The 57,671-nt window shown below is 40.1% G+C and carries 52 protein-coding genes, 1 other RNA gene and 2 pseudogenes (1 of these 55 running past the window's edge); 31 read left to right on the top strand and 24 right to left on the bottom strand.

Annotation, left to right across the window (positions count from 1 at the left end; genetic code table 11):
• Positions 1-307 precede the first annotated feature (307 nt).
• The 8 genes from purD to FTV38_RS04945 form a co-directional block, all read right to left on the bottom strand.
• Entirely contained in the window at positions 308-1,591 is a 1,284-nt protein-coding gene (purD, locus tag FTV38_RS04910; RefSeq protein WP_180021687.1) for a phosphoribosylamine--glycine ligase, read from the bottom strand.
• A 132-nt stretch (positions 1,592-1,723) separates the two neighbouring features.
• Positions 1,724-3,298: a bifunctional phosphoribosylaminoimidazolecarboxamide formyltransferase/IMP cyclohydrolase gene (gene purH / locus FTV38_RS04915; protein ID WP_180021690.1), complete on the bottom strand. Its 1,575-nt coding sequence runs from the start codon at positions 3,296-3,298 to the stop codon at positions 1,724-1,726.
• Positions 3,299-3,393: 95 nt separating this feature from the next.
• Positions 3,394-3,663, bottom strand: a complete 270-nt coding sequence (gene fis / locus FTV38_RS04920; protein ID WP_001086304.1) for a DNA-binding transcriptional regulator Fis — start codon at positions 3,661-3,663, stop codon at positions 3,394-3,396.
• Positions 3,664-4,055: 392 nt separating this feature from the next.
• The gene (locus FTV38_RS04925) at positions 4,056-4,940 is read right to left on the bottom strand and encodes a DUF3426 domain-containing protein (protein WP_180021692.1); all 885 of its coding nucleotides are present in this window, start codon (positions 4,938-4,940) and stop codon (positions 4,056-4,058) included.
• Between the two features lie 18 nt (positions 4,941-4,958).
• Entirely contained in the window at positions 4,959-5,861 is a 903-nt protein-coding gene (gene prmA / locus FTV38_RS04930; RefSeq protein WP_180021694.1) for a 50S ribosomal protein L11 methyltransferase, read from the bottom strand.
• A 126-nt stretch (positions 5,862-5,987) separates the two neighbouring features.
• On the bottom strand, positions 5,988-6,875 hold the full coding sequence (locus FTV38_RS04935) for a bile acid:sodium symporter family protein (RefSeq protein WP_180003877.1): 888 nt from the start codon (positions 6,873-6,875) through the stop codon (positions 5,988-5,990).
• 75 nt (positions 6,876-6,950) lie between these two features.
• Positions 6,951-7,829, bottom strand: a complete 879-nt coding sequence (locus FTV38_RS04940) for a bile acid:sodium symporter family protein (protein WP_180021696.1) — start codon at positions 7,827-7,829, stop codon at positions 6,951-6,953.
• A 148-nt stretch (positions 7,830-7,977) separates the two neighbouring features.
• Positions 7,978-8,328, bottom strand: a complete 351-nt coding sequence (locus FTV38_RS04945; RefSeq protein ID WP_180021698.1) for a hypothetical protein — start codon at positions 8,326-8,328, stop codon at positions 7,978-7,980.
• Positions 8,329-8,580: 252 nt separating this feature from the next.
• Between FTV38_RS04945 and mnmG the strand changes: the two genes are divergently transcribed.
• From mnmG to FTV38_RS04960, 3 genes are all read left to right on the top strand, one after another.
• A complete protein-coding gene (gene mnmG, locus FTV38_RS04950; RefSeq protein ID WP_180021700.1) occupies positions 8,581-10,461 on the top strand; it encodes a tRNA uridine-5-carboxymethylaminomethyl(34) synthesis enzyme MnmG in 1,881 nt (626 codons plus the stop codon).
• Positions 10,462-10,805: 344 nt separating this feature from the next.
• The gene (mhpT, locus tag FTV38_RS04955; protein WP_180021702.1) at positions 10,806-12,011 is read left to right on the top strand and encodes a 3-(3-hydroxy-phenyl)propionate transporter MhpT; all 1,206 of its coding nucleotides are present in this window, start codon (positions 10,806-10,808) and stop codon (positions 12,009-12,011) included.
• A 114-nt stretch (positions 12,012-12,125) separates the two neighbouring features.
• Complete coding sequence (locus FTV38_RS04960) at positions 12,126-12,452, top strand: hypothetical protein (protein ID WP_078193710.1); 327 nt, start codon at positions 12,126-12,128, stop codon at positions 12,450-12,452.
• Positions 12,453-12,525: 73 nt separating this feature from the next.
• On the opposite strand, the gene glnG is transcribed toward FTV38_RS04960, so the two are convergent.
• Entirely contained in the window at positions 12,526-14,001 is a 1,476-nt protein-coding gene (glnG, locus tag FTV38_RS04965; protein ID WP_180021704.1) for a nitrogen regulation protein NR(I), read from the bottom strand.
• Positions 13,991-15,097 (bottom strand): nitrogen regulation protein NR(II), encoded by a 1,107-nt coding sequence (gene glnL / locus FTV38_RS04970; protein WP_078188727.1) that lies wholly within the window; start codon positions 15,095-15,097, stop codon positions 13,991-13,993. The genes glnG and glnL overlap by 11 nt, the downstream gene beginning before the upstream one ends.
• A 352-nt stretch (positions 15,098-15,449) precedes the next feature.
• On the opposite strand from glnL, the gene rimO reads away from it, so the two are divergent.
• The 12 genes from rimO to lpxA all read left to right on the top strand — a co-directional run bounded on the left by rimO (position 15,450) and on the right by lpxA (position 27,784).
• Entirely contained in the window at positions 15,450-16,793 is a 1,344-nt protein-coding gene (gene rimO, locus FTV38_RS04975) for a 30S ribosomal protein S12 methylthiotransferase RimO (protein WP_180021706.1), read from the top strand.
• A 45-nt stretch (positions 16,794-16,838) separates the two neighbouring features.
• Positions 16,839-17,567, top strand: a complete 729-nt coding sequence (pyrH, locus tag FTV38_RS04980) for a UMP kinase (protein ID WP_078193535.1) — start codon at positions 16,839-16,841, stop codon at positions 17,565-17,567.
• A 79-nt stretch (positions 17,568-17,646) separates the two neighbouring features.
• Entirely contained in the window at positions 17,647-18,201 is a 555-nt protein-coding gene (gene frr / locus FTV38_RS04985; protein ID WP_078188724.1) for a ribosome recycling factor, read from the top strand.
• A 6-nt stretch (positions 18,202-18,207) separates the two neighbouring features.
• A complete protein-coding gene (uppS, locus tag FTV38_RS04990) occupies positions 18,208-18,963 on the top strand; it encodes a polyprenyl diphosphate synthase (RefSeq protein WP_078188723.1) in 756 nt (251 codons plus the stop codon).
• Positions 18,964-19,788, top strand: a complete 825-nt coding sequence (locus FTV38_RS04995; RefSeq protein WP_078193533.1) for a CDP-archaeol synthase — start codon at positions 18,964-18,966, stop codon at positions 19,786-19,788. It abuts the gene before it with no gap.
• Positions 19,789-20,985, top strand: coding sequence for a 1-deoxy-D-xylulose-5-phosphate reductoisomerase (gene ispC, locus FTV38_RS05000; protein WP_168377611.1), 1,197 nt, complete (start codon positions 19,789-19,791; stop codon positions 20,983-20,985). It begins immediately after the preceding gene.
• A 3-nt stretch (positions 20,986-20,988) separates the two neighbouring features.
• Complete coding sequence (rseP, locus tag FTV38_RS05005; protein WP_180021708.1) at positions 20,989-22,344, top strand: RIP metalloprotease RseP; 1,356 nt, start codon at positions 20,989-20,991, stop codon at positions 22,342-22,344.
• Between the two features lie 85 nt (positions 22,345-22,429).
• On the top strand, positions 22,430-24,892 hold the full coding sequence (bamA, locus tag FTV38_RS05010; protein WP_373887005.1) for an outer membrane protein assembly factor BamA: 2,463 nt from the start codon (positions 22,430-22,432) through the stop codon (positions 24,890-24,892).
• A 41-nt stretch (positions 24,893-24,933) separates the two neighbouring features.
• Entirely contained in the window at positions 24,934-25,434 is a 501-nt protein-coding gene (locus FTV38_RS05015) for an OmpH family outer membrane protein (RefSeq protein WP_180021712.1), read from the top strand.
• Positions 25,435-25,437: 3 nt separating this feature from the next.
• On the top strand, positions 25,438-26,508 hold the full coding sequence (gene lpxD, locus FTV38_RS05020) for a UDP-3-O-(3-hydroxymyristoyl)glucosamine N-acyltransferase (protein ID WP_180021714.1): 1,071 nt from the start codon (positions 25,438-25,440) through the stop codon (positions 26,506-26,508).
• Between the two features lie 5 nt (positions 26,509-26,513).
• A complete protein-coding gene (gene fabZ, locus FTV38_RS05025; RefSeq protein WP_171263789.1) occupies positions 26,514-26,999 on the top strand; it encodes a 3-hydroxyacyl-ACP dehydratase FabZ in 486 nt (161 codons plus the stop codon).
• Positions 26,996-27,784, top strand: coding sequence for an acyl-ACP--UDP-N-acetylglucosamine O-acyltransferase (lpxA, locus tag FTV38_RS05030; RefSeq protein ID WP_168377606.1), 789 nt, complete (start codon positions 26,996-26,998; stop codon positions 27,782-27,784). The genes fabZ and lpxA overlap by 4 nt, the downstream gene beginning before the upstream one ends.
• A gap of 59 nt (positions 27,785-27,843) precedes the next feature.
• Here the strand turns inward: lpxA and FTV38_RS05035 are convergent.
• A pseudogene (locus tag FTV38_RS05035) lies at positions 27,844-28,705 on the bottom strand (YbgF trimerization domain-containing protein).
• Between the two features lie 291 nt (positions 28,706-28,996).
• On the opposite strand from FTV38_RS05035, the gene ffs reads away from it, so the two are divergent.
• Positions 28,997-29,093: signal recognition particle sRNA small type (gene ffs, locus FTV38_RS05040), an RNA gene on the top strand.
• 108 nt (positions 29,094-29,201) lie between these two features.
• Here the strand turns inward: ffs and FTV38_RS05045 are convergent.
• The 4 genes from FTV38_RS05045 to FTV38_RS05060 all read right to left on the bottom strand — a co-directional run bounded on the left by FTV38_RS05045 (position 29,202) and on the right by FTV38_RS05060 (position 32,251).
• Positions 29,202-29,846: a regulatory protein RecX gene (locus tag FTV38_RS05045; RefSeq protein ID WP_180021716.1), complete on the bottom strand. Its 645-nt coding sequence runs from the start codon at positions 29,844-29,846 to the stop codon at positions 29,202-29,204.
• 81 nt (positions 29,847-29,927) lie between these two features.
• Positions 29,928-30,971: a recombinase RecA gene (gene recA / locus FTV38_RS05050; protein WP_078188713.1), complete on the bottom strand. Its 1,044-nt coding sequence runs from the start codon at positions 30,969-30,971 to the stop codon at positions 29,928-29,930.
• A 145-nt stretch (positions 30,972-31,116) separates the two neighbouring features.
• The gene (locus FTV38_RS05055) at positions 31,117-31,557 is read right to left on the bottom strand and encodes an RNA-binding S4 domain-containing protein (protein ID WP_168377604.1); all 441 of its coding nucleotides are present in this window, start codon (positions 31,555-31,557) and stop codon (positions 31,117-31,119) included.
• A complete protein-coding gene (locus tag FTV38_RS05060; protein ID WP_180021718.1) occupies positions 31,550-32,251 on the bottom strand; it encodes an HAD-IA family hydrolase in 702 nt (233 codons plus the stop codon). Before FTV38_RS05060 ends, FTV38_RS05055 begins: the two co-directional genes overlap by 8 nt.
• A gap of 13 nt (positions 32,252-32,264) precedes the next feature.
• Here FTV38_RS05060 and FTV38_RS05065 point away from each other — a divergent pair, with 13 nt between their 5' ends.
• On the top strand, positions 32,265-33,116 hold the full coding sequence (locus FTV38_RS05065) for a 3'(2'),5'-bisphosphate nucleotidase CysQ (RefSeq protein ID WP_180021720.1): 852 nt from the start codon (positions 32,265-32,267) through the stop codon (positions 33,114-33,116).
• 69 nt (positions 33,117-33,185) lie between these two features.
• Positions 33,186-33,929: a histidine phosphatase family protein gene (locus tag FTV38_RS05070; protein WP_078188709.1), complete on the top strand. Its 744-nt coding sequence runs from the start codon at positions 33,186-33,188 to the stop codon at positions 33,927-33,929.
• 88 nt (positions 33,930-34,017) lie between these two features.
• Here the strand turns inward: FTV38_RS05070 and FTV38_RS05075 are convergent, their stop codons facing one another.
• Entirely contained in the window at positions 34,018-34,461 is a 444-nt protein-coding gene (locus FTV38_RS05075) for a hypothetical protein (protein ID WP_180007777.1), read from the bottom strand.
• Between the two features lie 444 nt (positions 34,462-34,905).
• Between FTV38_RS05075 and FTV38_RS05080 the strand changes: the two genes are divergently transcribed.
• Positions 34,906-37,500: a M66 family metalloprotease gene (locus tag FTV38_RS05080; RefSeq protein WP_180021722.1), complete on the top strand. Its 2,595-nt coding sequence runs from the start codon at positions 34,906-34,908 to the stop codon at positions 37,498-37,500.
• Between the two features lie 105 nt (positions 37,501-37,605).
• On the opposite strand, the gene rpsT is transcribed toward FTV38_RS05080, so the two are convergent.
• Positions 37,606-37,872, bottom strand: a complete 267-nt coding sequence (rpsT, locus tag FTV38_RS05085) for a 30S ribosomal protein S20 (protein WP_078188707.1) — start codon at positions 37,870-37,872, stop codon at positions 37,606-37,608.
• 215 nt (positions 37,873-38,087) lie between these two features.
• Here rpsT and FTV38_RS05090 point away from each other — a divergent pair, with 215 nt between their 5' ends.
• From FTV38_RS05090 to FTV38_RS05115, 6 genes and pseudogenes are all read left to right on the top strand, one after another.
• Entirely contained in the window at positions 38,088-38,753 is a 666-nt protein-coding gene (locus FTV38_RS05090) for an NAD(P)H-binding protein (protein WP_180021724.1), read from the top strand.
• A gap of 10 nt (positions 38,754-38,763) precedes the next feature.
• Entirely contained in the window at positions 38,764-39,276 is a 513-nt protein-coding gene (gene rraA, locus FTV38_RS05095; protein WP_168377554.1) for a ribonuclease E activity regulator RraA, read from the top strand.
• 143 nt (positions 39,277-39,419) lie between these two features.
• Positions 39,420-40,199: a glutathione S-transferase N-terminal domain-containing protein gene (locus FTV38_RS05100; protein WP_180021726.1), complete on the top strand. Its 780-nt coding sequence runs from the start codon at positions 39,420-39,422 to the stop codon at positions 40,197-40,199.
• Positions 40,200-40,425: 226 nt separating this feature from the next.
• A complete protein-coding gene (locus FTV38_RS05105) occupies positions 40,426-41,109 on the top strand; it encodes a response regulator transcription factor (RefSeq protein WP_180021728.1) in 684 nt (227 codons plus the stop codon).
• A 53-nt stretch (positions 41,110-41,162) separates the two neighbouring features.
• Complete coding sequence (locus FTV38_RS05110) at positions 41,163-43,001, top strand: ATP-binding protein (protein WP_257228651.1); 1,839 nt, start codon at positions 41,163-41,165, stop codon at positions 42,999-43,001.
• A gap of 42 nt (positions 43,002-43,043) precedes the next feature.
• Positions 43,044-43,418, top strand: a pseudogene (locus tag FTV38_RS05115) (nitroreductase family protein); the annotation flags it as partial.
• A gap of 215 nt (positions 43,419-43,633) precedes the next feature.
• Here FTV38_RS05115 and FTV38_RS05120 read toward each other — a convergent pair.
• Complete coding sequence (locus FTV38_RS05120; protein ID WP_180021731.1) at positions 43,634-45,421, bottom strand: acyl-CoA dehydrogenase; 1,788 nt, start codon at positions 45,419-45,421, stop codon at positions 43,634-43,636.
• A 122-nt stretch (positions 45,422-45,543) separates the two neighbouring features.
• Here FTV38_RS05120 and FTV38_RS05125 point away from each other — a divergent pair, with 122 nt between their 5' ends.
• A complete protein-coding gene (locus FTV38_RS05125) occupies positions 45,544-46,530 on the top strand; it encodes a GlxA family transcriptional regulator (RefSeq protein WP_180021733.1) in 987 nt (328 codons plus the stop codon).
• 7 nt (positions 46,531-46,537) lie between these two features.
• Here the strand turns inward: FTV38_RS05125 and FTV38_RS05130 are convergent, their stop codons facing one another.
• From FTV38_RS05130 to FTV38_RS05150, 5 genes are all read right to left on the bottom strand, one after another.
• Positions 46,538-47,737 (bottom strand): MFS transporter, encoded by a 1,200-nt coding sequence (locus FTV38_RS05130; protein WP_373887004.1) that lies wholly within the window; start codon positions 47,735-47,737, stop codon positions 46,538-46,540.
• Entirely contained in the window at positions 47,721-48,167 is a 447-nt protein-coding gene (locus FTV38_RS05135) for a MarR family winged helix-turn-helix transcriptional regulator (RefSeq protein ID WP_180021737.1), read from the bottom strand. The genes FTV38_RS05130 and FTV38_RS05135 overlap by 17 nt, the downstream gene beginning before the upstream one ends.
• Positions 48,168-48,354: 187 nt before the next feature.
• Complete coding sequence (locus tag FTV38_RS05140) at positions 48,355-49,128, bottom strand: DUF805 domain-containing protein (protein WP_180021740.1); 774 nt, start codon at positions 49,126-49,128, stop codon at positions 48,355-48,357.
• Positions 49,129-49,267: 139 nt separating this feature from the next.
• Positions 49,268-49,822, bottom strand: coding sequence for a thermonuclease family protein (locus tag FTV38_RS05145; protein ID WP_180021742.1), 555 nt, complete (start codon positions 49,820-49,822; stop codon positions 49,268-49,270).
• A gap of 217 nt (positions 49,823-50,039) precedes the next feature.
• Entirely contained in the window at positions 50,040-50,957 is a 918-nt protein-coding gene (locus FTV38_RS05150) for a LysR family transcriptional regulator (RefSeq protein WP_180021744.1), read from the bottom strand.
• Between the two features lie 93 nt (positions 50,958-51,050).
• Here FTV38_RS05150 and FTV38_RS05155 point away from each other — a divergent pair, with 93 nt between their 5' ends.
• From FTV38_RS05155 to FTV38_RS05175, 5 genes are all read left to right on the top strand, one after another.
• Positions 51,051-52,292 (top strand): acyl-CoA dehydrogenase family protein, encoded by a 1,242-nt coding sequence (locus FTV38_RS05155; protein WP_180021746.1) that lies wholly within the window; start codon positions 51,051-51,053, stop codon positions 52,290-52,292.
• 110 nt (positions 52,293-52,402) lie between these two features.
• Positions 52,403-53,524 carry a phosphotransferase family protein gene (locus tag FTV38_RS05160; RefSeq protein WP_078193821.1) on the top strand — a complete coding sequence of 374 codons (1,122 nt, stop codon included), beginning with the start codon at positions 52,403-52,405 and terminating at the stop codon, positions 53,522-53,524.
• Positions 53,521-54,219, top strand: a complete 699-nt coding sequence (locus tag FTV38_RS05165; protein WP_111884351.1) for a histidine phosphatase family protein — start codon at positions 53,521-53,523, stop codon at positions 54,217-54,219. Before FTV38_RS05160 ends, FTV38_RS05165 begins: the two co-directional genes overlap by 4 nt.
• A gap of 19 nt (positions 54,220-54,238) precedes the next feature.
• Positions 54,239-54,982 (top strand): SDR family oxidoreductase, encoded by a 744-nt coding sequence (locus FTV38_RS05170; protein WP_078193819.1) that lies wholly within the window; start codon positions 54,239-54,241, stop codon positions 54,980-54,982.
• A gap of 294 nt (positions 54,983-55,276) precedes the next feature.
• Complete coding sequence (locus tag FTV38_RS05175) at positions 55,277-56,323, top strand: fatty acid desaturase (protein ID WP_180021748.1); 1,047 nt, start codon at positions 55,277-55,279, stop codon at positions 56,321-56,323.
• A 64-nt stretch (positions 56,324-56,387) separates the two neighbouring features.
• Here the strand turns inward: FTV38_RS05175 and FTV38_RS05180 are convergent, their stop codons facing one another.
• A protein-coding gene (locus tag FTV38_RS05180; protein ID WP_180021750.1) for an alpha/beta fold hydrolase crosses the window boundary here: on the bottom strand, positions 56,388-57,671 show its 3' portion. The gene runs 81 nt beyond the window's last position; only the last 1,284 of its 1,365 coding nucleotides appear in the window; the start codon falls outside the window, past its right edge; its stop codon occupies positions 56,388-56,390.

Below are 57,671 nucleotides of genomic sequence, written 5' to 3' on the forward strand. Positions count from 1 at the left end.
CGCGACTCATGAGTGCTCGGTTATATGCGGGCCAATTGGTTGTGCGATAGATTTTGTGTGTAGGCTTCTTCATTTGAAAATTATATCGCTGAAAAAGCCTTTACAGATAGGTTTGTGCAACAAAGCCGAACTAAGGCAATTGCTTCAATGCAATCTTGAGTATAAGGTGTCCCTAAATATTGTATTTCTTCAGATGGTTGATTAAATAAATTAAAGCGCATTTTTAAAAAGTATTTGTTTGATATTTAATTGAATATATCAAAAAAAACCCGCACTCGGCGGGTTGTTTATTAAATTTAAATTAAGATTAAGCATTTTCACGCGCAATCGCACGGTAACCAATATCTTTACGGTATTGAACGCCGTTAAAGGTTACTTTTTGGCAAAGTTCTAAAGCTTTCGCTTGAGCTTCACCAATCGTATTACCAAGCGCAGTCACACAAAGAACACGACCACCAGCAGTCACAATATCACCATTTTCAAGTGCTTTAGTACCAGCATGGAACACCTTCGCATCTGCCATTTCAGTGTCTAAACCTGAAATTACATCACCATTGCTAGACGTTTCAGGGTAGCCCTTAGATGCAAGTACGATACCTACAGTCTTGCGCTCATCCCATTCAGCTTCCGCAGGTAAGTTACCTGCAATGCCAGCTTCAACCAAATCAACTAAAGATGATTTTAAACGCATCATAATGGGTTGAGTTTCAGGGTCGCCAAAACGACAGTTGAACTCGATCACTTTAGGCTGACCTTGTTCATCAATCATTAAACCTGCGTATAAGAAACCTGTATAAACATGACCGTCTTTTTTCATACCTTCAACGGTAGGACGCATCACTTCATTCATGGTTTTTTCAAATACGTCAGCAGTCACAACAGGAGCAGGAGAGTAAGCACCCATACCGCCAGTGTTTGGGCCTTGGTCGCCTTCAAAGATACGCTTGTGATCTTGAGACGTTGCCATTGGCAAAATGTTGTCGCCATCAATCATACAAATGAAAGAAGCTTCTTCACCTGCAAGAAATTCTTCGATTACTACACGTGAGCCAGCATCGCCAAATTTGTTGCCTGCAAGCATGTCATCAATCGCATCAAATGCTTCTTGATTGGTCATGGCAACAATTACGCCTTTACCCGCAGCAAGACCATCTGCCTTGATAACGATTGGTGCACCATTTTTTTCAACAAATGCTTTTGCTGCATCTACTTCTGTAAATACATCATAGAAAGCAGTTGGGATGTTATGGCGTTTTAAGAAGTGCTTCGCAAATGCTTTAGAGCCTTCAAGCTGTGCAGCAAATTGAGTTGGGCCCCAAATTTTTACACCCGCTTCACGGCAAGCATCCACCACACCATTGACTAGTGGTGCTTCGGGGCCAACCACGATCAAATCAACTGCATTATTTTTTGCAAAGTCGATAATCGCAGCATTGTCTAAAATATTTAGTGCAACATTTTCGCATTTATTTTCAGTTGCAGAACCCGCATTACCCGGTGCTACAAATACTTTTGCGACTTTGTCATCTTGTGCGATTTTCCATGCCAATGCATGTTCACGACCGCCATTACCCAAAACTAAAATATTCATCGGTTCATACTCCATGAATCGAAAATGACATAAAGTCCTCAACCTGAAAGCAGGAGAGGACTTTATGCAAGATTATAAATCTAGTGTATTAAGCAAAAAAATGTGCTTAATTGTCATGATCACGTTGCCAACTTAGTGACGGAAATGACGCATGCCAGTGAAGACCATTGCAATACCAGCTTCATCAGCTGCAGCAATTGTTTCTTCATCACGCATAGAACCACCCGGTTGGATAATGCATTTGATGCCCGCTTTTGCAGCGTTATCAATGCCATCACGGAATGGGAAGAATGCGTCAGATGCCATTACCGCACCTTCAACCACTAAACCAGCATGTTCAGCTTTAATTGCAGCAATACGAGCAGAGTTAACGCGGCTCATTTGACCTGCGCCAACACCAATCGTTTGACGGCCTTTCGCATAAACAATCGCGTTAGATTTAACGTATTTCGCAACTTTCCAAGCAAAGATCAAGTCATCAATTTCTGCTTCAGTTGGTGCACGTTTAGTCACAACTTTAAGGTCATCTTTCGTGATCATGCCTAAGTCTTGGTCTTGAACCAACAAACCGCCATTCACACGTTTGTAATCTAACTGAGCTTTACGTTCAGTAATTGCAGGAAGCTCGCCGCATACGAGTACACGTACGTTTTTCTTCGCGCCAGTAACTTCAAGCACGCCTTCAGCAACGCTTGGAGCAATGATCACTTCAACAAATTGACGGTCAACAATGGCTTGCGCAGTTGCAACATCTAATTCGCGGTTAAATGCAATGATGCCGCCGAATGCAGATTCAGGGTCAGTTGCATAAGCAAGGTCATAAGCCGCTTGGATGCCGTCTAAAGATACTGCTACGCCACATGGGTTTGCGTGTTTAACGATTACACAAGCAGGTTTAGCGAATGATTTAACACATTCAAGTGCTGCGTCAGTGTCTGTGATGTTGTTATAAGATAGTTCTTTACCTTGAAGCTGTTTCGCAGTTGAAACTGAAGCTTCAGTCGCTGTGTCTTCTACATAGAAAGCAGCAGATTGATGCGGGTTTTCACCGTAACGTAAGTCTTGAACTTTGTTCAATTGAGTATTGAAAGTACGCGCAAATTTATCTGCTTGACCTTCTTCCTTACCTACGCGAGCGCCTAAGTAAGAAGCGATCATACCGTCGTATTGAGCAGTATGTTCAAATGCTTTAACCGCAAGGTCAAAACGAGTTGCATGTGAAAGTGAACCTTCAGCTTTAAGCTCAGCAACGACAGTTGCATAGTCAGCAGCATTTACCACGATACCAACAGAAGCATGGTTTTTCGCAGCAGCACGAACCATAGTCGGACCACCGATATCGATGTTTTCAATCGCATCAGCAAGTGAACAGTTTGGTTTTGCAACAGTTGCAGCAAACGGATAAAGGTTAACAACTACAAGATCGATTGCATCGATGTTGTGTTCAGCCATCACAGCTTCGTCTAGACCGCGACGAGCTAAGATACCACCATGAATTTTCGGATGTAGCGTTTTTACACGGCCGTCCATCATCTCTGGGAAACCTGTGTGCTCTGAAACTTCAACTACGGCAACATTATTGTCTTTCAACAATTTGTATGTTCCGCCAGTAGATAAAATTTCTACCCCTAGAGCAGCAAGTTCTTGTGCAAATTCAACAATTCCAGTCTTGTCAGACACAGAGATTAAAGCGCGTTTAATAGTCATGATCTTCGTCACAGTTTTCAAGGAACAGATTAAAACAAAATTAGCAAAATGCAGGTTAAAAAAAATGCCTGCGGAAGCCGCAAGCATTTTATCATTTATTCACTCATTAAACCGTGAGCTTTCAACTTTTTACGTAAAGTACCACGGTTTAAGCCGAGAATCTCAGCAGCACGGGTTTGATTACCACGTGTATATTCAAGAACTACAGATAGAAGAGGCTTCTCCATTTCCGCCAGCACCATATCGTATACCTGAGATGGTTGCTCGCCTTGCAATTGTGCAAAGTAATGGCGAACTGCGCGATCTACGTGAATACGAAGAGCGACATCAGATTGTGCAGTAAAAATAGGAGATTTGCTATTCATGCGAATTAATCCGAAAAATCAAATATCACTTGGGTAAAGTGATTTGTTAAAAGTGGTCTATAAACTTGAATGAACTCCGTTTTAGTTCCTAATGCGGAGTTCTAAAACTTGTACATTACTTGTAGCTTGACACAACTCGCAAAATTGTTCGAAAAATAAGCGTAACAATAGATTAATAATTGTTACAGCCTAAAAAACAAACAAAAAATCTACTCAATACGCAATAAATATTAAAGCGCACGGTTGGGATTGTATTTGTTGTGAAAAATTAGCGAGGAGTTTGCAGCACAAAGCTTTCGTGGCGCGTATCATACCATTGTCTAGGAAAAAGTGAGCAAGAAAACTGCATTTTTTTTATGTTTTTTTTACTTTTTTAATAGTTTTTTTCAATATTAGGGGCGAATCAACTCAATTGAATAATTATCGAAGCTTTTGCGTGCAATTGGTAGGCTAAATTGGAATTTAAAAGGACTACTTTTTGGGATCCGTTGGATGCCATGCAGACTTTCGTCCAAATACTCTTCAGGTAAAAGCGTATAGTTTGCTATTTCAGCACCATTTTCTTTTAGTGAAATTTTCATATTGGGTAAGGCAAGGCTACGGTCATGAAAATTGATCATTTCACCAGTAAAACGTGTTTCATTATTGCCAATGCTACGAATTTTAACTTTTTTGGTGCTAATTAAACTGTAGTGCTCCTCAAGACGTGAACAATTGAATACATCACACACGGCTGTGAATGCTGCACCCATTACTGGGCTGTTTTTTAAATATTGTGGATTGAACCAGAAAAACTGGAATATAAGTGCACCAAATAAGAAGGCATTAATACAGAACCACATAAAATAGTTCAGTGGTGTACGTTTTTTATCTTTTTCAGCCTGTTCTGCCCAATTTACAGCAGGAAGGTTGCCGATCGGCTCGGTACTGAAATAATTTAAGTTATTTAAATAGGTTTTTAGATCGATATTAGAGTTTTCGACTTTTTGATCAAATAGTTTTAATAAATGGTGGCTTGGTGTTACTTCAACAGTCACTGGCGTAAGCGTATTATTAAATTCGCTGACATTAATAATAGTATTGGTATTTTTTTGCGGCGCATTTTCTGGCTCAGGGGTAGAAAAAGACAACGCTTTATCTACCACCAAATGAGACAGTGCATTAAAAGATGTAGAGCACTTTGGGCAACAAACCATGCCCTGAGCGACAGTAAGCTGCGGAACAGTTACTTTATATGTTGTAAAACAAGTTGGGCAGTTAGTTAATTTGTCGCTCATAAGTACACATTTTAAATTTTAATACTGTTGGCGTTTACCCGAAATTCGGCACCATGTTTCGTCACGTTTTTCTACGTCTAATATATCAAAAAATTCAGAATAAACACTAGAAACATCAGAAACTTGCTCTTCAATTACACCTGCAAGTGCGAACTCGCCCTCAGATTTAATTAAAGTTGAGAATTCTGCAGCCAAGGCCATTAGAGGGCCTGCAAGAATATTAGCAACAAACACATCGGCTTTTTGTCCAGCGAGCTCTTGGTTGAACTCTTCAGGTAGGCCTACATACAAATTTTCGAGCACACCATTCAATTCGGCATTTTGTTGTGTTGCTAAAACCGCTTGTGGGTCAATATCAGTGGCATAAACTTTTTTTGCACCCAAAAGTAAAGCGGCAACACCTAAAATACCAGAACCACAACCGTAGTCGATTACGATTTTATCCTTTAGATCAACTTTACCTAACCATTGTAGGCATAAGAATGTTGATGCATGGTTGCCAGTACCAAATGCCAGACCTGGGTCTAGTTTGATGTTTACGGCGTCTGCTTCTGGCGCTTCCATCCATTCTGGTACGATCCAGTATTTTTCACCAATTTGGATAGGCTCGTAAGCATCCATCCATGTGCGTTCCCATTCTTGGTCTTCAATGAATTCGCTACGCATTGGCGCATCAGGAAGTTGAGCTTTAATAAATGTTTCTAATGCTGCAACATCAATTTCTTCATCATCTTCTTGTGCATATATACCAGTTACGATCACTTTATTCCAAAGTGGTGTTTCACCTGGAAGTGGTTCAAGTAAATCCTGATTTTCTGCATCATCTAGCGTGACACTGACTGCACCTAAAGAACTGAGCAGCGTTTCAGTGTAATCAACTTGAGCTTTTTCAACAGTAATATGAATTTGTAACCACTTCACGGACATAACCTAAATGAGTTTTATAAAAAGCTATTGTAACGGAACTCGGCAACTTGCAGCTAGCGATTATCAAAATTGACAAAAAATAAAAGGATGCACGTGGCATCCTTTTAACTTTTCAGTGCCTTAACTTTTAATTGTTTCGGTTGTCGTTGTCGAGATCGGTGCAAAGCGTGTAATTAGGAAGCCAAATACAGCAGCAAAGATATACATAAAGATTGAATACACTGCCGCAGGCATTGCAACTGCAGAGCTGGCCATCACTGTTAAGGCGATGGTCATGGCCAATGTGCTGTTATGAATCCCGATTTCAAATGCACATGCACGTGCCTGAGCACTATTGATGCCGAAAAGTCGCGGAACAAAATAACCGATACATAAGCTGAAGATGCAGAATAGAACCGTTGCTAAGCCAACTTGAGTTAGATAAGCCGCAATATTATGTCGCTCAGAGTAAATAGCACCGATAATAATTAAGATGAGAAAGACCACAGCAAAGATGCGGAGTGGTTTATGCAGTTTCTCAGTCAGTTTAGGTGCATAGTGACGGAGCAGCATGCCTATACAGACAGGGATGATAATAATGCCGAAAACTTGGAGGATTTTTCCAAATTGTAGGCTGATTTGTTGACCTTCTTGCATAAAGTGCATGATCGAAAAATTCACGATCAATGGAAGGGTTAATGCTGCAATGACAGAGTTGATGGCGGTCAGGGTAATATTTAAAGCCAAGTCACCTTTAAATAGATAACTAAATAAGTTCGCTGTACTACCACCGGGTGAGGCTGCGAGTAGCATCAAGCCGACTGCAAGCAGTGGTGGCAATGCCAGCAGTTTACATAATAAAAAGGCAATGCCGACAAGCAACACGAGTTGGCAAAATAAAGCAATCAACACGGCTTTAGGATGTTTGGTGACACGTGCGAAATCTTTGGGGGTAAGTTCTAGCCCAAGCCCGATCATAATAAAGGCCAGTGCTAATGGCAAAAGAACCGTAATAATTCCAGAATCCATCGTATTTATTCTCCTTGAGCATATTTAATGGTTTTTCACCAAAGTCCTTATGGTGATTGCGTTAGAAAAAATAGTTTATGTTTTCACTTGTTGAATCAGGTGGCTGCCACGGCGCGTCAAAATAAAACCAAATAAGGTCGCCAATAAATACATAAAAATAGAATAAACACCGGCAGGTATCGCCACTGTGGTGTTTTCAAGCACACTCAGTGCGATAGTTAACGCGATACTGGTGTTATGAATGCCAATCTCAAAGGTACACGCACGTGCCTGCTTTTCCGGGACACCCGCGAGGAATGGAATTAAGTAGCCCAAAAATAATCCACTGAAACAGAGCAAACAGGTTGCAATGCCGACGCTGGCAAAATACGTAATAATGTTGGATTGTTCACGCAAAACTGCGAGTGTAAAGATGAGAATTAATAAGAAAATAGATAACATTCTCATCGGCTTGTTGATGTGATATGCGATAGTCGGTAAGGAGTTGCGAATAAACATACCGAAACAAACTGGTATTAGGATAATCAGAAATACATGGGTGATCTTATCTATAGGCATACCAATGCTGGTACTTTCACCAACAAAATGCAAAATGGATAGGTTGACAATAAAAGGCAGCGTAAAGCACGATACAACTGAGTTAATGGCCGTTAAGCTAATGTTTAATGCAACATCACCTTTATATAGGTAGCTAAAAAGGTTTGCGGTGGGGCCGCCGGGTGAAGCCGCAAGCAACATGAGCCCGACCGAGAGCAAAGGGGGTAACTCCAGTAATTTACACAGGAAAAACGCAATACTGGTCAGTAGAATAAGTTGAGTAAATAAAGCGATGAAAATAACTTTTGGATAGCGTCCAACGCGTAAAAAGTCTTTGGCAGAAAGTTCGAGCCCCAAACCCATCATCATAATAGCTAAAGCAATGGGTAGAAAAAATGCAAATAATCCCGAATCCATGGAATTTCCTGATATTTTTATCCTTATAGTATTTTTTGAGTTTATCTCAGTTTAATAAATAAGCAATAAATAAAAGCGAGTAAAAACTGATGTTTTACCCGCTTTATTTTTGATCTGTTAATTGGTCGATATTTTCATCGATAACTGTTTATTTAGGACGAGGAGGAGTGAACCCTAAAGCACATTTTCCTTTGATTTCTTGTCCATTGATCGTTGCTGTAGTGGCTTTGGCATCTGCGCTACATGTGCTTAATAATTCGGCTTCTTCGCCATGAATATTTACATTTTTGGAAGAGCTAAAAAATTGTGGTTCGCAGATACCATTCCAGATAATACCGCGATAGGCAAATGAAACTTGAGCGCCTTGGCTTTTACCTTTACAGACTTGTTGATATCGCTGTGCATCATACACTTTCTCAACTTTATCATTGGCTGAGGCAGCAAGTGGTGATAAACATAAACCGCATAAAACCGTGGATAGCAAAATATTCTTATTCATGCTTATAGTCCTTATGATTCTCATGGGATCTATAACAGAATAAAAAATCATCAGAATAAAACAACTATCTTCGAGTAACATTTGCTTGAGAAATGTATATTTTTATGTGGAATTTGCAAAGTATGTATGTTCATAAAGAAATATATAGGCATAAAACGGTAGTCAATAACAATAAAATCGAGTTAATCAGTCAACTTATCGGTGAAGTTTTGCTATAATCTTCCGTCATTCTTTTTTAATCTCCTTACCACTATGCATTATCCTAAAGTTTACGATGTCATTGTTATCGGCGGCGGTCACGCGGGTACTGAGGCAGCTCTTGCTGCGGCACGTATGGGTCGACAGACTTTACTCTTAACTCATAATATTGAGACTTTAGGGCAGATGAGCTGTAACCCAGCCATTGGTGGTATTGGTAAATCACATTTAGTCCGTGAAATTGATGCGCTTGGCGGTGCAATGGCATTGGCTGCCGACAAAGGTGGTATTCAATTCCGTATTTTAAACTCACGTAAAGGTGCAGCAGTACGAGCGACTCGTGCCCAAGCTGACCGTGTACGTTTTAAAGCTGCGATTCGTCATACTTTAGAAAACCAGGCGAATTTGGATATTTTCCAACAAGCCGCTGATGACCTTATTGTTGAAGGCGATACCGTTAAAGGTGTAGTCACCCAAATGGGTATTCGCTTTGATGCGAAAACTGTTGTATTAACTACAGGGACATTCTTGGGTGGTGTGATCCACGTAGGTCTAAATAATGCTTCAGGCGGTCGTGCGGGCGATCCTCCTTCAATTTCATTGGCTGCGCGCCTTCGTGAATTGAACTTACCTGTAGGTCGTTTAAAAACTGGTACACCACCACGTATCGATGCACGATCAGTTGATTTCTCTGTGATGACGCCACAGCCAGGTGATTTCCCATCTCCAACTATGTCGTTCATGGGTGATGCGTCGATGCATCCTGAGCAAATCAATTGCTATATCACACATACCAATGAAAAAACTCACGATATTATCCGTGGCGGTTTAGACCGTTCACCGATGTATACCGGTAAAATTGAAGGTGTCGGTCCGCGTTACTGCCCATCAATTGAAGATAAAATTCATAAATTTGCCGATAAAGATTCGCATCAAGTGTTCTTGGAACCTGAAGGTCTGGACACACATGAGCTTTATCCAAACGGTATTTCGACTTCTTTACCATTCGACGTTCAGTTTGAATTGGTTCGTTCGATTCGTGGTATGGAAAATGCGCACATATTGCGTCCGGGTTATGCAATTGAGTACGATTATTTCAACCCACAATCATTGAAATTCTCTTTAGAAACCAAATCGATTAATAACTTGTATTTTGCAGGTCAAATTAACGGTACAACGGGTTATGAAGAAGCGGGTGCGCAAGGTTTGCTTGCAGGCTTAAACGCAGCACGTCGTGCATGGGATCAAGAGCAATGGACACCAAAACGTGATGAAGCGTACATGGGTGTATTGGTTGATGACTTGATTACTTTGGGTACTAAAGAACCGTACCGTATGTTCACTTCGCGTGCGGAATACCGTTTGATGTTGCGTGAAGACAATGCTGATCAACGTTTAACTGCAATTGGCCGTGAAATGGGTCTTGTGGATGATGCGCGTTGGGATTCGTTCTGCCAAAAAATGGAAGCAGTTGAAACTGAAAAAGGACGTTTACAACACCTTTGGGCAGCGCCAAACAATCCACTAGGCAAAAAATTCGTTGAAATGACGGGTGATGACCTGTCTAAGGAAACCAATGCGATCGATTTGCTCAAACGTCCAAATATCAACTTCTCACAAATTGCTGAATTGACAGGTTCAGAAGTTTCAGCATTTGTGGGTGAGCAAATTGAAATTGCAGTGAAATATGCGGGTTATATTAACCGTCAGCAAGAAGACGTTGCGCAAATGAAGCGTTTGGAAGATACACGTATTCCAGCTGATTTTGATTACGATGTCGTTTCTGGTCTTTCACGTGAAATTACCATGAAGCTGAAGAATGTATTGCCTGAAACATTGGCACAAGCAAGTCGTATTCCAGGTGTAACACCTGCAGCTGTTCAATTGGTGATGATTACGATTCGTAAGAATAACCAAGCGAAAAAATCTGCATAAGATTTTGAGTTAAATAAAAAACCCGCTCAGTTGCGGGTTTTTTTATTGCCAATAAATTATTGGCTGTAGGTATTTGATCGGATTAAATGAATATTTTGATCATCATTAGTTTTAGCTATGGTTTGATTATTAAAATCTTTCATAAACTTAAGTGATTGATAATGAATTATAAATACAAAAAATAAGATCTAAAAACTATTGATATACAAAGTTTTAGGTCTTAATGGTGGGCTTTTGGTCGTGTGAATTCCGACCTTTGTAGTGGTATTTATTCTACCCAATAAAGCCGAAACTTCAGGGCATGGCGTACAAGTGGGTTTACGCTACATGAATGGAGTTCGATTATGGCAAATCAACAATCGGGAAAAATGCAAAAATTTCTAACGGTATTTTTGTGTTTCTGGGTAGCATTTTTTGAAGGTTTTGACCTGCAAGCGCCCGGTATCGCAGCAAAAGGAATCGCAGCGACATTTTCCTTAGATCAAGTGCAAATGGGCTATGTATTTAGCTTAGGTGTGTTTGGTATGTTATTTGGCGCGTTCTTTGGGGGGCGTGTCGCTGACTATTTGGGACAGAAGAAAGTCCTGATGCTGTCGATTTTTATCTTCGGTGTATTTATGTCTATCACGGCAGTTGCACCAAGCATTGAAATTTTATATATCGCACGATTCTTTACAGGTTTAGGTTTGGGCGCTGCGATGCCAACGATGATCTCGGTGGTGGGTGATGAAGCGACGGATGCTAACCGTGGGCGCTTAAATAGTTTGATGTACTGCGGCTTACCTGTAGGTGCAATCTTTGTTGCTGGCTTGGGTATTATTTTTAAAGATATCTCTTGGCATACATTGTTTTTAATTGGTGGTTTAACGCCTTTAATCCTGATTCCATTCATGGCGCTTATCTTAAAAGATAAGCGTACTGAAAAAGTTCAGGCAGAAAGCAAAGAAGCGGTTCCAGCGATGGGGCAAATCCTTTTTGCTGAACAGCGTTATAAATATACATTGCCGCTATGGTTAAGCTTCTTCTTTACCTTAATGGTGAACTATATTCTGATCAGTTGGTTGCCTAACTTGCTTATGGAACAAGGGTTGGAAAAGCAACAAGCTTTCATGATCATGTTGATGTTCCAAGTGGGCGCAGTGATTGGTACGCTGGGTTTAGGCTACTTACTTGATCGCCTAAAATTATGGCAAATGGCAGTGATTATCTATTCAGGTTTGTTTGTAGCATTGTTTGTACTGTTCACAACAAATTCAATTCCTGTACTTATCGCAGCAGGCATCATGGGCGGGATTTTCTCTACAGGTGGTCAATCGATTTTGTATGGGATCTCTCCAATTTTCTATACACCAGCTGGGAAAGTAACAGGTGTGGGGAGTGCGATTTCATGGGGTCGTTTGGGTGCAATGACGGGTCCATTACTCACAGGTAAGATTTTGGCACTAGGACTAGGAGCGACAGGTATTTTAATTGCAAGTGCGCCGGGTATTGCTTTGTCAGCTATCGCAGTGGCTGCATTATCTGCCTATAAGTCATCCCTTAAGAAATAATCGAAATCAGTCATATTTAAAGGAGCTACGGCTCCTTTTTTATTGAATAAATATCTTTAGCTGAAACTAAGTTTTGTTAGAATAAATCTAATATTTATGAATAAATTTACTTCTATGTCTTATCAATTGATCGAACTTGATATTTCTCCTTCAGATAACATTCAGTGTCCACATTGCCAGCAGCAAGTGATTGATTGGTCAGAAGAGCAGTATGTGCAGCCATGTGAGCATGTGCTGTTTATTGCAATGGATATTGGTTTTGAGTTTATTACAGATGAATTTGAGCAAACCATGCAGCATACAGTCGATGACTTGCATGCCAATGATGATCAGTATCATATGTTTACTGAAATTACCGCCTCAAGTTTCCCTGAGTTTCTGATTTATAAGTCTGATTTAGGTGTGGAAGGTTATTCACGCTATGTCGGCTTTACGGCATAAAACATTGCTAAAAAATCTTAAAATAAAAAAAAGCCAGTCAAGTGGCTGGCTTTTTTTAATGTAAACCAGAAAATTAACTTTCTAATTCTTCTTCGACATCATCTTCGGCACTGTCCATACCGAGTTCTTTAAGTTTACGGGTTAAGGTATTACGACCCCAACCTAAAAGTTCTGCTGCATGGCGCTTACGCCCACGTGTTTGCTGTAGTGCTGCATTGATGAGGGTGCGTTCAAACATTGGTGTGGCAATGTCGAGAATTTTCATCTCACCATTTTTAAGTTTTTGCACAGCCCATTGACCAAGTAATTCATCCCAATGATGCACCCCGATACGATCAATCCCTTGAGTAGCAGGATTGCCATCTGTGCCTTGAATTGGAATCTGTTTTAATTCAGAAGGTAAATCTTCTGGATAAACTTCACGGCCTGTGATCATGACTGTTAGCCAGCGACAGGTATTTTCGAGCTGACGCACATTACCTTGCCACGGCAGTTTTTGCATGTATTCTTGCGTTTCAGGACGCAGAATTTTCGGGCTTACCCCAAGTTCTTTGCCTGCACTTGCTAGGAAGTGCTGTGCAAGCATCGGAATATCTTCACTACGATGTGCAAGTTTTGGAATATGAATACGAATCACGTTTAGACGGTGGTACAAGTCTTCACGGAAGCGACCTTCATGTACTAACTTTTCTAAGTCTTGGTGTGTTGCCGCAACGATACGGACATCCACCTTGACTGGGATGTGACCACCAACGCGGTAGAATTCGCCATCCGCTAAAACACGCAGTAAACGTGTTTGAGTTTCAAATGGCATGTCGCCAATTTCATCAAGGAAAAGAGTCCCGCCATTAGCTTGTTCGAAACGACCTTGGCGCTGTGTGTTGGCACCTGTGAACGCGCCTTTTTCATGGCCAAATAATTCAGTTTCGATCAAATCTTTTGGAATTGCTGCCATATTGAGCGCAATAAAAGGTTTGTTGCCACGTGGTGAGTGTTTGTGCAACGCATGCGCAACCAATTCTTTACCCGTGCCTGATTCACCATTAATTAATACAGTAATGTGTGATTGAGAAAGACGACCAATGGCACGGAAGACTTCCTGCATAGCAGGTGATTCACCAATAATCTCTGTAGATTGAATCGGTTGAGCGGTTTTAGCAGATTCTTGTTGTTGCAATTTGGTAATATGCAAAATTGCACGGTTTACAAGTGCTAAGGCTTCATCAATATCAAAAGGTTTTGGTAGATATTCAAAAGCACCCGTTTGATAGCTCGACACAGCAGATTCTAAATCTGAATGTGCAGTCATAATGATCACAGGTAAGTCAGGGTAGTTGCCTTTGACTTTACCTAAAAAGGTCAGTCCATCAATACCCGGCATACGGATGTCTGTCAAAATAACATCTGGCGCATCGACACTTAACTGATCTAAAGCGGATTGTGCTTCTTCAAAACTGGTAACATCAAAACCTTCTTCTTTGAATGTTTTTTCCAGCACCCAACGCATGGCGCGATCATCATCGATGACCCAAATCTTATTACGCGACATGATCTGACTCCCAAGGTAAATATAGGCTAAATACTGTTTTTCCAGGAACTGATTGGCATTCAATCATTCCGTTATGTTGATGCATAATATTTTGTGCAATGCTTAGGCCGAGGCCTGTACCTTTCGCTCGTCCTGTCACTAATGGGTAAAATACGGATTCTAATATTTCTTGTGGGACACCCGGTCCATTGTCCTCGATGTCAATGCGTACCGCAGAACGTTTTAATACACCGTTGATGGTGACTAGCCGTTGAATACGTGTGCGCAAGGTGAGTTCTGGTTGATGCTCAACAAAGAACTCTTTATTTTCAGTCATCGCCTGAACGGCATTGACGCTGATATTCAGCATGACCTGAATCAATTGATCACGATCTGCCAGAACATCCGGTAAAGAAAGGTCGTAATCACGGGTGATTTTAATTTTCTTTTTGGTTTGGTTGACGATCAGTGAACGAACACGTTCAAGGGGTTCATGGACATTGACTGGTTCGTAACTTGGTAATTGTCTTGAACCAAGCATAGTGTCAGCAAGATTACGTAATCGGTCTACTTCACTAATAATAATGTCGGTGAATTCGCTGTACTTCGGATCATTTAAGCTACGCGCTAAAAGTTGTGTCGCCCCACGGATACCACCGAGTGGATTTTTAATTTCATGGGCAACACCACGAATCAGTTGTCGTGCGACTTGATGCTGTTGAATCAGGTTTTCTTCTTTAGAGATTTTTAACATCCGGTCGATTTGATTGAGCTCAATCAATAGCAAAGGGTGGTAGGGTTTACCTGAGTTGAGCTGTGACACGGTGTAATCGACATGAATGTCTTTAAAGTTGACATTAATCGTTGCTTCTCGGCGCGTATAGTGTTGACCAGAAGTTAATGTATTCATTAATGCATCATGCGTATTGAATTCATCATCGGGCATATGAAGTAAATTTAATACAGGCTGACCTGATGCACGAAGTAAGCTGATGTCAAAAAGCGCTTCACAAGATGAATTTAAATAAAAAATATTTAGGTTGCTATCGACCAATAAAATGGCAGTGGTTAAATTATCCACTAAAAGCCGGTAATCAATCGTCATAGTCTGATCCATTAGCGAGAGGTTCCTGTCTTAAAATGGCGCAATGGCATCTTCATAAAGCAAATCGTTCAATCTAATAAGGTTCGAATTGATGCAAGTTATGCAAGATATAAGCCAACTATTTGAGAAATACGCTAAGTTTTGATGCTTATTTGAATAAATGCGCTTATTTAAGACTTTAAATAAAGTGTATAGCCGATTAAAAACAGGCTGTAAATCAAAAATGCATTAAAATGGTGCAAATGAAATTATATGGATGAATTTATAGCATTATTTTGGTGCGTAATATAAAGAGTGGCCTTTTCACCTGTTTTTATGTTTTGAAAAGACATACAATACGCGGATTATAGTGGAGCGCAGATTCATGAAATCCCCCAAAGTCGGTTTTGTTTCTTTAGGTTGTCCTAAGGCATTGGTAGATTCCGAACGAATTTTAACTCAGTTAAAGACTGAAGGTTATGATGTAGCATCAGATTATGATGGTGCCGATTTAGTAGTTGTAAATACCTGTGGTTTTATTGAATCTGCAGTACAAGAGTCGCTAGATGCCATTGGCGAAGCGATGAGTTCAAACGGTCGCGTAATTGTGACTGGTTGTTTAGGTAAAGACGAAGACAAAATTCGCCAAATGCACCCAAATGTCTTAAAAGTGACAGGTGCTGCGGCATATCAAGAAGTGATGGAAGCTGTGCACGAATACGTGCCTGAGCCACCGAAACACAATCCGTTTATTGATCTAGTACCGGAACAAGGTATTCGATTAACACCAAAACATTATGCTTATTTGAAGATTTCAGAAGGTTGTAACCATCGTTGCACATTCTGTATCATCCCAAGCATGCGTGGTGATTTGGTTTCTCGTCCAGTAGGTTCAGTATTGACTGAAGCTCAAGCGCTGAAAAAAGCAGGCGTAAAAGAAGTCCTTGTGATTTCTCAAGATACATCGGCTTATGGCGTAGACACCAAATACAAATTGGACTTCTGGAACGGTCAGCCCGTTAAAACCAAATTCTATGACATGTGTGAAGCATTGGGTCAATTGGGTATCTGGGTGCGTCTGCACTATGTATATCCATATCCACATGTAGATGCTGTGATTGACTTAATGGCACAAGGCAAAATTTTGCCGTATTTGGATATTCCATTCCAACATGCAAGTCCTAAGATTCTAAAACTCATGAAACGTCCTGCGCACAGTGAAAATACACTGGAGCGTTTAAAAGTTTGGCGTGAGAAATGCCCTGATCTTGTGATTCGTTCTACATTTGTTGTGGGCTTCCCGGGTGAAACTGAAAAAGACTTCCAAATGTTGCTTGATTGGTTAAAAGAAGCGCAGCTTGATCGTGTGGGTTGTTTTACTTACTCACCAGTTGAAGGCGCGACTGCAAATGATTTGCCAGATCATGTGCCTGAAGAAATCAAACAAGAGCGTTATGAACGTTTCATGCAAGTTCAGCAAGAAATCTCTGCTGCGAAATTGCAAAGTCGTATCGGTCAGAAAATGACAGTACTTGTGGATGATCTTGAAGAAGAGTTCCCTGTTGCTGTTGCGCGTTCTTATGCAGATGCACCTGAAATTGACGGTAATGTTTTTGTGGAAGATATCGATAAGTCAGTGATTAAAGCAGGTGATTTACTTGAAGTGGAAATCACAGATGCAGATGAATATGACTTATTTGCAAAACTGATCTCGGTTAAGTCTGTTTAAACGATTCATTAAAAGTAATTGAAATTAAATAATTCGGAGTTGATGATGCTTGATTCTAAAAAACCACGTTTTGGTCGCATCCTGCTTAAGCTTTCAGGTGAAGCTTTAGCGGGCAATAAAGAGATGGGTATCGATGCACAAGTGCTCGATCAAATGTCACTCGCAATTGCGCACCTTGTTGGTTTGGGTGTTCAAGTGGGTATCGTTGTCGGCGGTGGTAACCTTTACCGTGGCAGCCAATTACAAAAAGATGGTTTGGTTGGCCGTGTAACAGGTGACCAAATGGGTATGTTGGCCACTGTGATGAACGGTTTGGCACTGCGTGATGCTTTGGTACGTCGTAATATCAAAACTCGTCTAATGTCAGCTTTACCCATTGGTGCTGTAGTTGAATCATATTCTAGCCGTGATGCAATTCGTCATTTAACACGTGGCGAAGTTTGTGTATTTGTCGCAGGTACAGGTAACCCATTCTTTACGACAGATACAGCAGCATGCTTACGCGGTATCGAGATTGAAGCCAATCTTATTCTTAAAGCGACGAAGGTTGATGGCGTATACAACAAAGATCCAAGTAAATATGAAGATGCAGTGAAATACGATGCATTAACATTTGACCAAGTTTTAGATGAAAAACTGGGTGTGATGGATTTAACTGCGATCTGCTTATGCCGTGACCACAACGTTCCACTTCAAGTATTTGATATGAACAAATCAGGTTCATTACTTTCAGTGGTAATGGGTGAAAAAGAGGGTACTCACGTTACTAACTAATGTACGTGGGCCTTAAAGCTCTTTATACTACAAGCTATTTTAGAATTTACATCTTTTCGAATTAAGTAAGGAAGATCACATGATTAACGATCTTAAAAAAGACGCAGAAGACCGTATGAACAAATCTCTAGATTCTCTAGAGCATGGTTTTGCCAAAGTTCGTACAGGCCGCGCGCACCCATCAATTTTAAACGGTGTTATGGTTCCTTACTATGGCTCTGATGTGCCATTAAACCAAGTAGCGAACGTGGGTGTAGAAGACTCTCGTACTCTACTTGTTCAGCCTTTTGAACGTTCAATGGTTGCTGCAATTGATAAAGCAATTCGTGAATCTGACTTGGGCTTAAACCCGATTACTGCTGATGCCATCCGTGTTCCTATGGCTGCATTAACAGAAGAAACACGTAAAGACATGCAGAAAGTTGCACGTAACGAAGCTGAAAATGCAAAAGTTGCGATCCGTAACATCCGTCGTGATGTTTTGGGTGATATCAAAGCATTGTTAAAAGAAAAAGAAATTTCTGAAGATGATGAGCGTCGCGCGGGTGATGACATTCAAAAAATCACAGACAAATTCGTTGCTGAAGTTGAAAAACGTCTGGCTGCAAAAGAAGCTGAATTGATGAAGGTCTAAGTTTTAATGACCTCATCTGAAGAAACTTCCCGTCTTCCAAAACATGTTGCCATCATTATGGATGGCAACAATCGTTTTGCAAAAAAGAATCAAATGCAAAAAGGTGAAGGGCATCGTTCTGGAAAGGACATCCTAGATCCCATCGTTGAACATTGTCGTAAAAGAAATATCCAAGCACTGACCGTTTTTGCTTTTTCGAGTGAAAATTGGAATCGTCCTCAGTTTGAGGTTGATTTGTTAATGGCTCTTCTCGAAGAAACCATTCATGAGCAGTTGCCACGCATGGAAAAATTTAACATTTCCCTACGTTTTATTGGTGATCGTTCTCGTTTATCTCCTAACTTACGTGACTTAATGTTGCAAGCCGAACAAAGGACTGCTAATTTCGACAGCATGACTTTAACTATTGCAATTAGTTACGGTGGTATGTGGGATATGGCACAGGCTGCAAAACAAATCGCAGCAGATGTTTTAACTAACAAAATAGATCTTGAAGCAGTGGATGCTGAAGTCTTTGGTCAATATGTCAGTTTAAGTGATCTACCTCCGGTAGATTTGTTAATTCGTACAGGTGGTGATTTCCGTCTCTCGAACTTCTTGCTTTGGCAAGCTGCGTATGCAGAACTTTATTTTACCCAGACATTATGGCCTGAATTTACCATTGAAGAATTTGACGACGCACTAGCAGTATTTGGTGGTCGTGAACGTCGTTTTGGTAAGACCTCAGAGCAGATTCAACAAGAGCAGTTTGAGAATAAATAAATGTTAGAGCGGATAATAACCGCATTGGTACTGGTTTCAGTTGTACTGAGTTGCATGTTTGCAACCGAGTCTAAATACCCAATGCTTGTGCTGATGATTATTGCATCAGCTGTCGCGGGTTATGAGTGGTTCAAACTCATGCCGCGGAATACACAAAATGTGATTAAACCTTTCGCTTGGGGCTATGGTCTAGTCACTGCTATTCTTTCAGCACTAGCATTGCATTTTACAGATGTTGCATTACTGCTTTGGGCGGCTTCGATCTTTACTTGGATCTTAAGTGTCTATTGGGTGAAGTCTTATCCTGATTACGATAACTGGTATAACCCGAGTCTGAGTGGTATTGGTTTAGTCTTAGTTCCTGCTGCGGTAACTGCTATTTTTTCTGTGTGGATGAACTCACCGTGGTGGCTCATGTATCTGTTCCTGTTGGTATGGGGTGCAGACAGTGGTGCATACTTCGTGGGACGTAAATTTGGTAAGAAAAAACTTGCACCAGATGTGAGCCCAAATAAATCGATCGAAGGTTTATATGGCGGTCTATTCACTGCAATGCTAATTGTCATTGTTGTTGAAATTATTTATCTAGATTTAAGCATCGCTGAACATATCTTATTTTTAATACTTTCAGTAATAACGGTATTTAGTTCAGTACTTGGTGATTTATTTGAATCGATGATCAAGCGTCGTGCAGGGATCAAAGATTCTGGTCGTATTCTTCCGGGACATGGCGGTGTGCTGGACCGTATCGACTCGTTGCTTGCCGCAGCACCTATCTTTGCAGCAGGTATGTATGTTTTAAAATTAATTGGCGTAGATTTATAGATGTCACAATCTGTTTGTATATTGGGTGTAACAGGATCCATTGGTCAAAGTACTTTAAAGATTCTGCAACAGCACCCCGAAGAGTATTCAGTTTTTGCAGTCACTGCACATAGCCGAATTGTAGAACTTGTCGAAATATGCAAACAATATCGACCGAAAATCGCAGTTGTTCCATTCAATAAAGTGGATGAACTGCGCCAATTACTCGTAGCTGAAAAATTAACTGATATTGAAATCCTGCATGATGAAGCAGGATTAATCGCAGTAGCAGAACATCCACAAGTTGATGTGGTCATGGCAGCTATTGTGGGGGCAGCAGGATTGCTACCTACATTGGCTGCTGCGAAAGCAGGTAAACGCGTGTTGCTTGCAAATAAAGAAGCGCTGGTGATGTCGGGTGACATCATGATTCAGACCGCACGTGAAAATAATGCTTTGTTGCTGCCGGTCGATTCTGAACACAATGCAATTTTCCAATGCTTGCCTGAAACTTATCTACAAGGTGAGCGTCATGGTCAGCCAAAGCTAGGTGTCAAACAAATTTTACTTACCGCTTCTGGTGGTCCATTTTTGCATCATAGTTTAGAACAATTGCAAAGTGTGACGCCTGCACAAGCCTGTAAGCATCCAAATTGGTCGATGGGGCAAAAAATTTCTGTTGATTCTGCAACGCTGATGAATAAAGGCTTGGAATTGATCGAAGCCTGTCATCTTTTTGCAGTTGAAGAACAATTTGTAACAGTTGTTGTCCATCCACAGAGTATCATTCATTCAATGGTTCAATATGTAGATGGTTCGACTTTGGCACAAATGGGAAATCCTGATATGTGTACGCCTATCGCTCATGCATTAGCGTGGCCAAAGCGTATTCAAACACATGTGCCTCCATTAGATTTATTTGTTCATTCACAGTTAAACTTTGAACAGCCTGATATACAGCGATTCCCAGCACTAAAATTAGCACGTCAAGCCATGAAGGCTGGAGGCTTAGCTCCTACGATTTTAAATGCAGCCAATGAAATCGCCGTGGCAGCATTTTTGCATGAGAAAATTGGCTTTACTCAAATCCCGCAAATTGTGGAACATGTGTTGGGGCAAGTTGAAAACTCAGCTGCAAATAATATTGATGTTATTTTGCATGCAGATAAATCGGCACGTATGGTTGCTGAAAAAGCAGTATTGAATTCAGGAAGTTAAGACATGAATGCCTTGTTTATGATTATTGCAGCAATATTGCTACTTGGACCGCTGATAGCGATTCATGAATTTGGGCATTATTTCGTTGCACGTAAACTGGGCGTAAAGGTTTTAGTTTATTCGATTGGTTTTGGCCCAACACTGCTCAAGTGGACGTCGAAGAAATCAGGTATTCAATATCAACTGTCTGCATTACCACTGGGTGGTTATGTCAAAATGTTAGATGAGCGTGAAGGTGATGTCGCAGCAGAAGACTTACCGAAAGCATTTAACAGACAACACCCTTGGAAACGTATTGCAATTGTTGCTGCAGGGCCACTCATCAACTTGGCTTTTGCTGTGGTGTTGTTTTGGATTTTATTTTTACCTGCACAGGAACAGCTCAATACGCGCGTAGGTAAAATTTTACCAAATACACCAGCAGCGGCTGCGCAAATGCAGTCTGGTGATAAAATTACTGCCGTAGATGGTACTCAAGTATCCACTTGGGAGCGCTTGAATTATGCCTTGGTTGATCGTGTGGGTGAAACTGGCAACATTCAAATTCAAGCTGAACGTGCAGGGCAAATTCAAAACTTCAGTTTACCAATTCAGAGTTTTTTACGCGACCAAACTCAGTCACCACTCGATGTTCTTGGTTTTACGCCATATCGTCCTGAAATTCCTGCAGTGGTTTCAAAACTCAGTGAAGATGGCGCAGCGATTCGCCAAGGGATGCAAGTGGGTGATCGAATTGTTTCGATTGATGGCGTAAAAATGAAAGACTGGTTTGATGTTGTACAAGTTGTACAAGCTTCTCCAGAAAAGTTACTTAAAATTGATGTTTTACGACAAAATAAAATTGTGCATTTAAACGTGATGCCGCAAGGTAAGCGTGACCAAATGGGTAAAGTCACAGGTCTTTTAGGTGTACAAAGCGATCCGGGTAAAGTCAATATTCCCGCCGAATACAAACAAACCATTCAATACACGCCTGTAGAGGCGATGGGCAAAGCGGTAGAAAAAACAGGGCAGATATCTAGTATGATCCTGAATTCTATTGTAAAAATGGTGCGTGGTTTGGTGGGTTTGGATAATTTATCTGGTCCGATTACCATTGCGAAAGTGGCTGGACAAAGTGCTGAAATGGGGTGGCAAACCTTCATTTCATTTATGGCACTGATGAGTGTGAGTTTAGGTATTTTAAATTTACTACCGATTCCTATGCTCGATGGCGGTCATTTAATTTACTATTTTATTGAATTAATTCGTGGTAAACCTGTTTCTGAACAAATACAATTGGTTGGATTAAAAATTGGTATGGTATTGCTGGGTAGCATGATGCTACTGGCTCTATTCAATGACATTATGCGTTTATAAGAACGTTATACGAAATAAATTAACAGCGGAAAAGACTGGCATGCAGCACAAACATTTATTTATGCCATTGGCACTGGTTAGTGCTATGGCCGTAGCACAACAAGTATATGCAGCAGATGATTTTGTAGTACAAGATATTCGTGTTGATGGCTTAGTGCGTTTAACTCCTGACAATGTAGCCGGAATGATCCCATTCTCCGCTGGTGATCGTGTCAATGATCAAATCATTTCAAACTCAATTCGTAGCATGTTTGCATCGGGTTTGTTTGATGATGTCAAATCTTCACAAGTCGGTAATACCCTTGTATATACAGTGGTTGAACGCCCAGTAATTTCTAAAGTTGAGCTAAAAGGCAATAAACTTATTCCTAAAGAAGCCTTGGAAGAAGGCTTAAAGAAAATGGGTCTGTCTGAAGGTGAAGTTTTAAAGAAATCATCTTTGCAAACGGTTGAGACTGAATTAGAACAACAGTACATGCAGCAAGGTCGTTATGATGCTGATGTTAAAGTTATTACAACCGCTCAACCGAATAACCGTGTCAATGTCTTAATCGAGTTTGAAGAAGGTCAATCTGCCAAAGTATTTGATATCAATATCATTGGTAATACGGTTTTTAAAGAAAGTGAAATTAAACAAATTTTTGCATTAAAAGAAAGTGGTTGGAACTCGATCATTTCTCGTAATGACCGCTATGCACGTGAAAAGATGGCTGCGAGTTTAGAAGCTTTACGTGCGATGTATCTCAACAAAGGTTACATCAACTTCAACATTACTAATTCAAGTCTGAATTTGAGTGAAGATAAAAAGCATGTCTTTATCGAAGTTTCGGTGGATGAAGGAGAACAATTTAAGTTTGGTGAAACCCATTTCTTAGGTGATACGCTTTATACGCAAACTGATTTAAACGCTTTAAAACTCTATAAAGATGGCGATTTATATTCACAAGAAAAAGTGAATGGTGTTAAACAACTTTTACTTCGTAAATATGGTAACGCAGGTTACTACTTTGCAGAAGTGAACATTGTTCCTGAAATCAATAAAGACACCAAATTGGTTGATTTAAATTACTATGTGAATCCGGGTCAGCAAGTCACTGTTCGCCGTATTAATTTCACAGGTAACTCGAAAACAGCTGATGAAGTTCTACGTCGTGAAATGCGTCAAATGGAAGGCGCATTAGCAAGTAACGAAAAAATTGATTTGTCTAAAGTGCGTTTAGAACGTACTGGTTTCTTTAAAACCGTTGATGTTAAGCCTGCACGTATTCCGGGTACGCCAGATCAAATTGATTTAAATGTAAATGTTGAAGAGCAGCATTCGGGGACAAGTACTTTAGCTGTTGGTTTCTCACAAAGTGGCGGTGTAACTTTCCAAGCAGGTTTGAGTCAAACCAACTTCTTGGGTACAGGTAATGCAGTTTCTATTGATTTGTCACGTTCAGAGACTCAAGATTACTACAACCTAAGTGTAACTGACCCATATTTCACTATTGATGGTGTACGCCGTGGTTATAACTTGTACTACCGTAAAACCAAGTTAGATAACGACTATAACGTTAATAACTACGTCACTGATAGTTTTGGTGGTGGTATCAACTTTGGTTATCCGATCGATGAAAACCAAAGTATCAGTATGGGTTTGAATGTTGATCAAACTGATGTAACTACAGGCCCATATGTATCTACGTATGTCCGTGACTACTTACTTGCTAACGGTGGTAAAGCTACAGGGAAAGGTTCTTACTGCCCAAAAGATGCTAATGGTGAGTCTCAAAATACTGTACCTGTTTATAATGATAAAAACGAAATAATTGGTTATAAATGTGCTGTTGAAGAAATTACTTATGATAATGAATTTAAAGGTGATTTCTTAACTTATAACCTTAACTTGGGTTGGTCATATAACACCTTGAATCGCCCGGTATTCCCTACATCGGGTATGTCACACCGCGTCAATGCCGAAATTGCATTACCGGGTAGTGATGTTGAATATCAAAAAATCACTTACGATGCTCAAGCTTATTTCCCACTCGGTAAAGACTTTGTATTACGTGGTTACGGTAAGTTAGGCTATGGTAATGATTTGCCGTTCTATAAAAACTTCTATGCTGGTGGTTTTGGTTCGGTACGTGGTTATGATAACAGTACTTTAGGGCCGAAATATCCTGGTGTGTATTATGATGCGCAAAATCAGGTTGACTACGATCCAGAAGAAGTCGGTGGTAATGCTTTAATTCAATTTGGTACTGAATTAGCTTTACCTGTACCATTTAAAGGTGATTGGGCTCGTCAAGTTCGTCCAGTTTTATTTGCTGAAGGCGCACAAGTATTTGATACCCAATGTGATGTTCCTAAATCTAGTGAAGACCGTCAATACTGTAAAGATAATTACGGCTTTGATATGAATAACATGCGTTATAGCGTTGGTGCTGGCTTTACTTGGATCACGATGATTGGTCCAATTTCACTGAGTTATGCATTCCCGCTTAATGATAAAGCTGGCGATGAAACAAAAGAAATTCAATTCGAGATTGGTCGTACATTCTAAGTACGACCCTTCTAGGTATAACAAAATTACAGGTTGATAAGATGAATAAATTATTTGCTGGTTTTGCGGTATTGGGTATGTCGTGTTCTGCTGTGGTACATGCAGCGGGTTATGGTGTGGTTGATTTAGAAAAAGTGGTTGATCAAAGTACTTACATCAAGCAACAAAATGCTCAAATTCAACAGCAATTGAAACCACAAACGACAAAAATTGAATCACTGGCTAAAGAGCTAGAAGCAATGCAGCAAAAAGCTCAGCAGGGTGGTGATAAGTTGACTGCTGCGCAAAAGCAGCAAATGGGTCAACAGTATCAAACTAAACTTAAAGAGCTGACTGATTTACAGCAAAAAGTTCAAGCTTCGGTTCAAGGGAATATTCAGTCTTTAAATCGCACGATGGATACACGAATCAAGCAAGTTGCAGAACAATTGCGCACAGAAAATAAGTTAGATGTTGTTTTGAATAAAAATTCAACACTTGCGTATGACCCTAAGTTTGATTTAACTGATAAAATGATTCAAAAGGTTAATGCAATTAAATAATCAATGAATTCTCAAAAATTCAGTTTAGAAAAGCTTGCTCAACTTGTTCAAGGTCAATGTATTGGTCAGTTAGACTTGCAATTCAGTGGAATGGCAAGTCTAGAGAGTGCTCAACCGCATCAGCTTGCATTTTTAAACGCAGATAAATATCTGAATGAAGCTCAACAGTCTCAGGCTGGTGCGCTGATTGTGACTGCAGAGATGCAGTCACAAATCCCTTCACAGCAAAACTTCATTGTTGTACCCAATCCGTATCTGGCTTTCGCTATTCTGACGCATGTTTTTGAAAAAAAATCTGTAGAAACAGGAATTGAAAGTACTGCCCAAATTCATCCTTCTGCAATCATTTCTGATACTGCTTATATTGGGCATTATGTGGTGATTGGTGCGAATAGCGTGGTGGGTGAAGGAACTCGAATTGAATCACAAGTGAAGATTGATCATGGTGTTGAAATTGGTAAAGATTGTTTTATCGATTCGCATGTGACGATTACTGGTGAAGCCAAGTTAGGTGATCGTGTACGTATCCATGCAAATACGGTGATCGGTGGTGAAGGGTTTGGTTTTGCGCCTTATCAAGGGAAATGGCATCGTATTGCTCAATTAGGTTCTGTACGCATCGGGAATGATGTGCGTATTGGCTCAAATTGTAGTATCGACCGTGGTGCTTTAGATGACACAATTTTGGAAGATGGTGTCATTATTGATAACCTTGTGCAAATCGCACATAACGTCAAAGTTGGTGCAAATACAGCAATGGCTGCGAAATGTGGCATTGCTGGTAGTACAACTATTGGCAAAAATTGTGTGCTAGCAGGGGCTGTTGGTATCGTAGGTCACATTAATATTGCAGATAATGTGACAATTACCGGTATGTCAATGGTCACAAAAAGTATTTCCGTTGCTGGAAGTTATTCTTCAGGCACGCCAATGCTTGAAAGTGGTTCTTGGAAAAAGGCAGCAATCCGCTTTAAACAATTAGCAGATGTGCCATTGACCCAATTGGTCAAACGACTTGATCATATGCAGTCTCAAATTGAGTCCCTTGAATCAACATTTAAATTGCGTAAATAATTATGATGACAGAGTCGAATACCCCAGCTTTCACAAAACCTGAATTACCAATGACTATTCAGACTATTCGTGAATATTTGCCACATCGTTATCCGTTTTTATTGGTTGATCGTGTTGTTGAAGTGACTGACAACGGGATTGTAGGCTATAAAAATGTAACGATTAACGAAGAATTTTTACAGGGCCATTTCCCTGAATACCCAATTATGCCGGGTGTGCTGATTGTTGAAGCATTGGCGCAAGTGTCGGGTATCTTAGGTTTCATCATGAATAATGAGAAACCTTCAGCGGGTTCGTTGTTCTTATTTGCTGGTGCAGAAAAGGTCCGATTTAAAAAACAAGTCGTTGCAGGCGATCAACTTGTATTAAAATCAGAATTAGTGATGCAAAAGCGTGGCATTTACAAATATAATTGTGTTGCCACTGTAGATGGCGTAGTCGCAGCAACCGCGGAAATTATGGTTTCGCATCAGAAAACAGAGACAGCATGAGCAATAACGAATTAATTCATCCTACCGCCATTATTGACTCATCAGCAGTAATTGCTCCGGATGTGCAAATTGGACCATATTGTATTATTGGTCCTCAAGTCACAATTGGAGCGGGTACTAAACTGCATTCACATGTTGTGGTGGGTGGTTATACCCGTATTGGTCAACATAACGAAATTTTTCAATTTGCCAGTGTTGGTGAAGTCTGCCAAGACTTGAAATATGCTGGTGAAGAAACTTGGTTAGAAATCGGGGATCATAACTCGATTCGTGAACACTGTAGTTTACACCGTGGTACTGTTCAAGATCAGGGTCTAACTAAAGTTGGTAGTCATAATTTATTGATGGTGAATACACATATTGCACATGACTGTGTGGTAGGTGATCATAATATCTTTGCTAATAACGTCGGCGTTGCAGGTCATGTCCACATTGGTGATTATGTCATCGTAGGTGGTAACTCTGGTATTCATCAATTCTGTAAAATCGATTCTTACAGTATGATTGGTGGTGCATCTCTTATTTTGAAAGATGTACCTGCTTATGTCATGGTATCTGGTAATCCAGCCCATGCTTTTGCCATGAACATTGAAGGAATGCGTCGTAAAGGTTGGTCTAAAAATGTGATTCAAGGTTTACGTGAATCCTTTAAATTGATCTATAAAGATGGATTAACGACGAATGAAGCGATTGAACGTATTCGTACTGAAATTTTGCCTGAAGTGGCAGAAGCGCAATTGTTGATTGACTCACTTGAGCAGTCTAAGCGCGGTATCGTACGCTAAATGCTGCGAATAAAAAAAGACACCTTATAAGGTGTCTTTTTTTTGCGTTAAAAATAGGACTATTTTTTAACAAAGCCTGCTTCTTCAGATTTTGGATATTTTTGGGTAAGCTTGGTTTTGAGCTGCGTTGCTAAACTGCTATTTCGATCGACGTCTTTTGCAATGCTATACAGTTGATATAACGCTCTAGGCGCGCGGGTCGACTCAGGGTATTGATCTACCACGATACTATAGTTCTTTTTCGCTTCTGCGTAGTTGGTCGGTTCAACAGCAAGGTTGAACTCAGCTAACCAAAAATATGCATTGCTAATGTAGACGCTATTAGGATTATTCTTAATAAAGTTTTTCATTGGTGCAATGGCTTTTTTCGCACCACCTTGTTTATATGCATCTAAAGCAACGGTATAAGCTGCTTTCTCAAGCTCAAGTGAGTCACCACCTGCATTTACAGGTTGTTTTGCAGATGAGCTTAATGTTGCTTGGGTCGTAGGTTGTTTAGCTGGTGTAGGGGCTATATTAGCTGCTACTGGGTGCAGTACCTTGTTGGTTATCCTCCGCAGCCTCTGTGTCTTCACTCGGATCTACTTTTTGTTGGAGTAGCTCTAAACGTTGATCTAAATCTGCATAGCGGTTTGTAAGTTCACTTTTTAATTGTTCGATAATATTGTCTTGCTCTTCCATTTTACCGCGTAAGCTACGCAATTCATTTTCAAGCTGTTGGTTCTTCTGCATAAGCTGCCAATTCAAATTTGTTGGCGTAGGGGTAGAGCCAGCACCTGTTTGAATGGCCGTATTATTTGCTGTATACACAGTGCCATTATCTGCGCCACTCAAACCACGAGATTCAATTGGAATATTGGCAAATAATGCACCTGAGCAAGTCAATGTAAGGGCACACAATACATGCTGTTTAAACATCATAAAAATTCCATGTAGTTACAAGCATGTCCGTATTGAATAGTTTTATTACAGACAGCTTTAGATAAAACGATAAGCACATTAAAAACGCCAAAGATCTGAATTGCAATAAGCTTTTACAATCTTGCTGTGTATTAAAGTAAAAATATAGTGATGAAGTTTCACGTTTTCTACATCATCGACCATCATATTGATTTATAAATAATCAAACAGTGTTTTCTACTCAGGAATTCTTGGTTTTAGGCTTGCATGTTTATTAAAAATCTCTATACTCTGTTCTTGCAATGGTAGCCCTGCCGGTTACTTCGCAATTGTACTCTACAAACCCCGCCAGGACCGGAAGGTAGCAACGGTAGTAGAAATATGATGTGCCGAAGTCTTGCTGGTAGGGTTGCCACCAGTTTCAATAATAATAAATTAAACTTCCTCTCATTTTTTTTAACCCTAGATTCTTCTTTATTTTAGTTTTATTAATTCTTCATTTAGATCTATATCTTTGTTATTCGTCATCAAATTCTTTACGTGCAATCACTTTAAAAATCGTATCTAGATCGAATCCTCGATATTGTAAAAAACGTATTTGTTTGGCTTTTTGTTTTGGATCACGTTCAACAGCTTTGCCAAATTTTTTGATCTTGAGCTGGTAGGCTTCGGCGACCCAATCTGTTTCTTTTAATTCATCCTGAATTAATTCACTGTCTACTTTTTTATTTTTTAAAGCGAGCTTTATACGGTTGGGACCTTTACCTTTACGCTTTTGACTCGACAACAGCATTTCTGCTACACGTTGATCGCTTTGATAGTTCTCACGTGCGAGTTCTTCCACCAAGTGTATGACTTCTTCACGACTATCCGCATACAGTGCTAATTTCTCGATTAAATCCGCTTTTGAGTATTCTTTGCGTGTGAGTACTGCAAAGGCGTAGGAGCGTAGACGAGAGCCGCGCAGTCCTGGTTTTTTTTCAGCTTGAACATCTTTACCATTGGCATCAAAATGCAACGCAGAGTGATCGATCACTGAAGCATTGTCATGCGGGATGTCAGTTTGTGAAGCATGATTTACGCTGGTGGGTTCTTCAGCTTCTGCAAACTGTTGTTTTAGTGCTTCATAGTCGAGCAAGAGTGTAAAATGGTCTTTAGTCATGGGGTCATTTTAATACAAATTTTGAGTGCAAAACAAAACGCCCCGTAGGGCGTTTTTGTCCGCTATTAAAGCATGCTGTAATTAAGCATCTAAAAAGTCTGGTTCTTCTTCGTCTTTGTCTTCTACAGGTGCTGTACCCGTAGTCAGAAGTTGTTCACGAATCAGTTTTTCAATGGTTTGTGCAAGTTCAGGGTGTTCTTCTAAGTGGCGAATGGTATTGTTTTTACCTTGACCAATCTTGTCACCTTGGTATGAATACCAAGCACCTGCTTTTTGAACAATTTCTTGTTGTACCGCAAGGTCAACAAGTTCACCTAAATGGTTCACGCCTTTACCGTATAGAATTTGGAAAATCGCTTCACGGAATGGAGGAGCCATTTTGTTTTTCACAACTTTCACTTTGGTTTCTGAACCAATGATCTCGTCGCCTTCTTTCACTTGACCAATACGGCGGATATCTAAACGTACAGACGCATAGAATTTCAATGCATTACCGCCCGTTGTGGTTTCTGGGCTACCAAACATTACACCAATCTTCATACGGATTTGGTTAATGAAGATCACCATACAGTTCGAACGTTTTGCATTACCAGTAATTTTACGGAGTGCTTGGCTCATCAGACGAGCTTGTAAGCCCATGTGTGAGTCACCCATTTCGCCTTCAATTTCGGCGCGAGGGGTAAGTGCAGCGACCGAGTCGACTACGATCAGGTCAATGGCACCTGAACGTACCAGCATGTCTGCAATTTCAAGCGCTTGTTCACCATTGTCTGGCTGTGAAACAAGAAGGTTATCAATATCTACGCCAAGTTTACGTGCGTATTGAGGATCTAATGCATGTTCAGCATCGATGAATGCACAAGTACCGCCAGTTTTTTGACATTGGGCAATGGCTTGTAATGTCATAGTCGTTTTACCAGAAGATTCAGGACCGTAGATTTCTACGATACGACCTTTAGGTAAACCACCAATACCTAGTGCGATATCTAGTGTTAAAGAACCCGTAGAGACAGCCTCAACCGCCTGTACAGTATTATCACCAAGACGCATTACGGTGTTTTTACCAAACTGCTTTTCAATTTGGCTTAAGGCCGCATTTAACGCCTTGCTTTTATTATCATCCATCTTACAACCTCAATACGATGTCACGAAACAATATACTCAAGTGGATGTATTCAGTTTAAATCTGTTCCACGAGGGTATAGTGACAGAAATCATCCTTTTGTTCTATGAAAATCACAACAGGTGCGACATGTTGTGACGCTTTAACTTAATCATCATTATAAGACCATTGCTGGTCAAACTGTTGATCATTTTCTCTTTTAAATTTACCAATATCTCGACGATCTTTTTTACTTGGTCGATGATCTGGCCGAGCTAGATTATGCAACTTTCTTTGGGATGCGAGCAATTCCCGTTTTGCAATACTGACCTCAGTTTCATCATAAAGCAGCTGAGCGGTTGGGGCAGGCCCACGAACATCCGACAGTGCTTTCACCACCACGGTTTTTTTCTCAAGGCCTTGTGCAATGGTTAATTCCATGCCTACACGAACCTCACGAGAGACTTTAACGCGTTCGCCATTATGATGAACTTTACCGCCTTCAATAGCATTTTTGGCAATAGAGCGTGTTTTAAAAAAACGTGCAGCCCACAACCATTTGTCTATACGCATACCAACCGCATCTTCGGCTAGATTTGATTTACGCATATTTTTTCTGTTCCTCGACGTGCTCAGTCATTTGAGCTTCTAAAATAGGGATTAAATCTGTTAATGCGGACAGCATTGGATAATTACAAGTCTCTCGAGGCGCTTTGGCAGATGAAGGCTGTTGAATCGAATAGAGCTGTTCAATCCCAAAAAGTTTTGCACCATTGAGCACTTTTTCTGTGTCATCAATGAAGTAACAGTTTTTTGCATCGAAGGGATGTTTGCTTGCTAATATTTGCCAAAACTCAATAAACTCTTTGGCATGACCGAGCGTTTCTGAACTGACGATAACATCGAAAAAATCACGAAGACCGGTTTCTTTAAGTTTGAATTGTAAGCCTGCAAAGTCGGCATTGGTCGCAAGCCAAATAGGATAGCCATTTTCTTTAAGATAGGTAAGCAGCTCAATGCAGCCTTCGCGTTTGGCTACTTTGGCTTTTTGTTCTATTTGCATTTCCAGAACATCAACGCCAACTTGTGACGTCCAAAAGCGAGAGGAGTACCATTTTAGGGTATGATTATGCTGTTGATAAAAACTAAATAGCGTTTGCTTGCTTTGTTCGAGTGAGCACTGATGCTGTTCAGCATAGCGAATTGGCAGCAGCTCATTCCAAATGAAATCATCATAGGCAAGATCGAGTAAAGTACCGTCCATATCAAAAATGATCGTCGGCTTTTCTGAGTAATTTGGCATATAAAGGTATTCTATGTTTAAAACAACAACAGCACCGCAAGACCCACTGATTTTGCAGTTGGTTCCCATTGTGACACAAGCTTGCGAAATTTTGCGAGAAGAATATCAGCGTTATTGCTCAGGTGCGGATTTTGATGTGGAACGTAAAAGTGATGATTCACCTGTAACGCAAGCGGACTATCGTGCAAATAGCTATATTACTCAAGCATTATCCAAAGTTTCTAACTTGCCTGTATTGTCAGAAGAAGGTGACAAGTCTGAACGTATGCAATGGCAAAAATTTTGGCTGCTTGATCCCTTGGATGGTACCAAAGAGTTTTTACATAAAAGACCTGAATTTACCATTAATCTGAGTTTGGTAGATGGGGCCAATACCACTTTTGCCATATTGGCGATCCCGGGGGAATATAGCGTATATATTTGCCCCTTTGCGGGACTGCCGCTGAAATATGATAGCCAGTCCACTGCATGGTATGAATATGTTCAAACCTCTGCAGAGAGTGTCGTACACGTTGGCTTGAGTCAAAGTGCCAAAAATAAGCCGATTTATACGGACTATCTAGACGCTTTAGAAAAACTCACTCCTTTTCAGGCCTACCATGCTGGTAGTGCATATAAGTTTTGTATGATGTTAGAAGATCGAGTGGATATTTATCCGCGTTTTCATCCGACTTGTGAATGGGATACGAGCGCTGGACAATGTTTAATCGAGCGTATTGGTGGTGGTTTGGTTGATTTTAAAGGTCGCGCATTTCTATATAACCAACGCACGACTTTATTAAATGGTGGATTTATTGCATTTAAAAATGCCGAAATGAAAGAATTGGCCTTAAATGCTTTGGCAAACATGCCTGACAAAACTTGAGCTAAATCGGGTTCATGCTATAGTGTCAGCACACTCCGTTAAATCTCCTGCATTTAAGAACTGTCAATTATGGCCCTAGATTTGCTCCCTCCTAGTATGCTGAAAGCAATAGACTTATTGCCGGATGAAAAGACGCCTGTAACATTGTTTACACGTCATTCCATTCGTGAAGTTGTACAAGGACAAGGCTTGGCCGGTTATGACTTGCAACTGACCCATCAAGGACGAGATTTAGCCGAAGCGTGGGGCAGCTATTTGGTTGAAAATACCGATCGTGTTATTCAGCACTGTATTTCGAGTCCAATTCAGCGCTGTGTGGATACGGCGGCATTGATGATTCAAGGTGCAGATAATGTCACGATTGAACCGAATACCCACCATATCGAGATCATTGAACAAGGATTATTGGTCGAGCCGGGAAGTTTTGTGCTCGATATTAAAAAAGCAGGACCATACTTTCAAAAGCAAGGTGCTTTAGGCTTTATCAATAGTTTTGTGAATAATGCTTTGCCGGGTATGAAACAGCCCATTCATGGGGTGGTAGATGTTTTGGAGTTGATTTACAACACTCATCCAACCAATGATTATGGTCTGAGTCTAGCGGTGAGTCATGATACGATTTTGGCTGCAATTCTTGCCATTATTTCAGGTAAAAATATCGTGACACGCGAAGACTGGCCGAAAATGATGGAAGGTTTATTTGTTTGGTTTGAAGGAGATGTATTCCTTGAGTCAAAACTGAAATGGATTTGGCGTGGAGAACTAAATGAATTAAATATTCGTGAATTTCAGCAGGCTGAGCAGCAACTCTAAGTATTTTTGCGCATACAAAATATTTAAAAAAGGCATCCATGTACGGGATGCCTTTTTTATCTGCTTCAATATTTCATTAAATAAAAGATTAAATATTGGCTTTAATTCGTGCAGGATACTGATTTAAATCAATACTTGAACCGTCGTCACTATAAGGCCAGCGGCTAGTATTAACTGGGAGGTGCTGTTGGTGGATTCGACTGTATTTGTCTGCAGCAATCAATGTGGCAATGTCATGATCCTTAATGCTATACGCTTGTACGATTTCAACTGGATATTGTGTGCGTTCAAAAAATTCAGCTTCTGTTTCCCCTTGATGTAGCGCAAAGATGCGTTCTACAGCAGGTAAATACACGCCATATGCTAACCATGAGTCTACGCCTTGAGAGGCTTGAATCTCAGCGGTCGATTTCATATTTGAAATGACTTTACCTAAAATGTCTTTTTCACCTTTCGATGTAAAATATTCAATATATTGATGTTCTGCTTCTGCAAATTTTTCTAATGATGGCAAAAATTGGTTAATCGACATTTTTATCCCTCTTTTCATTTGTACAGCAATGGCTGCCTAGGATGAAAATTAAAATACCATAAAAAATATATGGGATTAAACCATTTCTAAAAATTTTTATTTACAAAGTTTCTAAAAATATCCTGACAATTTTTGTCGGGAATATACGATTGTATTTAAAGGACTACACCTTAATTTTAGTTGATAAGTGAAGTACCTGTCACAGCAATCGTGATTCAGCCAATACTAAATATTTAGATTTAATTTGAATTGTTAATAAGTGACAAAACGCGGCAATTGAATGATTAATAAAAAGAAAATAGCATTATATTTGTTGTAACTTATTGATTTATATATTTTATGTAAGTCTCTTAATTGGATTTTTTTGTGGCTAATTGGGGAATAGTAGTGAAAAGTGTGATAGGTTTTTCATATAACAAATTATCAATTTGTATTGTGTCATTAATGTTAGTTGCTTGTGGTGGCGGAGGTGGTGGTGATAGTTCAAGTGGCACTGCATCATCTGCCAGTTATCCAGAACCGACCCAAGATATAGTCGATGAAACAAGCATTGGTTTTTATGACTACGATGCCAATGATGCTGTTCGTGAAATACGTAATGATTTAGTCGGTAGCTTTTCCGCGCAAGTTCAATTTGGTCAAAGTCATGTCGTTGACCCGAATGCGAACGAAGCCAAGAAAATGCCACGGTTAACCAGTGAAAAAGAAGCGCTGCTTATCGTGACGCCAACACTTGATATGCAAAACATCAAGCAACTCAAAGTAGAAATCTATCAAAACAATCGCTTAGTTCGCACCGCGACATTGGATGATCCAACGCAGATGCCTGTTTCAGACCAAAGTGGGCAAAGAGGGCGTCCAGATGTTTGGTACAGTAAACGCGCGTGGACCACAACACTCAATTGGGATGAAGTTAAACCCGGTCTAAGATTAAAATTTATCGACGCAAATAAAGTCAGTGGTGAGTTGGCTGAAGATAAAATCGATTTTGCTGCACCAGGTGAATTGGTGTTGAATAATATCCGTATAGGAATGTTGACAGATACACCCAAATCTTCAGGTCATTACATGCTTTTAGAGCCTGAAAAAGCAGGGACAGATTACTTTCAGACTATTCCAGCTGCAGAAATGACGGTCGCGCAATATGATGATGTTAAGTTGAACCGTGTAATGGTCTCGTCAGGTGTCATTTATGACAGTAAAAGTGCCGGAGATGGTGGTGTTTACGCAGGAGACATGCGTGAGGATGTCGGTAAATCAACCTTTAGTGTCGGTATAAACCTTGCCAACTGGGGCATTACCAGTGCATCTATGGCCAACCAGAGCCAGCCACAATTAACCCAAACAGTAGTTGTCCATCATACGAAGGGGAACTATGCCAATGGTGTGCATACTCATGGACTGAGTGGTGGTAATGGCATGCTCACGCTTTATGATTCTGTAGGGAATGAATTTAGCCATGAAATTGGCCATCACTATGGTTTAGGACATTACCCTGGTCAGGTAGGTGACAATCTATTTTGGGCTGCACATCATGCGGACAGTGGATGGGGTTATATTGCCAATCGTCATATGATGCGCGGAAATCTATCATGGACGGCGACATGGAAGTGGGATGGTAGTAATGGGATCCCTAATTTTAAAAATTTGTTTCCGTACGGAAAAGATGCCATGTCCGGCGGGTATCCTGATAGTAATGTATCACGCTACACACACTATACGGGTTACAGCACATTCCTGAAAATTCAACCACACTTTGACCGTTATGTCTGGGATGAAACTTCGCCTACCGGCTACAAAAAGTGGAATAAAACCACTCGTGAAATGGAAGTCGCTCAACCGAAGATGCCAAATTCGACGGCTCCGGTTTGGTATAACGCAGATCAAAATTATCCACGACCACGAGTATTTGGTCAGCCTGTCATTACCATTTTAGGTGGTTATGATCCTGTCAATCAAGTCGGTTTGTTATATCCTGCGGCACGTTCAAACTGGGGTAATGTTTATGATTTAACGGCGGCCAATACGGCCTTAGACCAAGCTGCATGTTGGTTGAATGTGCAATACACGAATAAAGTCAACAATATTGCTTTAGCACCTGTACGACTAGGTAGTAATGCCAATAAACTGCATGTCAATTTAGCTTTGGCAGATCAACCACAGAAGGTCAATTTATACTGTAAAAAAGCAGGTGAAGAAGCCAAATTATTAGCAAATATTGATATTCCAGTTTACAGCACAGCGATCAAGCCGGCCGTCAAAATTGGACGTCAGCATGGTTATAGTGCTTTGCGTGCTATCGAACTTCCTCAATTAGAAAGTGCTTTGGAAGCGCAAGCTGCAAATGCTGTTGTTGCTCTTAATCCAACTGAAAAAATGCTGTATGAGTCATATAAAAATGACATGTCATTGATGAATAGTGTGGCGCGTCAGCAATTAACCCGTTATGAGTCGCAACAAAACACAGCATACCGACTAAATCGTTGGATGAATGTGTATGCACAAGACCTAACCAATCAAATACCTGAGGCGCAAAGCGCACTCGAAGCATTTATGAAAAAGCTTTCAGTCACTCAAGAAGGTCTGTTCGAGCAGGCGACATTGATCAAAAATGGAAACAACTGTTTGAAATCTGAAACCTTAACTGATGGAGCATTAAATTTGTACATCAGTGGTCCAAGCGGATGTACTGCGGATGATACTGAACAGTGGGTATATGATGCCATTGGTCGTATACACAGTAAGTCAAATCCAGATCAATGCGTAACAGGCAACGGTGGTTCAGCTAAAGTGACGCTAGAACGTTGCGTGTTAAACCAAACCAATCAAATTTGGACCATGGACCCTGCGACTACAACGATTCGTCAAAGTGGTCAATGTATGGATTTAAATACGGGACGTTTGCAAAATAACCGTGCGGATTTAATTCGATATAGCTGTACCAATGGTGGCAATCAACGTTGGACAAATTTGACAGCAAGCCAAAACTTATTATGGACATATTTATCAGCGACGAATATGAAACTGATTAATAAATAGCCTATAATTAAAAAAATAAGGTCCATCGAGGACCTTATTTTTTTGCTTTTAAAAACCTATAGGTACAAAAAAAGCCCTAAAAAGGGCTTTTTTTATCGCAACAAATTAGTTAGCTAAAGCTTTAACTTGTGCATTTAAACGGCTCTTATGACGAGCAGCTTTGTTTTTATGGATGATGCCTTTATCAGCCATACGATCGATAACAGGAACAGCTTTTTTGTAAGCTTCTGTAGCGACAGCATAATCACCAGCAGCAATAGCAGCTACTGTGCGTTTAAGATAAGTACGAACCATAGAACGTAAGCTTGCGTTGTGTTGACGTGCTTTAACGTTTTGACGAGCACGTTTTTTTGCTTGAGCAGAGTTTGCCACTCGTGCACTCCTTGAAATAGATTGGTCTGGGCGGGCTGAAATTACATCTGAAAACCAACATCAGAAGAACTATCACCAGCCCGTAAACAAGTGCCATATTGTGATTAAACTAAGCGCTTAAGTCAAGTCTTGACATGCTTTGACAACATTTTAGATGCAGAAAAATTTTAAAGAAAACGTTAGATTAGTCTAAAGTGATTGAGATTGTATGAAAAATGACTAAAAGTATAGAGAATGCGATTGTCATCGGAGCAACAGGATTGGTCGGGCGGGAGCTGGTTCGTCAGCTCAGTCAAAATGCAAGATGTAAGAATATTACGGCTGTGGTACGTCAGCGTGACCATGAACTGAATGGACTGGCAAAAGTTCAACAAATGGTGATCAGTGACTTTCTTTCTCTGACTCAGGATGATGTGAGAGATTATAGTCATGCCTTTAGTTGTTTAGGCTCGACCATTAAAAAAGCAGGGTCTAAAGATCATTTTTATCAGATCGATTTTAGCATCAATGCGCATTTTGCTGAATTATTAGAATATACAGAAACCCATTTGATCATAGTTAGTGCTATGGGCGCTGACGCCAATTCCGCATTTTTTTATAATCGAGTCAAAGGGGAATTGGAATATTATTTAAAAACCTTAAAGTTAAATCAACTTTCGATATTAAAGCCTTCGCTGTTACTTGGCGAGCGTCATGAATCTCGACGTTTAGAAGATGCGACACAGAAACTTTATATGCGCTTTTCGCATTTTGTACCAGACCGTTTCAAATTTAAGCCAGTGACAGCACAGCAAGTGGCTCATACTATGGTCGATGCAGCACAAACTCAGACTGAAAAGTTCGAGATTTATGATAATTTACGCATACTAACAATTAAATGAGGGAAATACCGTGTCTACAGTTCCATTCGTCACCTGTGATTTACTTGATGATCATCCAGATAAAGAATTACAAGTGGTGATCCCGTCGTTGGATGGTAAATTCTTTCAAAGTTATGGTGCACGAAAAAGTTTTGGCGGTCAGGTGATGACGGTCAAATGTTTTGAAGATAACTCTCGTGTTAAAGAATTATTGGCAACCGATGGTACGGGTAAAGTATTGGTTGTGGATGGTGGTGCGTCGATGCGCTGTGCCTTGATGGGTGATATGATTGCTGAATCTGCAGTTAACAATCATTGGAATGGCGTCATTATTTACGGCTGCGTGCGTGATGTTGATGCGATTGCCGAACTTGATTTAGGTGTGCATGCTTTGGCTGCGATTCCACAAAAAAGTAACCGCAAAGGCGTGGGTGAAACAGATATTCCATTAAGTTTTGGTGGTGTAAACATTCAGTCTGGTGATTTTATTTATGCTGACAATAACGGCATTGTTGTTTCAAAAGAGCAATTGGTTGTTCTTTAAGTGGGTTTGAGTTTTTAGTCATGGAATCAGTTGGCATTGCTTACTTATATACGACGATATAAATCTGGAAAAAATACAAACTTCAGCTGAGGACTCTCGGCTGTTGTATAAAAATACGAAATAAAAGAAGAAAGGAAGAATATATGTTGTTGCATCAATTAAAAGTGGCGCAAGCGTTGCTCTCAGGCGTAGCAGAGGGCGGACGAGGTACAAATGGGACGTCTTATCCCAAACAACCTGATAAAGCCCTTAAACTGTACGAATTTGAAGGTTCTCCGTATTGCCGTCGTGTGCGTGAAGTTCTGACCACGCTCAATTTGGATTATGAGGTCTACCCATGTCCAAAAGGGGCTAAAAAGTACCGTTTGGATGTGCAAAAATTAGGTGGAAAACAACAATTTCCTTTCTTGGTAGATGACAATACTGGGGATCGTTTGTACGAATCACAGCAAATTATTCATCATCTATTTAAACATTATGGCAAAACAGGCCAAACCCCTAAGAAATATGCCAGTTATCCTAAAATTCCGTATGTTGCCTATGTTGGTACCTTAATTAATGGGGCTCAAGGGGTGTGGGTGCAGCGAAAAGCCATTCATCGTGATGCACCAACTCAACTGTTAGAACTGTGGGGCTTTGAAGCGAGTCCATATACACGCATCGTACGTAGTGCATTGTCTGAAATGGAGTTGGCATATACCTTTCATAATGTGGCTAAGGAGCGTTGGCAAGATCAGGGATTAGCGGTAATGCGCCTAAAACCTGGTAAATATGTACCCCTGAAAGGCGGTAAGCGTGAACAAGTGTTAAAAATCATGGGGAACAATATTCAAGTGCCATATTTGAAAGATCCTAATACTGGTGTAGAACTTTTTGAATCTGAAAAAATTGTAAAATATCTGAAGAAGCAATATTTGAGCTAATCACACTCAAGTTTAAGCTAAGTGCAGTGTATAGTCAGACTGATGGCTATACACATATTGTAATGTTAAATGGATTTAAAATTAGAAGAAAAATGCATCATAGCTGCATCAATTGAATTAGAATAAATTGTTAAAAAATAAGAAATTTACTTAATTATAGGGATATCCTAAAAGGATTAAACTCATTAATGTAAAAGACATTTCATTTTTTCGGGGGAAGTAAATCATGTCACCACAAGAAGTCATACTACCCGTACTGGTGCTCGTCGTTGAAGATGAGGAAATTATTCAATTACGTTTACGTCAAATTTTGACAGAGCTGGGTTATAAGCGTGAAGAGCTTATCTTCACCAAAAATGTTAAAGAATCTATTCAAGCCGTAGAGACCCAACCGATATCCTTAGCCTTAGTTGACTTAGGTTTGCCTGATGGTAGTGGTATCGAAATTATTGAAAAAATACGTTCCCTCGAAAGTAATACCATGATCTTGGTTGTCTCTGCATGGAGTACACAAGAAAGCTTATTTGCCGCAATTAAAGCAGGTGCAACGGGCTATGTATTAAAAGAACGTGATGATGCTGAAGTACTTTTATCTATTCGGAGTATTTTACGTGGTGGGGCGCCGATTGACCCATTTATTGCACGAGAAATCCTTAAACAAATATCCGAAGCCGAAGCGCCAAGTCCAGAACAAACAGTCGCCGATGAAGCAGACTTGAACCTCTTGACCAGTCGTGAAAAAGAAATTTTATGTTTGGTTGCTCAAGGTTTGAGTAACCGTGAGATTGCTGAACAGCTTTTTGTTTCACGCTATACGGTAGAAAGCCATATTAAACATATTTATCGCAAATTAGCCGTAACGAAACGAACCAAAGCCGTGAGTACAGCAAGATCTATGGGTATTCTATAATGCGTAAAGGAGGATATTTTTTCTTATTTATCCTCTGTTTAGTATGGGGGAGCTTGAGTCATGCAGAGCAAGTTTTCCCTGTAAATGATCAATGTAATGTAACTGTGAATAGCATTTCACGGGTGAAGACACCATCCAATCAAGAATTACCCAGAACGGGATGGAAAACCACGCAATTACCTGACCGTTGGAAAGAAGATAAAGACTGGGAGGGTTATCAAGGTGGTGCTTGGTATAAATTAGACTGGTCTTGGTACTGTAAAAATAATGCGCGTTTGGCAGAACCCATCGCACTATATGTTGATTACATTATTAATACGGGTTCAGTCTTTCTGAATGGCGACTTGCTGTGGACCAATAAAAATCTTCAAGAACCGGTCTCTAAAAGTTGGAATGTTGCACGCTATTGGATTTTACCGATAAGTGGAATCAAGCATGATCATAATGAAACCTTGATCTATGTTTATGGCTACTCGAGTCTAAATGCTGGCTTGGGTCCGGTGAAATTTAACAATGTCATGGCAACGGTAGAGCAAGCCGAAAAAACAACATTTACACGTCGGACCATATTACAGTTAAATATTTTTCTTTCTGGGGTCTTGGGTCTAATTTGCTTTATCATTTGGTTGATGCGTCCTCGTGATACGAGTTTTGGCTGGTTTGCGCTTTCAACAGTGCTGTGGATTTTATTTCTCAGTAATGCCCTGACTACTGAAACCTTTCCATACCCAGATTCGGTTTTTTCTGCCAAAGCTAATCTGATATTTGTAATGCTGTACTTTCAATGCTTTAGCATTTATATCTTACGCTTTCTTGGGCGTAAGTTTCCACGAATAGAACTGTCATTTACAATGTTTACTGCTGCACTGATTGGCGTGGTGTGTATCTGGCCATTCGAACAAAATGCAGATATTTCGAGCCTTATTTTCTTTTTATATTGTGCATTCTTTTTTATCACTTACCTCTATCTGTGTAAAATTAGTTTCAAAGAACGAAGAAGAGACTATATTTTATTAGCAATCTGTTTGACTGCGATAATTGTGATAGTCATAGCTGATATCACAGTCTTGGTGCTCTTTCCAAAAGAAAATTTTACACCTTTATCACCCTTTACTTCACCGATTATTACCCTATTTATAGTGGTGATCTTGGGGGCGAGGCTCAATCGTAATATTCAGAAAATTGAAAAATATAATGATGATCTGGCATTTGAAGTTCAGAAAGTCAGTGATGAATTATGCAGTAGCTTGAATGATAAACATCAGCTTGAACTGAGTAATGTACGCCTGCAGGAACGCATTAAATTATCGCATGATCTGCATGATGGTCTGGGCGCATCCATTGTGCGCTCGATGATCTTGGTTGATCAGTGTGAAAGTAATATTCCAAACAGACAGTTCTTGTCGATGTTGAAATTATTGCGCGATGATTTAAGGCAAATTATTGATAGTGGATCATCTTTAGACAGTAAAGTGCCAGATTCACCTTTGCTCTGGATCGCACCTGTTCGACATCGCTTTAGTCAGTTGATGGATGAAGTGGAAATGAATGCCAAATGGTGTATTCCTTCGCAGTGGGCGATCAAACCAACAGCAATTCAGTGCCTGACTTTAATACGAGTAATTGAAGAAAGCCTGACCAATATTGTGAAACATAGCCAAGCTAATCATGTCAATGTAACGCTGTCACAGTTCGAGAATGGCGCATTGTTATTAACCATTGAAGATGATGGCGTAGGTTTTGATGTTGAGAGTGTTTCAAATCATGGCATGAGTATCGGCATGCGAAGTATGAAAATGCGTGTAGAACGGATAGGTGGGAATTTCAAAATTCATTCTCAGCAAGGCTGCACGATTATTCATACAGAAATTAATTTAAAATCAGCTGCATAAATATCTCTAAATGAGCATAATTAAATATCAACAGACTCTACTGGTGAAAGCGAAAAATTTGGGGGCTTAGTCGCTGACAAATTAAAATCTTATGCAAAAGATGAAGAAAGTGCTGCGAAGACGACGGGTAAAATGGCAAGTTTTGCAGCAGGATTGGGTACGGTTCTGTTCTTTGAAGATTTAGATGTGGTCAGTGCTCTACAAGCACAGTTTCCTTCTTATGCAGAAAACTTTCCAATTTGGGCAGAACATTCAACTGCCATTGCCCAATTTGCGACTTGGACTGCGTTACACACCGAAGGTTTAGGCGCATCACTACAGCATTACAACCCAATTGTGGATGAACAAGTACATGCTGAATGGGACATTCCTGCGCATTGGAAACTTCGTGCTCAATTGGTTTTTGGTTCAGAGTAAGGTGAAGCGAAAGAAAAAGGCTATATGGATGATGCAGCTCGTTTTAAAGTCTTTCAATAATTGCAGCGTATAGCACTCAATTTTGACAAAACAGGAACGAAATCTAAGTTCCTTTTTTTATTGCAGTTTTATTGAGATAGATAGGGTTGGACAAGATTTTCATCCGTGAAAACCTTGTCCAAATTAGCCCATTGAGGACTGAGCTAAACGGGTGACTAGAACCAACTTTCTTGCATGTTGAGGCAAGTATCATCAAGTTCTAGCAATAACGTGGCTTGATGTTCTATTTCAGGCAATTCCCAGCGGATATAATATTGCGCGGCTTGTAATTTACCGGCTAAGAATTGTTGATCTTCAGCTAAATCTGAATGTTCAAATTTCACAAGGGCTTGATTGGCCATTTCAAGCCATAGCCATGAAATGATGACTTTGCCCATCATGTCTAGATACAAGGCAGAATTACCCAGTGCCTGATCGACACGACCTTGGGCGAGGACTTGTCCCAAACTTTGTGTGATTTTCTTCACCGTGTTTAAATGCGCTGAAAAAATTGCTGCAAGCGCTTCCGTTTTTGGATGTTGAGCTTGATCAATCGTATTTTGCATACGTTGTAATAACAGCATCAAACCTTTGCTGTTGTGCTGCCAAAGCTTACGACCCAACAAATCCAAAGATTGAATACCAAATGTACCTTCATGGATCGGATTTAAGCGGTTGTCGCGATAACATTGTTCAAGCGGATATTCACGGGTATAGCCAGCGCCACCTAAAACTTGGATGGCTAAATCATTGGCTTTGGGTCCATAGGCAGAAGGGAATGATTTGACAACAGGGATAATTAAATCTAATAACAGCGCACTATCTTCATTGTTAGCGGCTTGATGTTCATCAATTAATCGTGCAGCAAACAAACATAATGCAAGTGCGCCTTCGACATAGGATTTTTGTGCCAAAAGCATCCGTTTAACATCTGTATGTTGAATAATATTGACAGGTTTTGCGGCAGGATTTTTATCTGAAACTAAGCGGCCTTGTGGACGATTCTTTGCATATTCGAGCGATTCTAAATAGCCACGGTATCCAATCATGGCTGCACCTAAGCCGACTCCGACTCGCGCTTCATTCATCATCTTAAACATATATTTAAGACCAGCACCTGCTTCACCAATCAGATAGCCAGTACATTGATCTTTTTCACCAAAGCTCAGTACTGTCGATGTTGTACCTCTGTAGCCCATTTTATGCAATAAACCAGCCAGTTGAACGTCATTGGCGCCTGCAAGTGAACCATCACTCAGGGTTTTAAACTTTGGAACAATAAACAGCGATATACCTTTCACGCCCTGAGGTGCGTCTTGGATGCGAGCAAGGACCAAATGCACGATATTTTCAGTGATGTCTTGGTCACCCCCTGAAATAAACATCTTTTGGCCTTTGATGAGGTATGTTCCATCGGCTTGCGGTATGGCTTTTGTGGTCAAATCACCTAAAGATGAACCCACATCAGGTTCAGTCATGGCCATCGTTCCTGCAAAGCGACCACTGAACATATACGGTACAAACATATCTTTTTGTTCGGTCGTACCGAAAGCCTGAATCACATTTGCAGCCGCAGCGGTTAGAAAAGAATAAGCCACTGACGAAGGATTTGCCGACATGAAATAGGCATTTGCAGCCATATTGATCAAAGTCGGAAGTTGCATACCGCCTGCATCATAATCATGCTGCGCACAAAGCAGGCCGGCATCTGCAAATTGTTTCCATGCCGTTTTGACTTCAGCAATGGTTTTAACCTGTTGACCATCAAAGGTAGGTTCGTTTTGATCGGCTGTTGCGTTATGGGGGGCAAAAAAGTCTTGAGCAATACCTTGTGCAGTTTCTAGGATGCTTTTGAAGGTTTCAGCATCATGCTCAGCAAAACGTGGGTAATACGTTAAGTCTTGCGCTTTAAACACGTCAAATAGCAAAAAATTTAAATCTTTGTCATTGATTAACTGCGCCATTGCTCAATCTCTAATCGGGTTGAATTTTATGCATCAAGCCTAGCAGTTGATTTTTGGATATAGAATTGTCAATAATGACACTTAATAGGTCAAAAATGACATTTTGATAATTTGAACTTTAAATGAAGAAAATTATAATTTTAGCATTTGATGGTGCTTTGGCTTCAGCGATTACTGGAGTTGTTGATCTATTTGCAATGGCGGGAGTCAGTTGGAACCGGATTCAAAAACAAAATGTGCAGCGGCTATTTCAGGTTAAAATTGCCTCACAACATGGTCAAGCTGTGCAATGTATCAATGGCATCAAGCTTTATGCAGATTTAGCATTTTCTGAAATAACAGATGCAGATATCATCATTGTTCCAACGATAGGCGCGCCGATCTTAGATGTTTTAGCGCAAAATTCAGCGCTAATCGAGTTATTAAAAACTCGGCAATTGCAGAGCGGACTGATCGCAGGAAATTGTACGGGTAATTTTTTTCTGGCAGAAGCAGGGCTTTTAGATGGTAAGCAGGCAACGACGCATTGGGGCTTTCAGCAAATGTTTCGTGAACGCTATCCTTTGGTCAAACTGAATGCAGATCAGCTCATTAGCCATGACCAAAATATCTATTGTGCAGGCGGGGGCTTAGCATGGTTTGATTTGGGACTGCACCTAATCGAACGTTTTTATGGTTTTGAAACGGCAATCCACACGGCAAAATCATTTGTATTGGATTATCGTCGTGATAGTCAGTTGTCCTATTCATTATTAAAAATATCTAAACCTCATCAGGATGGTTTGGTACAAAAAGTTCAAGATTGGTTGGAACAGCATTATCATGAAAATATTGTCTTAGATGAACTTGCGGCGCAGTTTAATGTGACAACGAGGACATTGATTCGACATTTTAAAACGGCTTTGGATATTCCTCCCAATCAATACTTACAATCGATACGGATTGAAGCTGCACGAAAGCGTTTAGAAGAAACGGGACATGCTTTAGATCTAATTATGCGAGATGTTGGCTATAGTGACCCAAGCTCATTTCGACGGTTATTTCAAAAAAAAACGGGGCTGAGCCCCTTAGAATATCGTCGACGTTTCAGCCGACGATTTGATGTTTAGTTATAGTCTAAGCCGTTCGAACGGTATAACGACCATGTAAAATGTAGTAAGCACCAATACATGCAAAGGCAGCAAATGCGCTATACAAATACAATTGTGAGTAACCAATATGGTCGAGCAATTTACCGATAAAGTATGGTCCAAAGCCTAAGCCTGCATCCAAAAATATAAAGAAAGTCGAAGTGGCAAAGCCCATACGTTCAAGCGGTGCACTTTTCACGGCAACTGTTTGGCAGACCGACTGAATATTGCCATAACCGAGTCCAAGTAAGCCGGCACAAAGTAAAAGCATCCATGAACTCTGAGTGATGCTGAGCAATACCAATGCCACGCCCATAATCACAAAAGCAGGGTAGATCACAATATTTTCACCTTTACGGTCCATCAACGGGCCAGTAAATGGGCGAGAAATTAAAATCGCAATGGCATACATCAAAAAGAAAAACGAGGCTGTTTCAACCAAATCGATTTCTTTGGCGTAGAAGTTAATGAAAGATAAAACACCTGAATAGCAGATTGAAGCGAAAAGCATGATGAATGATATCGGTAATGCTTTCGGTTCTACAAATTGAGCAATCCAACTTGGTTTTTTGACGGCTTCAACAGTATCAAGAGGTTTATTGATTTTGGGTAAATCGGGCACTTGAATCAGTAAGGCAACCAATAGGCAGCTCAATGCGATAATCGTAGAAACGATAAAAATCGCGTGATAACCAATGTGTAACATCATCCAAATTGCAAGAAATGGCCCAATAGCCGTACCTAACGTACTACTCATGCTGTAGTAGCCAATGCCTTCACCCCGACGTGTCGCTGGTAAGATTTGGGCAATTAAGGTACCCAGCACTGTTGATGCCATACCCATCATAAAGCCATGCATAAAGCGTATGAAGAGCAACATGCCGACGCCAGACTGAATGAAGTAAAAACCAGAAAAAATTAAAAAGCCAATTAAACCAACGATCAGTGTCGTTTTACGTCCAAAGCGTTCTAGGAACTTGCCTACCAATAAACGCCCGACCAATGTGCCGACAATGAACAAGCCTGAAACTAAACCTGCTTGGGCTGTAGTCGCACCCAATTCAGCCACCGCATAGCCCACGATCACCACAACCAAGAGATAAAAGGTTAAAACCAATTGGAAGTTAATGGCGCTGACTAAAATAAAATTTCGAGTCCAAAGTGGTGCGTTATCTTGCATGATCATCACCTATAGTGTTTTGTTCAAGTTCTTGCATGACACGGTGTAAAATTTGAATGGAGTGTTGGATATCTTGGCTTGCTAATGGCGCGATCAGGCGCTGCTCAAAGGCATCTATGTCTTTTGCACATTGCTGAAATAACTCACGTCCAGTCTCGCTGAGCATCATTTTCTTTTGACGTTTATCGTCAGTTTGTACATGACTCAAAATATCCATCTGCGCAAGAATTTTGACACGCTTAGTGATGGATGGCTTGGATACGTTTAAATATTCAGCCATTTCAATAGATGTACAAGCGGTTTTTTCACGGATGACAAACATGACTTGCCAAAGCGAATAGTTCAATTGATAGGGTAGTAAAATCATGTTGATTTCATCACTTATGAGACGCGCACAGCGCAGAAGTGAAGAGCGGAAACCTAATGAGGTATTCATGATAGTTAACTAGGGTAACTAAATTATCGCAACTTTACGACTTATTTATTTTGAATTCAAGTGAACAACTCAAAGCATAAAAAACAGGTATAAAAAAACCTGTGCGCACAGGTTTTTTTCTTAACATTTCATTTAAAGCTTATCGTTCAATGCATATCGTTGAATTGATACCTTAAACAATACGTGTTTATTCTACAGAAGCTTCTGCAGCTGCAATTGCTGCATCTTCCGCTGAGCTGTCTGCATTTTCTGAAATTTCTACACTTTCACCATCTGCATAAGCAAGTTCTTCACCTTCTGATTCAGCTTGCTCTAAATAAGCCGCAAGTTGTTCATCCGTTAATTCAGGTTCACCTTCAGACATCATTGCTTGTTCTTGTAATTGCGCTTGTTCTAAATTGCTCATCATACTTTGCATATTGAACATCAATGGAATCATAACCAATAAATAAACAATCATCAGGATCAGATACAGTGACCCAATGACTTTCTCTGTTTGTTCAGTTGGACGTTTAATACCATATTTATTTTCACCTTCAGTGCCTTTTGCAGCCATCACATAAATGCTAAAGATGGTACCGACCAGTGGGATGAGAAAAATTAAACAGAGCCAACCGCTTTTATTTAGATCATGTAAACGACGAATCGTAATGCAGATCATTGCGACAAACATTGCAACGATAGAAACGACAATCAGTGCGATCGCACTGAGTCCTAAAAACGAATTAAAAAGTGCTTCAATACTACGTTCTGCTGAATTGAAAAATGCAAAAAGTCCCAGTGCGACGCTGATGCCTAATAGGCAGGTATAAATCATACTAATGATAAATAACCACGCTAAATAGGACAGGCGGCCAAAACGTCCTTCAGGAGACAGTGGATGATCGGCTTTTTGAATTTGAGGCTGAATATTTTGATCTTGTTGAAACGGATTCAATTCGCTTGAAGTAAGTTCAGTCATTATTATTCCAATTTTAATTATCTAATTTATTTTCTATGCCCAAAAGGGCAGCAATATTGTATAGCGAAGTAAAAAAAGGTCAAATATTAGACATGGCTAAGTCATTAAATATTCCTTAGCCATGCTGTAATGTGGTCTGTTATTTATGTAATTTACGATACTCTTTAGGGCGCATTGGACGACTGGCTTTCCACAAACCTTTCTTTTGTTTACGTGCTTTACTTTGTAAATTCATCATATAGTGCAAATGCTTTTGGTCACGGATGTATTCTTCGTACACCCACGCAGCACCACGTTTTACCATTTCTTCATTCATGCATTTACGATAGCGATAAATAACCCCAACGCAGCGGCCATAACGGTCTACATCAGTGATTTTTACACGGACAAATTTCTTATAAACCATGGATTTGATCAGGCGGGCTGACTCTTTACCGTAGGCTTGTGTCGATTCTGGCGCATCCACATAAGCAAAGCGAAGTTTGGTTTTAGAACGTCTCAGATTCATCCGATAGCAGGTGAGGGTATCGCCATCACTAATATCGGATACACGGCAGAGGTAAGATTTTCCTTTCTTAAAGGGTTGAAAAAAATCCTTTAAGAAAATGGTGACTTTATAGAAAACATAGACTGTGATCAGGCACAATACTGCACCTAAAGCCATGAGCCAATTTGTGGAGAGATTTGAAAGCATACATAATGATATGAACGAAGTCATATCGCATAAAAACAGGAGTTTAGATTTTATAAGAACTCATGATTTATGGCTGTCGAATAAACCGGCGGTCAGTTAAAAATACATTAAATAATCAGCATTTGATCTATAAATATACAGCAAGTTTCATCACGCAGAATTAAATCTAAATCCATGTGAATAGCCTAAGCAAGCTGATATATCATCATAAAATAGCCTAAGCAAAAATTTTAGAAATTTGGCTTCGCAAAAAAACATGCCGCGAATTTAATTCCAAATCATTATGCCAATACATCCCTAGTTTAATTTTCGGCAAGTCTACAGGTACATCAAAAATATTCAGTTCGGGAGCAACCTGTAAATGCGTCAAAATATTTTGCGGAATCGTTAATATTGCCTTGGGTTGCTGTGCCAAAATTTGTAGCGCAGTAGAGTAATGCTGACAGCGTAAAAAAATCTCTCTAGAGTGTTTTTTACGATTTAAATAAATATCTTCAACTAATACACCTGCACGTCGGGAAGAAACCCCAATGTGAGGAGCAGAAAGATAAATAGATTCATCCATCTTGGAATGTTGACTACAAACCACGAATTGGTCTTCAACTAAAGTTTGAAAATTTATTTTTTCACCAAAGTTTTGCTCAAGATCAATCGCAAAATCGATTTGCTGTGCAGCAAGGTCAGCCACAATGGTTTTGCGGTCTAATTTAATACTGGAAAATTGGATCTGAAACTGTTGCTGTTGAAAGTGTTCAACTAACTTAGGAAAAATAATCGGTTCAATTTCATCATGTACGGCAATTTTTAAGCTCTGTACCATTGAAGGAGTAAATTGTTGTTTTTGGATAGAAATACTTTGAATCGCAATAAGCGCATTTTTAATTACGGGATAAATCTGTTCAGCAAATGGAGTCGGGAGCATTTTTGCCCCAGCACGTACAAATAAGTCATCTTGTAAATGTTGTCTTAAACGTTGAAGTGCATGACTCGCTGCAGACTGAGTAATACACAAAATTTGTGCTGCTTTTGAAATGCTTTTTTGTTCATAAACTGCGATATACAGTGGATATAAATTGATATCCATACGGTGGAAAACACCCATATCAATGACGGTGTTTTTATGAATACTATTCATGTTCATCTATTGAATTAAATCATTTTGTTCATATTAGATTTCAGGTTATGGTGTTGTAAAGCGTAAAGAACATAATATTTAAAGGATATTGTCATGTTTGAACTTTCAGCACGTGCACAAGATTATATTGAAAGAACAAAAAAATTTATTAAAGATGAAATTGAGCCTGTAGAAACTGAGTTTTGGGCAGAAGTTCATGAGTTGAACCAAGGTGGTGATTGGACCAAATGGCAATGGCCGGCACAGTTAGAGGTTTTAAAGGATAAAGCCAAAGCTGCAGGCTTATGGAATATGTTCTTACCTTGTCCTGAACTTGGGCAAGGCTTATCTGTACAAGAATATGCACACATCGCAGAACTTTCAGGCCGTAGCTTACTTGCACCCACGGTATTCAATTGTAATGCACCAGACAGCGGCAATATGGAAGTGATTTGGCGCTATGGTACGGAACAACAAAAGCAGCAGTGGTTAACACCATTACTAGACGGCAAAATCCGTTCGGTGTTTTGCATGACAGAACCTGCTGTTGCTTCAAGTGATGCCACCAATATGGAAGCAACAGCTGTCGTTGAAGGCGACGAAATTGTGTTGAATGGCCGTAAATGGTGGTCTTCAGGTTTAGGTGATCCAAATGCCAAAATCATTATTTTTATGGCACATACACCAGATGAAAGCAAAGACCGTCACCATCAGCATTCTATGGTTTTAGTTCCAGTAGATACGGATGGAGTCAAAATCGAACGTATGCTTCCGGTCTTTGGCGACTATGATGCGCCACATGGACATGGTGAAATTAGCTTCACAAATGTTCGTGTTCCTGTTGCAAATTTCATTGGCGGCGCAGGCCAAGGTTTTGAAATTGCACAAGGTCGTTTAGGCCCAGGCCGTATTCATCATTGTATGCGTTGTATTGGTGCTGCTGAAAAATCGCTAGAACTGATGATTGACCGCGGTATGAGCCGTACAGCTTTTGGTAAAGAAATTTTAAAACTCGGTGGCAATTTAGAACGCGTAGCAGAAGCACGTGTTGCGATTGATCAGGCACGTTTACTGACCCTTTATGCAGCATATAAAATGGATACTCAAGGGAATATGGCTGCATTAACCGAGATTTCTGCCATTAAAGTGGTCGCGCCGAGTGTCTTAGAAAAAGTCGTTGATATGGCGATTCAAATCCACGGTGGTGCTGGGGTTTCTCGAGATACACCGCTTACGGGTTTCTTTGCCCAAGCACGTTCACTACGTCTAGCTGATGGCCCTGATGAAGTACATAAAGGCATGATTGCCAAATTAGAGTTGGCTAAGCGCGGTTACAGCAGTCGCCGTAAAAAATAAACAAGTTGTAGTCACATATTTGGCATGGCAACCCCGAATTGTCCATGCTATAAAACTATAGAAAATTATATTTTTATCATCATGATAGATTCAAGTTTAGGAAGAAAAGCATGTCAGTGATAGATGTAGGCGGTTCAGTTCGTGAGGGTGAAGAACTGGATGTCCGTGCTGTAGGAAATTGGTTGATTGAACATGGCGTTGAAATAGAAGGGCCTGTAGAAGTCACTCAATATTCAGGTGGTGCATCAAATTGGACTTATCGCTTAAAATACGACAATGCTGATTTAATCTTACGTCGTCCACCAAAAGGCACCAAAGCCAAGTCTGCACATGATATGGCACGTGAGTATAACGTACAGAAAGCATTATCAGAATTTTATCCAGTACTCCCTGAAATGGTGGCGCTATGTCAGGACGAATCAGTGATTGGCTGTGATTTCTACGTAATGAAGCGCGTAGAAGGCATCATTCCACGTGCAAACTTACCCAAAGAAATTAATTTTGATGAAACTCAAGTTCGAGCGTTGTGTACCAACGTCATCGATAAGTTAATTGAACTGCATCAAGTGCCTTATGAAGGCACCGCTTTAGAAAAAATAGGCAAGGGCGACGGATACTGTCGTCGTCAGGTGGAAGGTTGGGACGCACGCTATGAAAAAGCCAAAACCTTAAATGTTCCTTCTTTTAAATATGTCCGTAATTGGCTCAAAGACAATATTCCTGCTGACTCTAAAACCTGTGTAATTCATAACGATTGGCGTTTTGATAACGTGATATTAGATCCAAATGATCCTACCCAAGTGATTGGCGTATTGGATTGGGAAATGGCAACGCTTGGTGATCCATTGATGGACTTAGGCTCAGCTTTGGCGTATTGGGTTGAAAGTGGCGATAACGCAATTTTTAAAGCCACACGCCGTCAGCCGACCAACTTGAAAGGCATGTTTAGCCGTAAAGAAGTCGTTGAATATTACTTAGAAAAAACTGGTCTTCAAACGGACAATTGGACCTTTTATGAAGTGTTCGGTATTTTCCGTTTAGCGGTAATTGCACAGCAAATTTATTATCGCTTTTACCACAAACAAACCAATAATCCTGCATTCAAAGATTTTTGGATTGTGATCCATGCTTTACATATTCGTGCATTAAAACTTATTGGTTTGCAAAAACTTGAAGCCAATGACGTGGCACAAAAATATATTGAAAAAATGAAGGATATTTTAGGGAAATGACCACGATATATTTAATTCGGCACGGTCAGGCTTCTTTTGGTGCGGAAAGCTATGACAAGCTTTCTCCCAACGGTGAGCTACAGGCTAAGGTGCTGGGACAGTATTTCGACCGTATTTTAAAAGAAAGTCCTTATGTGGTTGCGGGCTCCATGCAACGTCATCAACAAACAGCCAATCTTGCATTGGCTGAATGCTTTCCAGAAGCACAAGTTGATACAGATAACGCATGGAATGAATTTAATCATCAGCAAGTTTTTGCTCAGTATGAACCTCGATTTAACCAGCCGCATTTATTAAAAGAAGATGTATCTAAGCATGAAAACCCGCGTGCTTATTTATCTAAAATTTTTGAAGGTGCCATTGAACGTTGGACAGGCGGAGAATTTCATCATGAATACGATGAATCTTGGCCACATTTTAAAAATCGAGTCGAAACAGCGCTAGAAAAGTTATGCACTCAACTGGCTGAAACCAAACCGCGTTATGCCGTTGTGTTTAGTTCAGGTGGAGTGATCTCCGTTGCAGTCGGTAAAATTTTAGGGCTGAGTCCTGAAAAAACATTTGCACTTAATTGGGCCATTGCCAATACCAGTATGACAACACTGCGTTTGGTTGGAAATGAACCGCAATTACTCAGTTTAAATGAACATCATTTTATAAAAGCAGTTGATCCAAATTTATTGACTTGGATCTAAGATAAACAAAGGAATTATCATGGCTAAAACAATTTTAATTACAGGTGCAAGCTCAGGGATTGGTGCAGGAATGGCACGCGAGTTTGCACAAAAAGGCTACAACTTAGCCATTTGTGCACGTCGTTTAGAGCGTCTAGAAACGCTAAAAAATGAACTGGAAAGCCAATATGGCATCAAAGTGATTGCGAAAACCCTCGATGTCACAAATTACGATCAAGTGTTTGAAGTGTTCCGTGCCTTTAAAGCAGATTTTGGCAGTATTGACCGTGTTATTGTCAACGCAGGTGTCGGTGAAGGTCGTCGTATTGGTAAAGGCAATTTTGAAATTAACCGTGCCACAGTTGAAACCAACTTTATCTCTGCTTTGGCGCAATGCGAAGCTGCGGTTGAAATTTTCCGTAGCCAAAATGCAGGGCATTTGGTGGTGATTTCTTCGATGAGTGCTATGCGTGGTATGCCTAAACATTTAACGGCTTATGGTGCAAGTAAAGCAGGTGTTGCTGCTCTAGCTGAAGGTATTCGTGCAGAGCTGATTGATACCCCAATTAAAGTGACGACTATTTTCCCTGGTTATATTCGTACAGAGATCAATGAAGGTGCGAAAAAACTGCCATTTGAAGTCGATGAAAAAACTGGTTCACATCTTTTAGCAAAAGCTATTGAGAAAGCACCGGTTAAAGCTTATGTACCACAATGGCCGTGGTTGCCTTTAGGTCTTGCGATGAAAGTATTGCCATTGAAGATCGTGAATAAATTGGGTTAAACCTTTATTCAATAATAAAGCTCCAATTTTGGGGCTTTTTTATTCTCAAGTGATATTCGTCATCCTCTGTAGGTTAAAAAGGAATACATAAAACCTGTGATGAAAAGACATAAAAAGCAACCGATTTTGCAAAGAAAAAATGGAGTAAATACTCAGATTATTTATAAGTAAGATATTGAAAATAAATAAAATGTTGAATATTTGAACAGACGATGATTTGTTCTCAAAATAGCGATTTCCTTTTTTTTAATTTGCTTTAATGTACAACTGTTCATTAATTTTTAGGTTTGTACTATGTCTATGTCTTCCGATATGACAGATCAACAGCGAATTAACAAAGTCAGAACTGTCGTAACGAAAGCTGGTGAAGACTTACGTCAACAGTATCCCATTTTAAAACATCAAAACTTTATAGGCGCAACCATCCTTATTTTTGCACTACTGGGAATGTTGGGTTCAGCTTGGGCGTTTGCCGTTGGCATTTTACCGGCATGGGCTTGTGTGATTTTGGTGGCGATGTTTGCTTCACTGACACATGAATTAGAACATGACCTGATTCATTATATGTATTTTAAAAAGACGCCATGGGCTCACCATCTCATGTTAGCCTTGGTTTGGTTAGCACGTCCGAATACTATTAGTCCTTGGGCACGTCGTCGTTTGCACCTCAATCATCATAAATATTCAGGTTCAGAATACGATTTGGAAGAACGGGGCATTAGTAATGGCATGCCGTGGGGTTTACGTCGTATATTGGTCATTAGCGATCAATTGATGACGGTTTATTTGCGCCCATTTCAAATGTTTAAGATGATTAGGACATTCATTGAAAAACAACCTGAAAAAGAACGTAAAACGGCATTGTTCTCTCAATTGACTGGATTTTTCCCTTTAAGTTTTGTTTATTACGGCATTTGGTATGTATTTGTCATTTATCATGTGGTGAATGGTATTGCTCCAATGTTAGGACAAAGTATTAGTTGGTCAGTCAATTTAGTGAAATTAATTCCAACGATTAATTTTCTAGCCGTCGTTTGGATTATTCCGAACTTTATACGCTCTTTCTGCTTACAATTTATCAGCTCAAATATGCATTATTATGGTGATATTGACCCACGTGATGTCATTAAACAAACTCAAGTGTTAAATCCTTGGTGGTTGTTCCCAATGCAATTGTTTTGCTTTAACTTCGGTTCTACCCATGCCATTCACCATTTTGTGGTCAAAGAGCCGTTTTATATTCGTCACCTAACTGCAAAAACGGCACACCAAGTCATGCGTGAAGTTGGTGTACGTTTCAATGATTTTGGAACCTTTAAACGCATAAACCGCTGGAATTAAATTAATACCAACTTCAAAAAAATCCCTCAATTGAGGGATTTTTTATGATCTAAACGTTTATAAACTACTTTTGCGCAAAAAAATGTTTGAGCGCATCTTGTAAGGCAACTTGCCATACCGCGTAGGAATGTCCGCCGATATATGATTGGTAATGCACATCATGACCTTTATTTTTTAAGTCGGCTGCAACAATAGGCGAAGTCTCTAAAATATTCAGTTCATTATTATTGCGTGAGCTTTCATAAATATTGGCAGTAATAAACCAATGCTGTTTAGGTTGTGAGGTTTTATCACGAATGATTTTACTCATGCCATTGGGGAGGTCTGTCGCCGCATTTTGCCACCAAAATGATCCAGATAACGGTACGACATGACTAATTTGATTTGGATTTTTTAAGGCTAAATAAGCTGAACTTAAACCACCAAGGCTTGACCCAAGTAGTACCGTTTTCTTCGAATCGACTTTTGCAGGTGCATTTTTTTGAATCCAAGGCATCAGTTCATCACTAAAAAATGCTGAAAATTTAGTATTTGGTGTTAATTCTTTCGGTCGTTCCTGATCGTTCGGTGGAGAAACAAAAATGGCTTGAATTGCCGGTAACTGACCTTGCTCAACTAATATATCTAATGCCTTTGGAACATTCAGCAACTCGTTATATTGCTGACCATCAAAAAATATAGCGGTGATATAGCTTTGATTTTTCTTAGCTTTAGATTGGTAAATTTGGATTTTACGTGAGTTATTCAAAATTTTGCTGTCTAGAACAAACTCTTGTAATTGGGGCTGGTGCACATTTGGATATTGTTTTGGATCAATAAAAGGCGGGGCATCTTTAAGCGCCACTAAATTTTCATTACGCAAGCCTGATGTGTCATCACTTGCGAGATAAGTGTTTTTGTTGAAAGGATCAATCCGTTGTACTTGTATCACAGCACGACGCTGCGTTCTTGATTCTTTAAGTTTAGGATTCAGATGCGGACAATAATTTGACAGATAACCTTCTAAGTTCGGTAAGTCGACAGCAAAGCTATAACTGCCAATATAACGATGATCAATAATCGATTCTTTAAACCAAATATCGGTATTTGGTAGGCGTGTTAACCATTCATGGTCATTACTCGGCCCACCAATAAGGCGTACATTGTGCTGCGCACCTTTCCATAAAAAAATTATACGGTCATGTTTTTCATCATAGTTTTCAATGATTGGTGTACCTATAAGCTCTACACGCTTCCAAAAATCTTCAAGAATTTGAGCATGTTGTTTTGGATTTTGATTTAACTGATGTTGTAGGTTTAATAATATTTGGCTTTGCGCTTTGACATCTTCACATGCAGCAGCATAAGG

Source organism: Acinetobacter sp. YH16044 (assembly GCF_013417145.1).
Classification (GTDB): Bacteria; Pseudomonadota; Gammaproteobacteria; order Pseudomonadales; family Moraxellaceae; genus Acinetobacter; species Acinetobacter amyesii.

Coding starts and splice junctions, on each gene's coding strand:
- FTV38_RS05055 (WP_168377604.1), bottom strand. CDS start 31,557: ATGCGTAAATCAAATCTAGCCGAAGATGCGGTTGGTATGCGTATAGAC.
- glnG (WP_180021704.1), bottom strand. CDS start 14,001: ATGTCGCGTAATAAGATTTGGGTCATCGATGATGATCGCGCCATGCGT.
- FTV38_RS04935 (WP_180003877.1), bottom strand. CDS start 6,875: ATGGATTCTGGAATTATTACGGTTCTTTTGCCATTAGCACTGGCCTTT.
- FTV38_RS05175 (WP_180021748.1), top strand. CDS start 55,277: ATGTCTATGTCTTCCGATATGACAGATCAACAGCGAATTAACAAAGTC.
- FTV38_RS05145 (WP_180021742.1), bottom strand. CDS start 49,822: ATGCTTTCAAATCTCTCCACAAATTGGCTCATGGCTTTAGGTGCAGTA.
- FTV38_RS05150 (WP_180021744.1), bottom strand. CDS start 50,957: ATGAATAGTATTCATAAAAACACCGTCATTGATATGGGTGTTTTCCAC.
- mhpT (WP_180021702.1), top strand. CDS start 10,806: ATGGCAAATCAACAATCGGGAAAAATGCAAAAATTTCTAACGGTATTT.
- FTV38_RS05100 (WP_180021726.1), top strand. CDS start 39,420: ATGTTGTTGCATCAATTAAAAGTGGCGCAAGCGTTGCTCTCAGGCGTA.
- FTV38_RS05125 (WP_180021733.1), top strand. CDS start 45,544: ATGAAGAAAATTATAATTTTAGCATTTGATGGTGCTTTGGCTTCAGCG.
- FTV38_RS05165 (WP_111884351.1), top strand. CDS start 53,521: ATGACCACGATATATTTAATTCGGCACGGTCAGGCTTCTTTTGGTGCG.
- rseP (WP_180021708.1), top strand. CDS start 20,989: ATGAATGCCTTGTTTATGATTATTGCAGCAATATTGCTACTTGGACCG.
- fis (WP_001086304.1), bottom strand. CDS start 3,663: ATGAATAGCAAATCTCCTATTTTTACTGCACAATCTGATGTCGCTCTT.
- uppS (WP_078188723.1), top strand. CDS start 18,208: ATGACCTCATCTGAAGAAACTTCCCGTCTTCCAAAACATGTTGCCATC.
- rimO (WP_180021706.1), top strand. CDS start 15,450: ATGAAATCCCCCAAAGTCGGTTTTGTTTCTTTAGGTTGTCCTAAGGCA.
- FTV38_RS05170 (WP_078193819.1), top strand. CDS start 54,239: ATGGCTAAAACAATTTTAATTACAGGTGCAAGCTCAGGGATTGGTGCA.
- FTV38_RS05080 (WP_180021722.1), top strand. CDS start 34,906: ATGTTAGTTGCTTGTGGTGGCGGAGGTGGTGGTGATAGTTCAAGTGGC.
- recA (WP_078188713.1), bottom strand. CDS start 30,971: ATGGATGATAATAAAAGCAAGGCGTTAAATGCGGCCTTAAGCCAAATT.
- glnL (WP_078188727.1), bottom strand. CDS start 15,097: ATGGATCAGACTATGACGATTGATTACCGGCTTTTAGTGGATAATTTA.
- purH (WP_180021690.1), bottom strand. CDS start 3,298: ATGACTATTAAACGCGCTTTAATCTCTGTGTCTGACAAGACTGGAATT.
- ispC (WP_168377611.1), top strand. CDS start 19,789: ATGTCACAATCTGTTTGTATATTGGGTGTAACAGGATCCATTGGTCAA.
- bamA (WP_373887005.1), top strand. CDS start 22,430: ATGGCCGTAGCACAACAAGTATATGCAGCAGATGATTTTGTAGTACAA.
- FTV38_RS04925 (WP_180021692.1), bottom strand. CDS start 4,940: ATGAGCGACAAATTAACTAACTGCCCAACTTGTTTTACAACATATAAA.
- FTV38_RS05065 (WP_180021720.1), top strand. CDS start 32,265: ATGTTTAAAACAACAACAGCACCGCAAGACCCACTGATTTTGCAGTTG.
- pyrH (WP_078193535.1), top strand. CDS start 16,839: ATGCTTGATTCTAAAAAACCACGTTTTGGTCGCATCCTGCTTAAGCTT.
- fabZ (WP_171263789.1), top strand. CDS start 26,514: ATGACAGAGTCGAATACCCCAGCTTTCACAAAACCTGAATTACCAATG.
- FTV38_RS05160 (WP_078193821.1), top strand. CDS start 52,403: ATGTCAGTGATAGATGTAGGCGGTTCAGTTCGTGAGGGTGAAGAACTG.
- FTV38_RS05045 (WP_180021716.1), bottom strand. CDS start 29,846: ATGACTAAAGACCATTTTACACTCTTGCTCGACTATGAAGCACTAAAA.
- lpxA (WP_168377606.1), top strand. CDS start 26,996: ATGAGCAATAACGAATTAATTCATCCTACCGCCATTATTGACTCATCA.
- frr (WP_078188724.1), top strand. CDS start 17,647: ATGATTAACGATCTTAAAAAAGACGCAGAAGACCGTATGAACAAATCT.
- FTV38_RS05060 (WP_180021718.1), bottom strand. CDS start 32,251: ATGCCAAATTACTCAGAAAAGCCGACGATCATTTTTGATATGGACGGT.
- FTV38_RS05120 (WP_180021731.1), bottom strand. CDS start 45,421: ATGGCGCAGTTAATCAATGACAAAGATTTAAATTTTTTGCTATTTGAC.
- FTV38_RS04945 (WP_180021698.1), bottom strand. CDS start 8,328: ATGAATAAGAATATTTTGCTATCCACGGTTTTATGCGGTTTATGTTTA.
- FTV38_RS05075 (WP_180007777.1), bottom strand. CDS start 34,461: ATGTCGATTAACCAATTTTTGCCATCATTAGAAAAATTTGCAGAAGCA.
- FTV38_RS05090 (WP_180021724.1), top strand. CDS start 38,088: ATGACTAAAAGTATAGAGAATGCGATTGTCATCGGAGCAACAGGATTG.
- FTV38_RS04995 (WP_078193533.1), top strand. CDS start 18,964: ATGTTAGAGCGGATAATAACCGCATTGGTACTGGTTTCAGTTGTACTG.
- FTV38_RS05015 (WP_180021712.1), top strand. CDS start 24,934: ATGAATAAATTATTTGCTGGTTTTGCGGTATTGGGTATGTCGTGTTCT.
- FTV38_RS05140 (WP_180021740.1), bottom strand. CDS start 49,128: ATGACTGAACTTACTTCAAGCGAATTGAATCCGTTTCAACAAGATCAA.
- FTV38_RS05105 (WP_180021728.1), top strand. CDS start 40,426: ATGTCACCACAAGAAGTCATACTACCCGTACTGGTGCTCGTCGTTGAA.
- FTV38_RS05155 (WP_180021746.1), top strand. CDS start 51,051: ATGTTTGAACTTTCAGCACGTGCACAAGATTATATTGAAAGAACAAAA.
- FTV38_RS05135 (WP_180021737.1), bottom strand. CDS start 48,167: ATGAATACCTCATTAGGTTTCCGCTCTTCACTTCTGCGCTGTGCGCGT.
- lpxD (WP_180021714.1), top strand. CDS start 25,438: ATGAATTCTCAAAAATTCAGTTTAGAAAAGCTTGCTCAACTTGTTCAA.
- FTV38_RS05130 (WP_373887004.1), bottom strand. CDS start 47,737: ATGATCATGCAAGATAACGCACCACTTTGGACTCGAAATTTTATTTTA.
- FTV38_RS04960 (WP_078193710.1), top strand. CDS start 12,126: ATGTCTTATCAATTGATCGAACTTGATATTTCTCCTTCAGATAACATT.
- mnmG (WP_180021700.1), top strand. CDS start 8,581: ATGCATTATCCTAAAGTTTACGATGTCATTGTTATCGGCGGCGGTCAC.
- FTV38_RS05070 (WP_078188709.1), top strand. CDS start 33,186: ATGGCCCTAGATTTGCTCCCTCCTAGTATGCTGAAAGCAATAGACTTA.
- FTV38_RS04940 (WP_180021696.1), bottom strand. CDS start 7,829: ATGGATTCGGGATTATTTGCATTTTTTCTACCCATTGCTTTAGCTATT.
- purD (WP_180021687.1), bottom strand. CDS start 1,591: ATGAATATTTTAGTTTTGGGTAATGGCGGTCGTGAACATGCATTGGCA.